This window comes from Verrucomicrobiia bacterium (genome assembly GCA_019634635.1).
Lineage (GTDB): Bacteria > Verrucomicrobiota > Verrucomicrobiia > Limisphaerales > UBA9464 > UBA9464.
The window spans coordinates 1-56,829 of sequence record JAHCBB010000028.1; the positions used below are offsets into that span (position 1 = coordinate 1).

Sequence of the window (56,829 nt, forward strand, 5' to 3'; positions counted from 1 at the left end):
TGGCGGGCAGGACTGGCCTGCTCTTCGGCCCCATGCTACAACACCCGTGTGACCGGCACCGCGGAGGGCCGGCCAGGACGACCAATGAACGCAACGCTTCGCCTGATCCAACCCTTCCTGTACGGCGGCATTGCTGCGGCAGGACTCTTCGTCGGCGCCCTCCGGGCGGCGGACACCGTACCGGACAAGGCGGGCGCCGGACCCGTTCCGGTCGTTCCTTGGAACGGAACCAACACCATCGTCAAAACCGATGCCGAATGGAAAAAGGAGCTGACGCCGGAGCAGTTCCGGATCCTCCGGAGCCACGGCACAGAACGGGCGTTCACCGGGCCGTTCTGGGACAACCATGCCGCCGGGATGTACCGCTGTGCGGGGTGCGGACTCGACCTGTTCGCCTCGGACACCAAGTTCGACTCGGGCACCGGGTGGCCCAGTTTCTGGGCGCCGGCGGCTCCGTCCCATGTCGGCACCTCCGAGGATCGCCGCCTCTTCATGAAGCGCACGGAGGTGCACTGCGCGCGGTGTGCGGGACATCTGGGCCATGTGTTCGATGACGGTCCGAAGCCGACCGGCCTCCGGTACTGCATCAACGGGTACGCCCTGAAGTTCGTGCCGCTCGCCGATCTTGCGCCGCCGTCCGGGACTCCGCCGGCGAGTCGTTGATACGGTGGCGCAATCCCTGTGAATTCCGCCGCCAGTGCCACCGCAGCCTGGGCTCACTGGGGGCTGGTGTATTCGATCTCCGAGTGGGTGATCCGGATCGCGATGCTCGGCTACGTGCCGCAGCGACGGACCCCGGCGGCGGCGCGGACCTGGCTCCTGTTGATCTTCTTTTTTCCTTGGGGCGGCCTGGCGCTCTACCTCGTGCTGGGCCGGCTGCACCTGCCCAAACGCCGGCGCCGGTTGCTGGAGGAATTGTCCGGGCGCGTCCGGGAGGCCGCCCGGCAACTGCCTCCGGGGATCCGCACCCCGCCCGAAGCCCTGCCTCCCCAGTCTGCCGACGCCGCCCGGCTCGCGGAAAACCTGACCGCCTTTCCCATGCTGGCGGGGAACCAGATCGAGTTGCTGGGGGACTATGTGGGCTCGCTCGAACGGCTGGCCGCCGACATGGATGCCGCCCGCGACCGCATTCACCTGCTGTATTACATCTACGGCGACGATTCCGTGGCCGCGATCGTCACCCGGGCTCTGGAGCGTGCCGCCGACCGCGGGGTGTCGTGCCGGATGCTTCTGGACGGTGTCGGCTCGAAGGCCGCCCTGAAATCCCTGGCGCCCCGGCTCCGCGACCGGGGCATCACCGTCACGGAATTGTTGCCCGTCCGGTTCTTTCATCACCGGGGCGCGAGGGCGGACATCCGCAATCATCGAAAGATCGCGGTCGTGGACGGACGGATCGGATACATCGGATCCCAGAACGTGGTCGCCCCAAACTTCGTGCCCGGGCATCCCAATGAGGAACTTGTAGCCCGGGTGCAGGGGCCGGTGGTCACCGCACTCGAAGCGGTCTTCGTGTCCGACTGGCATCAGGAAGTGTCAGGCGACCTCGACGTCCTTCCCGGATTTGAAGGGCTCGCCCCGGCGGGATCATCCCACGCCCAACTGGTCCCGAGCTCCCCCGGCTATCGTCAGCAGACCTTCGCCACGCTTCTGGTCTCCCTGATCCACCAGGCCCGGCGGCGCGTCCACATCACGACCCCGTATTTTGTCCCCGACGAGCCCTTCCTTTCCGCCGTCCGGACCGCCGTCGAGCGCGGCGTGGACGTCCGGGTGGTCTTGTCCCGGCACTCGAACCAGCTCTTCACCATCCTCGCACAACGCTCGTTCTATGACGAACTGCTGGAAGCCGGCGTGAAGATCCATCTGTATCGTCCGCGGTTCCTGCACGCCAAGAGCGTGCTGGTGGACGACGACCTGGCCATCGTCGGGTCGAGCAACATTGACATCCGGTCCTTCGCGCTGAACGCGGAGGCGAGCCTGATGGTTTCCGACCCGGCGGTGGCGGCGCAGCTGGACCGCATCAATCAGCGCCACTTTGCCGACAGCGATCTCCTGGACGCCGCGGCGTGGGCCCGGCGTCCGTTCCGCCAGCGCGCGGCCCAGAACATCGCCCGCCTTGCGGATTCGCTCCTGTAATCCGTCGGGAGGCCCGGTGGTTCAGGGTTTTGCGGATTTGGGAACCTGCCGGAGGTACTTGTGACAGGCGACGCAGCTGATCGTCAGGTCAGAGTAGGCGAGCGTGGCGGCATCCACGTCGCGGACTTTCGCCGCCTTGACCAGGGATTCGGAGGCCAGCCGAAACTGGGTGGAGAACAGCTCGTAGTCGGGCGTTTGCAAGGCGGCCCAGCCGCGCTGTCCGCTCAGCGTCACAAGCGTCGTGGCGTTGGTCTCAACTTGAGGGAAATCGGCCACGGCCAGACCGCCCAGGATCCTTTGGGCCGCTGCGAGCTTTGAGCGCATCACGGCGGCGGTGGCGGCATCGGCCCCCTGAACGGGTTGCCAGCCGATTCCCGCGGCCAGCAGGGCGGCCGAACCCAGTGAGGAAATGGATTTCATGATCGCGACTGGCCGACACTACCGCGGACCGCCCCATCCCTTCAACCTGCGTTGCGCGTCGTTCCGCGGAGCACGGGAGACTGGCCGAAGCCGCCGGGACCGGCTATCAAGCCCCCCTGACAGCATGAGCGACGGAAAACGCATCCGCACCGACGGCGGTCCGGCCTTTGGCCACAACCCATTTGAAGCGCTCACCGCCGCGGGATTGCCCGACGTCCCGGCGTCCACCGGGCCGACGGACGTCCCGGCCACGGAAAGACCGGCGCTGAAGGGCGCACGCCACCGGGGACGCGTGGACATCATCCGTCAGCGGGCCGGTCGCGGCGGCAAGACGGTCATGGTGATCCGGGGCTTTGCGGGCATCAGTGGCGCGGAAAAGGAGGCGCTCGCCCATGCCATGCGCAAGGCCTGCGGCACAGGGGGCACCATGAAGAACGGCCAGATCGAGATTCAGGGCGGCAACCGCGATGCCGTCGCGCGCGTTCTGGAGGAGGCACGCTTCCACCCGGTGTTCGCCGGAGGGTGGTAGCCCGGTTGGACGCCTGACTCTCCTGGACGAGGCTTCCCCATGGTGCGTCTCCTGAAGCTTCACGTGGTCGTTGCGACCCTGGTGGTGTTCGGTGGACGGCTCGTTGGGGACGACCCACTCCGGCCCCGCAGCGGGTGGAAGGCCGAGCCGTTGCTGTCCGCACCGGAGCTGGCGCATCCGAGCGTCGTCTGCACGGCGCCCGATGGGCGGATCTTCGTCGCCGAGGATCCGATGGACATCCGAAGCGAGCGGGCGGACGCCCGCGAGGGGCGGATCCTGTGCCGGCATGCCGATGGTCGCCTGACCGTGTATGCGGAGGGACTCCACGCCGTGTTCGGAATGCAGTACCTTGAGGGCCGGCTGTACGTGTTGCACAATCCCCGGTTCTCCGTCTTTGCAGACCGCGGCGACCATGGAGAACCACGGGACGACCTGATCCCCGGCACCAATCCGGAGCCCTGGGCGTTGGACTGGAACGATCATGTGCCGGCGAATTTCCGGCTGGGTCTGGACGGCTATTTCTACGTCGCGACCGGGGACAAGGGGCTTTTCCAGGCGCGCGGAAGCGACGGGCGGGAGTTGTCCATGCGCGGCGGGGTGTTTCGCATCCGCCCCGACGGAACCGGGCTCGAAGCCTTCAGTCATGGGGTCCGCAACATTCTGGATGTGGCCCGCACCGATGAGGACGACCTCTTCACCTACGACAACACGGACGAACACCAGTGGATGTCCCGGATTGCCCACATGGTGGACGGCGGGTTTTACGGGTGGCCGCATGAATTCATCCCGCGTCGGGACCATGCGCTCTGGTGTCTTGCGGATCTTGGCGGCGGTGCCGCAACCGGGGCGCTGGTGGATGATGGTGGCGCGTGGCCGCCGGAACTCGCAGGACAATTGTACCTTGCCGACTTCGGGAAGCGACAGGTGCTGCGCGTGCGTCTCGAGCGCGATGGGGCCACGTTCCGGCTCGCGGAGCGTGAAGATCTCATCCCCGATCCGCCGGCGGATTTCCGCCCCGTGGGCCTCTGCCAGACTGCGGATGGCACCGGACTGCTGGTCTGCGACTGGCAGCATCGGGACAGCAAGGCGCCGGTGACGGTGGGACGGCTGTGGCGCCTGACTCCCGACGGTGCCCGGGCGCCGGAGCGTCCCGACTGGTGGGAGGACGCCGCCTCCGGGCGTCCGTTTACAGCCCCGGATGAGGCACTGCTCGCGGCCTTGGACCATCCCTCGAGGGCCGTGAGAGACACGGCGCAGCGGGAGCTTTCGCGGCGTCCTTCGGCCGGGCCGGCGCTTCAATCCACGCTCAAAAACGAAGCCGCCCCATGGCGGGCACGCATTCACGCGCTGTGGGCACTCACGGCGGCCGGGGAGACGGGCCCGGACGGGCTCACGACCGTCGTCGCCGCCGCCGTCGCCTCGCCGGATGCGCGGGTCGCCCGCCAGGCGCTTCGGGCGTTGGGCGAACGCGCTGCGGCGCCCGCGCCCCCCGAAGTGCTGAAGGCCGTGGAGGATCCGGATCCGACGCGACGCTTTCGTGCGGCGACCGCCCTCGGTCGGATCGCGGATCCCAAGGCGATCCCGGCACTTCGCGAGCGGCTTGGCGATGCGGATGACTGGGTTCGATTCGCCGCGTTCACGGCGCTCAACCGGATCGGGCGACGGCATGGCGAGACCTGGGATCTGGTGGTTCCGGGCCTTGCGGACCCGAACCCGCGGGTTCGATCCGGGACCCGGCACGCCCTGCGGGAGACCTGGGAGATGCCCCTGGTGATGGCGCTGACGAAGCATGCGGGCTCGGGAGGCGCGGAAGCAGCGGAGGCCGTTGCACTGTTGGGGGCCCTGCACCGGCAGCCGCCTCCGTGGCAGGGCGAATGGTGGGCCTATCACCCGGCCAGCGCGGCGCCACCGGCGAGGACCGGGCGCTGGGCCGGAACGGCCGTCGCCGAGGAGGCGCTCTTGAACGCACTGCGATCTTCCAGTGAGCCGGTCCGCTCCGCCGCGCTCCTGGCCGTTGGCGATGCCCGGGTCGAGGCGGCGGCGGACCTGTTGGAGGCGCTGGCGGGGAAGACAACCGATGCATCGGAACGGCGTGCCGTGGTTCGGGCCCGTTCCCGGCTGGGTGACGAGCGGGCCCGTGACTTCTTCGCCGCCGAGTTGCTGAGAACCCCGGATCCTGAAGTCCAGGTGTTGGCGCTGGAGGTCCTCCGGCAATCCCCCGCCGCTCCGGACGTCGAGACAGCACTGGAGGCCTTCTGGCGGACGCAACCCCGGGATCCGGCAGTGCTGATCGCCGCCTGCCGGACGACGGGCGATGCGGGCGGCCGATCCCTGGTTCCCGCGGTTGCCGCCTGTTCGACCCATCCCGACCCCGCGGTGCGGTCCGCTGCGGTGTCAGCGCTCGGACGCCTGGGAACGCCGCTCGCGGTCGCGGCCCTCGAACGCACCGTGCGGACCGGTCCGCCCGACACCGTCCGCTCCGCGCTGACCGCGCTGGGCGGCGTGCCCTCTCGGGAGGCGCGGGCCGTGCTGTTTGCGGCGGCGGAGGAGGGGCGGTGGCGTGGGGATGCGATTGGGGCGCTGGCGCGGCGGCCGCAGCCGGATGCCATTGCGCTGTACCTCGACGGGCTGGAACTGCCCGAGGCGCAAATTCGGGAGCAGTGTCGCGCGGCGCTTGGCCAGCTTCGCGATGCCACCTGGCCTGTGGTGTTGTCCCGACTGGACGGGCTGTCGTCCGCCGCGCAGGCCCAGTTGCGCCTCATTTTCGCGGGCCATCCGCCGGCGCAATCCAGCGGCCTGTTTGATCCGGGCAGTGGCTGGTCGGAGGCGGACTACCTGGCGGCGGCCAGCCAGTCCGGAGGCAATGAATTGCGGGGGCGCGACCTGTTCTTTTCGCCCCAGGGCCCGGCGTGTTCGCGCTGCCACCGGGTGGGTTCCGAGGGAAGTGAATTGGGACCCGACCTCACGCATGCCGGAACCCAGTTCGACCGCATGGCGCTTGCCGAGGCGATCCTGTTTCCCTCGCAAAGCGTCCGTGAAGGCTACCAGCAAACGACGCTTGAGCTCGCCTCCGGCGACCTGGTCCATGGCCTGATGCGGGTGGAAGAAGCCGACGCGGTCACCGTCCGGGACGCCGCCGGGCAGGACCATCGCGTGCCGAGGACGGACATCCGGGAACGTCTCACGAGCGGCCAGTCCCTCATGCCCGAAGGGCTCGCTGCCGGACTGTCCCCGACGGACTGGGCGGACCTCCTCGCCTACCTCGAAAGCCTGCGCTGACCCGAACGCACTGGGGCAGGCCGCAGGTCGGCACAGCCACCCCTTGCGCGGGGGAATTCCGGGAAAAATTCCCGGAGGCCGTTGCATACATAGAATTCCAATGCATCGTGGGGTGGAATGAAGATCAACAAGGATCTGATCGCCGCCAGTGCGACCCCGATCGTTCTGTCCCTGCTGCGGGAGGGCGAAAGTTACGGGTACGCGATCATCCAACGCGTTCGAGAGCTGTCCGATGGCGAGGTGCAGTGGACCGACGGGATGCTCTATCCGATCCTCCACCGATTGGAGGCTCAGGGCCTGATCGAGGCGCGATGGGGGGAGTCCGAATCCGGACGCAAACGGCGATACTACCGAATGAAGCCAGCGGCCAGGGATGTCCTTGAGGAGGAACGCCGCCAATGGAGCGTGATGAACCTGGTTCTCGCCAAGGTTTGGGAGGCTCAAGGCGCATGAAAACGTCCTCCGACCTCTCCCATGAGCTGTCCCGGCTTCCCCGCAGTCTGGCGGTGGAGCTGGAGGACCATTTGACGGAAGAGATTTCGCGGCTGGTCGCCGGCGGAATTCCCGAACAGGAGGCCCGCAGTCGGGCGCTCGCCCAGCTGGGCAGTCCTGCGGAGATTGCCGCGGCCAGCCGCCAGGCACTCCGGGATCCGATCTGGGGAAGCGCCCGGATTCCGCTGCAAAGCAAGTTGTTGTTTGCGGGATGGACGTCCTTCTCGCTGCTGTGGCTGGGCCGCATCTGCACCCATGAAGATCCCAGCTATGCCTCCGTCGCCCTGTGTTTGTTCCTCGGCCTTTTCGGGACGGCGATCGGTGTCGGGCTGCTGCGTCTGTGCGAAACTGCCCGACGGTTTGCCCTGGTGGGTTCGGTGATGATGGCGGGGGTACTCCTCGTGAAAGGTGCGGTCGCCTTCGTCATGCCGATGCCGGTTCCCCATGGCGTCTGGCTTCTACCCGTCCTCGCGGCCGGCGCGGTCCTCTCCGCCTGGATCCTTTCCCGCCCGTCGTTTCGAAACCGCTGCGTCTGAACCTGAACGCTTCCGCCCGATGTCCCGCAGAAATCCATTCAAGCGCCAGCCGGATTAGCGGCGCGCTCTGACCGGTCACCCGGAACTGCGTCTTCGCGCCAAAGCGCATCCCGGAATCACCACCTGCACCGAAAATGAAGCCTGCCGCTTCATCACGCTCTTTCCATGCCTTTTGACCTTCGCATTCGTGACGCCGGCTCCGGGTGGAGCCGCTGCGGGCGGATGCAGCCGATCCCGAAACATTCCGCAGTCAAATTCCCATGATACAAAGCAATCCACTGCTCCGAGTCCTCCGTACCACCCTGCGTGGGCTCGTGTGCCTCGCCCTCATTCCCATCCTGCCGATCCAGTCACGTGCGGCCACGCTGGTTGAGGCCGCCGCCAGCAACCCCGACTTCTCGACACTGGTGACAGCTGTTCAAGCGGCCGGCCTGATCGAAACGCTCTCCGGCCCGGGGCCCTTCACGGTATTCGCGCCCAACAACGCCGCCTTCGAAAAACTGCCACCGGGAACGGTGGAGGCCCTGGTCGCCGACCCCGTCCGGTTGCGAAGCATCCTGCTGTATCACGTGGTGCCCGGACGCGTACGCAGCACCGATCTCGTTGTCGGCCCGGTCATCACCGCCCAAGGCGCGGCCGCCACCATCACTCTGGAGGGAGGTCCAAGGATTGATGACGCCGACATCATCGCAACGAACGTCGAGGCCTCGAACGGGGTGATCCACGTCCTCGACTCGGTCATCCTGCCCCCGCCGACTCTGGTCGAGATTGCCGCCGGCAATCCCGACTTCTCGACCCTGGTGACCGCCGTTCAGGCGGCCGGCCTGGTCGAAACGCTCTCCGGCCCGGGGCCGTTCACCGTGTTCGCGCCCAACAACGCCGCCTTTGAAAAGCTGCCACCGGGAACGGTGGAGGCCCTGGTCGCCGACCCCGTCCGGTTGCGAAGCATCCTGCTGTATCACGTGGTGCCCGGACGCGTACGCAGCACCGACCTCGTTGCCGGCCCGGTCATCACCGCCCAAGGCGCGGCTGCCACCATCACTCAGGAGGGAGATCCAAGGATTGATGACGCCGACATCATCGCAACGAACGTCGAGGCCTCGAACGGGGTGATCCACGTCCTCGACTCGGTCATCCTGCCCCCGCCGACTCTGGTCGAGATTGCCGCCGGCAACCCCGATTTCTCGACCCTGGTGACCGCCGTGCAGGCGGCCGGCCTGGCCGAAACGCTCTCCGGCCCCGGGCCATTCACGGTGTTCGCGCCCAACAACGCCGCCTTCGAAAAGCTGCCACCGGGAACGGTGGAGGCCCTGGTCGCCGACCCTGACCGACTGCGGCACATCCTGCTCTATCACGTGCGCTCCGGACCCCGCCTGCGCGCTGCCGACCTCACCACCGGCCCCGTGGCCACCCTGCAGGGGGCCCCGCTGCAGGTCGTGGTCGGCGCCGCCGGAGTCCAGGTGAACCAGGCCGTGGTGCTGGCAGCGAATGTCGAGGCCGGCAATGGTGTGCTCCATGTCGTGGACTCGGTCCTTTTGCCCGGCGATGGATTCCCCGAGGTGCGGCTCTGGGCGCTGCCGACCCCGGATGGAGCAACCGTCGTCTGGCCCGCCACCGCGGCGGCCGCAACCCTCGAATCCGCCCCCAGCCCGGGCGGGCCCTGGTCACCAGTGACCGCTCCCGTCACCGCCACCGACGGGATTCTCAAAGTGAGTGTGGACAGCGATGCGGATGAGTTGTTCTTCCGGCTTCGCGAATAATGCCACCCCGTGCCGGGGCGCCGGGTCCACGCGACCCCGCCCCGGCCGTTCGGATTTCCCCCCGTGTGGGGGGAGGGCGGGCCCTGGCGACGAACCGTGTGTTCGCCGGGGCCCGTCGTGTGAGAAGGTTCAAAAGGTGGTCCCCGGTGGGCCAAAGCCGAGGGCCGAGGGCCATTGGACACCGGACCCCGCCTGTCGCACCCTGTGGCTGCCGCGGAACCGTCCGGCGGCACATTGCTCCATGGCCAAAATCACCATTCTTCCTGCCAATGTCTCCGCCGAGGTGGCGGACGGCGAAAACCTGATCGAAGCCGGCGAGGCCGCCGGAGTGGAGATGGAGGCGGGTTGCTTCAACTGCTCCTGCGGCACCTGCGTGGTCGAAGTGGTCAGCGGCATGGAGAACATCAACGAACCAACCCCCGAGGAGCTCGACGTGCTCGACCAGTGGAACAAGGACCCGGAAAAGTTCCGCCTGACCTGCTGCAACCGGGTCCTGAAGGGCGAGGTGGTGCTCCGCGCCGGGCATTGAGCTCCGACGCCGGCGGGTTCAGGAACCCCGAAGCGCCAAAATCCCTTTTGCGTTCAGCCTTCGGCGCTTCCTAAGGTTGCCGGCATGTCGAAACCGGGTCTCGGGAGGGGATTGGGAGCGCTGCTGTCCGGCAGCGCCGCCCCGGCATCCGCCACCCGGGAACCCACGGCACCCCGGCCCGTCCAGGATCCCGCGGCAGGTCCCGCGGTCCGCCGGGTGCCCCTGGGCCAGATCCATCCCAGCCCCCTCCAGCCCCGCAAGGACTTTCCCGCCGCCGCCCTCCAGGAACTCGCGGACTCCATCCGGGAGCAGGGGATCGTGCAGCCGCTGCTGGTCCGGGCGGTGAACGGGGCCTATGAATTGATTGCCGGCGAACGTCGCTGGCGGGCGGCGCAACTTGCCGGACTGACCGACGCCCCGGTGCTCGAACGCCAGGCCACCGACGGCGAGGTGCTGGAACTCGCGCTGATCGAGAATCTCCAGCGCGAAAATCTCAACGCGATCGAGGAGGCTCTCGGATACCAGGAGCTGGCCACACGCTTCGGTCTGACCCAGGACGACGTCGCGCGAAAGGTCGGACGCTCCCGCGCCGCCGTGGCCAACGCCCTGAGGCTCCTGCGCCTTCCGGCGCCGGTCCAGGAGGCCGTGCGGGAGGGCCGGCTTTCCGTCGGGCATGCCAAGGTGATTCTGGGACTGTCGGACGGCGTCCAGCAGCTCACCGTGGCCCATCGGGTCGAGGCCGAAGCCCTGACCGTCCGGCAGACCGAGGAGTTCGTCGCGCGGATGATCGCCGGCCCGAAAACCGCGGCGTCGAAGGCGGCGACCACACCGCCGGTTCGCGACCCCCATGTTTCCGACCTGGAGAACCGCCTCCGGGAGCGCCTGGGCGCACGTGTCCTGCTCCGGTACCGGGCCGGGCGGGGTGCGGTGGAGATCCGCTTCACTTCCGACGAGGACCTGACCCGGATCTTGGAGGCCCTGCACGTGAATGTTGATTGACCGGCACCCCCGGCACCTCTTGCGCCGCTTTCACATCCCTTTCCCATGATTGATTCCCAGGAATTCCGCAGCCAGGTCGCCGCGCGACTCGAAAGCGTCGCCGCCGGGGTCCCGAAGCTCAGTGCCTTTGTGGGTCTGGACGGCTTTGTGGACGAAATCCTCCACGTGGTGGACAAGCGCCAGGACGCCAACCATTACGAGCGCGTCCCGACCATTGCCGCCTACGCGCGCCGCCTCGCCGCCGCCGCCGGGCGCAGCACCAACATTGAGCTGGTCCATGTGCTCACCAAGCTTGGAGGCAACGGACCGATCATGGCCAACGCACTCGCGAGCTTCGGGCTGAACGTGACCTACGTCGGCTCGCTGGGCTGGCCGTCAATGCATCCGGTGTTCGAGTCGTTTGCCGGCCGCGCGGACGTGGCGTCCATCTGCGAACCCGGGCTCACCGACGCCCTGGAATTCGAGGATGGCAAGCTGCTCGTCGGCAAGCATTACACCCTCAAGCAGGTGACCTGGGAAAATCTGCGCCAGCGGTACGGTGCGGAAAAATTCGCCGCGCGCTTTCGAGCCGACCATCTGGTGGCGTTCGTCAACTGGACGATGCTGCCGTACATGAGCGACATCTGGGCGGCGATCCAGTCGGAGCTGATGGACGGGATTTCCGGACCGCGCCGCCGGATGTTCTTCGACCTGGCGGACCCGGAGAAGCGGGTCGCCACCGACATTTCGAGGGCGCTCGATCTCATCGCGAAGTTCCAGTCCCGGTTCGACGTGATCCTCGGGCTGAACGAGAAGGAGGCGTGCGAGGTGGCCCGGGTGCTGGGTCTGGAGGCAGCGCCTCAGGACGCGGAGGCCCTCGCCGCCGTGGCGGTGGAAATTGCGCGGCGCGTTCCGGTGGAAACACTGGTCGTTCATCCCACCGCCTATGCCCTCGCCGTTTCAGACGGGCGCGCCGACGTCGTGGCCGGGCCGGTCTGCGTCCGGCCGAAGATCACCACCGGGGCCGGCGACCACTTCAACAGCGGCTTCTGCCTCGGCAAGCTGCTGGGATTGTCCAATGCCGAAAGCCTGCTCTGCGGTGTCTCCACCAGCGGCCACTACGTTCGGACGGCGGAGAGCCCCCATGTTGCCGACGTGGTCGCGCTGATGCGGCAGTGGCCCGGGGAGGAAACAACGGCGCGATGAGCGGGCGCACCGCCACCCCCGATTCCCGGCCCGCAGCCATGTTTCCAGTGGTTCATTACGGCGATCCTGTCCTGAGGCGCAAGGGCGCACGGATCGAGGCGATCACCCCGGAACTTCAACGGTTGATTGCCGGCATGTTCGAGACGATGAGGGAGGCCCACGGCATCGGCCTGGCCGCCCAGCAGGTCGGGTACGCCCTGCAGGTCACGGTGCTCGACGTGCGTGACATCAAGCAGCGTCCGTCCCAACTCTGGCTCGACGGCCAGCCGGCCGACGTCGAGGCCTTCATGCCGCTGGTGCTGATCAACCCGGTGGTCACCCCGGCCGGCCCTCCGGAGCGCGGCGCCGAGGGATGCCTGAGCTTCCCCGAGATCTACGCCGACATTGAGCGGCCGGGGGTGGTGGACGTGTCCGCACAGAACGAACGGGGCGAGCCGTTCGCCTTTCGGGCCGGCGGCCTGCTGGCGCGGGCGATCCAGCACGAGGCGGACCACCTCAATGGGATCCTGTTCATTGACCGCATGGACAGCGAAACCCGCTCCGAACTGAAGGACGAGCTCGAAACGCTTCAGGCGGCCACCCGCGCCGCGCGGGCGGCGAAGCCGTCACCCTGAGCCCCTGTCCCCGGGCCCGGCCCGGGTGCCCACCAATGCCGCCCCCTGCTCCACGCATCCTCCAGATCTACGTGTCGCCGGGACACAACTTCTTCGGACACCACGGCCTCCCGCCGGGGACCCACCCCATGCTGGAGGTCGCCCGGGTCCGGTGCCTGGAGGGCCGCGGATTGGAGGGCGACCGCTTCCTCGATTTCAAACCGGGCTACAAGGGCCAGGTGACCTTCTTCGCCGAGGAAAGCCACAAACACCTGGTCCGGACCCTGGGCCCCTCGGACCGCTCCCTGTCCGTCTATCGCCGCAATGTCATCACCCGGGGACTCGACCTCGTCGCGCTGGTGGGCGTTGCCTTCGAATTGCAGGGGGTGCGGTTCGAGGGGACCGCACAGGCCAGTCCCTGCGCATGGATGGACCTCGCGTTTGGGCCCGGGGCCTGTGCGGCGCTGCGGGGGCGCGGCGGTTTGAGGGCGCGGATTCTGTCCACGGGACACTTGCGCACCGGCCCGGCGCGGTTCCGTCCCGTCCCGGATGTGAACAGGCTGGGAACAGACCGCGAACAAGCCGGGCGACAGACGGCTTGAGGCCATGGCCGGAGGCCGGGACAGTGCTCCGGTGCAAGACGCTCCCGACGGCCATGGCGGCAGCTCCGCGACAGACCTCCGAAAATCCCGCCGGACCCGTCCCGTCGCCCCACCACCTGGCGCCCTGGACCGGCTGCCGCCGCACTCGACCGAGGCGGAGCAGGGGGTCCTGGGCTGCATGTTCCTCGATCCGGCCGAGGCGATCGGCAAGTGCGTGGAGAAGCTGAAGTCCGGGAGCGAGTGTTTCTACGACCTGCGCCACCGGAGCCTCTTCGAGCACCTCGTGGGCATGTACGACGCGCGTCTGGCGGTGGACCTGATCACCGTCCAGCAGCGCCTGAAGGACCTCCAGCAACTCGAGGCGGTCGGGGGCCTGGCCTACCTGTCGGGCCTCATGGACGCCGTCCCCAGCGCGGCCAACCTCGAGTACTACCTCGACATCGTGCTGGAGAAGCACCTGCTGCGCCGGATGCTGCAGGCCTGCAGCGGCGTGATCGGACGCGTCCACGAGCACGAGGGCGATGTGGACCAGCTGCTGGATGAAGTGGAGCGTGACATCCTGCGGATCAGCGAGGATCGCGAGGAGGGGGCCTCCCGGAACATCAAGGACCTGGTCAACAGTGCCATCACGATGATCCAGGATTATCACTCCAACCAGGGGCAGCTCAGCGGCGTGGCCTCGGGGTTTGCGGATCTCGACAAGATGACCCACGGGTTGCATGGCGGCGAGATGATCGTCATCGCGGGCCGGCCGAGCATGGGCAAGACCTCCCTCGCAATGAACATCGCCGAGCACGTCGCGGTGAACACCCAGCTCCCGGTGGGCGTGTTCAGCCTGGAGATGACGGCGGACTCGCTGGTGGTGCGCATGCTGTGCTCGATGGCGCGGGTCAACAGCCGGGCGGTCCGGGAGGGATTCCTGCGCGAACGCGACTTCCCGCGCATCACCGCGGCGGCCGCGAAGATGGCCAAGGCACCGCTGTTCATTGATGACACCCCGGGGCTGTCCATTCTCCAGCTCCGGGCGCGCGCCCGCCGCATGTGGCAACAGCACGGGATCCGGCTCTTCGTGATTGACTACCTCCAGCTGCTCCATTCGAACTCGCGGAAGGCCCAGGACAACCGCCAGCAGGAGATCGCCGACATTTCCAGCGGCGTGAAGGCGCTGGCGAAGGAGCTCAAGGTCCCGGTCATCGTGCTGTCCCAGCTCAACCGCGAGCTCGAAAAGGACAAGAGCCGCAAGCCGCGGCTTTCCGACCTGCGCGAATCCGGCTCCATCGAGCAGGACGCCGACGTTGTGGGCCTGCTGTACCGGCCCAGTTCGGACGACGACGAGGACCGGGAGAAGGACCGTGTGGATCCCCCGGACGACGGCCTCGATGGCCTCGCGGTCAACCTCCTGATTGCCAAGCAGCGGAACGGCCCCACGGGCGATGTGGAACTGACCTTCCTCAAGGGCATCACCCGGTACGAGTCGAAGTCAAAGATCGCCGCCGAAGATGCCGGGTAGGGCGGGCTCCCACCCGGACCGCGGATTGCCCCGTTCGGGTTCCTTGGAGGTTCCCGACGGGCATTGACGCGGTTCCTTCCTTCCGGAGGGTGCGCCGGTGAGTTCCATTCCTGATCCGCACGGCCGTCAGGCACGCTTCGGCGCGCTGGCCGCCGGAGTCTGCTATTTCCTGTGGGGCCTGGTGCCGCTGTATTGGAAGCCGCTCTCCGGGATCCACCCTGTGGAACTCATCGCCCATCGCCACGTCTGGTCGCTGGTCCTGCTGCTGTTGATCCTCGTGGGGATGGAAAGGCGGCTGCGTCCGCTCAGGGAGGCTCTTCGTCCGGATCGGTCGCTGGCCCTGCTTTTCCTGAGCGCCACGCTCCTGACGCTCAACTGGACGGTCTACGTGTGGGGCGTCAACCGGGGCCAGATCGTCGAGACCAGCCTCGGGTATTTCCTCGTGCCCCTGGTCAATGTTGCCGCCGGCCGGTTTGTGTTGAAGGAGCACCTGCGTCCGGCGCAATGGACGGCCATCGCCATCGCCTCGATCGGCGTCCTGCTGCTGATCGTCCAGGCGGGCAGGCCGCCGTGGATCGCCCTGGTCATCGCCGGCACCTGGGGCGGCTACAGCCTTCTGCGAAAGCGCTCCCCGATTGGGGCGATCCCGGGACTCGCCGTCGAGATGCTGCTGCTGGCGCCCCTGGCGATCGGGTTCCTGCTCTGGCAACACCACCGCGGTGAAGGGGCTCTCGGCCGCGTGGACTTCTGGACCCACGTGCTGGTCCTCAGCGCGGGAGTCGTTACGGCGATTCCGCTGCTGCTCTTCGCCTACGCCGCGCGCCGCATCCGCCTCTCGACCCTTGGCCTGCTCCAATACCTGGCACCCACCGTGCAACTCATCATTGGCGTCTGGGTGTACCACGAGCCGTTCTTCCGTTCCCGGATCACCGGCTTCGCGTTCATCTGGGCCGCGCTCGCCCTGTACACCGCGGACAACCTCCTGTCACAGCGCCGGGGATCGGAGACCTGACCTTGCTGCCACGATGCACGGCACCGTCACCGAAACGTCCACCGGATTTGAATTGGAACGTCTTGCCAGCACCCCTCATTCGCGGAAGCTGAAATTCCCATGCCGGTGCGACTCCTGCTCCTCGCCTGCCTCGCCCTCTCCGCACAGTGCCACGACGACGCCAGCCATCGCCCGCGCCCCGTGCCGGAGGCGGAACTCCACCGACCCAGCCCGATGCCCGACCGCATCGTCCTCACCTGGGCGGGCGACCCTGCCACCACGCAGGCGGTCACCTGGCGCACCGACGCCTCCGTTGTCCGCGCCGTCGCCCAGCTTGCCCCCGCGACGGACAGCCCCCAGAAGTCCGGACAGGAATTGACCGCCGTCACCGAACCGTTCGCCTCCGATCTCGGTCCCGCCCATTACCACCATGTTCACTTCCATGGCCTGCATCCCGACACCCTCTATGCCTATCGCGTCGGCGACTCGGTCAACTGGAGCGAATGGTTCCATTTCCGCACCGCCCGCGCCGAACCCGCCCCGTTCGCCTTCATCTACTTCGGCGACGCCCAAAACGAGATCCGCACCCACTGGTCCCGCGTCGTCCGCGAGGCCCTCCGTGAGGCCCCGCGTGCCGCCTTCACCCTCCATGCGGGCGACCTCGTCAACGTCCCCACCCGCGACGCCGAATGGGGCGAGTGGTTCGGCGCCCCTGCCTGGGTCAATGCCATGACCCCCGTCATCCCCACCCCCGGAAACCACGAGTATTACACCCTCCAGGGTGCCGACCCCAACGTCCGGGTCTGGGACATCCGCGGCCGTTCCAATCTGGTGGTCACCCTCCACCGCACCCCGCTGACCAGTGAGGCCGGGGCCACCAACGGTTTCCGCCTCGCGGTCACCGCCGCCGACGGTCGAACCGCCTCCGCCGAACTCGACGCCGAGGACCGCCTCGTCGCCGTGGATGCCGGCATGGACGCCCTTACCGGATATGCGCCGACCAATCTCCTCGGCTGCAAGCTCGCGTCGTTCCCCCTCAATGATCGCCCCGCCGTCCCGCCCCGGCGTGTCCTCGCCCCCCACTGGCGCCCGCAGTTCACCCTGCCCGGCAACGGACCCGCTGGCCTCGAGGAATCCGTCTACTACCTCGACTACCAGGGAACACGGATCGTCTCCCTCAACTCCAACGAACTTCAGGAATCCCAGGTCGGCTGGCTGCGCGAGGTCCTCGCGCGCAATCCCCATCGCTGGACCATTGTGACCTTCCATCACCCCATTTTTTCGCCCGCCCGCAATCGCGACAATCCCCGCCTCCGCGCCCTCTGGAAGCCGGTCCTCGACGAGTTCCGTGTGGATCTCGTCCTCAACGGCCACGACCACACCTATGCCCGCACCGGTGATCTCGCCGGTCGCGCCATGGTCGGCACCCAAAACGTCCCCGAGGGTTACCGCCAGGCCTGGGATCCCGACATCGGCACCGTCTACGTCGTCTCCGTCAGCGGCCCAAAAATGTACGCCCAGGAGCACACCGATTGGGCCGTGCGCCGTGCCGAGGACACCCAGCTGTTCCAGGTCATCACCGTGGACGGCGACGAACTCCGCTACCAGGCCCGCACGGCCACCGGCCGCCTCTACGATGCGTTCACCCTCCGCAAACGACCCGGCCTCCCGAATGCCCTGCTTGAAGTCCTGCCCCCGGAAAACCGCCGCGAACCCGCCCCCGCCCCCGTCCCCGAGTAGCCCCATCCGCTTCAGGATCGGGGACGGACGACGAGGCGTATGAACAGCCGGTCCGTGGATGCGGGAACGCCGATCCTGACGCGCCTCTTGATGTAGGTTCCCATGTCCACACCGCCCGAGGCCACCGCGTTCGAGGCCACGGACCAGGTCTTTAGATCGTTGGAGGTGAGGACCACGAATTCGACTCGCTTTACATTCGCCGCCTGGCGGTAGGAAAACAGCGCATAAGTCTGGCCGTCGGAGTTCTCGATTTCGATCCCGGTGACCGGGGAGGTTGCCGACGGCCCGTCCGCGAGGGCGAAGGAATATTCCTCGAAGTTGGTGAGGCCGTCGCCTTCGGGATCGGCACCGGGAAGCCTGTCGTCGGGGGGGAGACCGCCTTTCACCGAGTCAATGAAGCCCTCATAGGAGGTGACGCGAAAGCGCGCAGCGTAGTCGGCTGATTGGATGATGTTGTAAATGTGGTCAATGAGGATGGTTTCTCCGCCCTGATCCACGGGAAAGAGGTAGCCGTTGAATAAGTCGGGATAGGTCAACTGCTGCCGCAGCAGCCCGGCGAGCACCATGGAGACCCGCACCGCGTTCTTGTTCTTCGCGGTCAGGTCGAAAGGCGTCATGCCCGCTGCCGGCGGCGGATCGAAACGCTGCGTCGAGATCCTCCCGAGCATGAGATTCCGCCGGGCGGCAAGTTCGGCAGGCGTGCCGGATTCCAACAGCGGCAGCCAGTACCGGAGATCGGCCTGGTTGGCGGCCGACGAAAGGTTCGCCTGCGAAAACTCGGACGAGGACCTTGCTATGGCGGCCAGGTAGATCGTTTGGATGAACAACGTGTTGTCCGTGGCGAAACCGGGAACCTTGTCGTTGAAGACTTCGAGCAGGTTCTGGTTGAACGCTGTGCTGACCTTGGTCAATGCGTCGTCGGTGTCCGCCGCTTCGAGGTAGAGGTGGATGCCGTCCTGCAGGTCCGCGAAGCTTGGCGGGATCGCACGATTCTCAATGACGGCGATCACCGACAGGATGAACGGCGCGTAGATCTGCGCGACGCGGAAGACCGGCTCCGTCGCATCGTTGGAAATCAGCAGCTGGTAAATCCACTTGGCGCGGGCCAACGCAAGATCCTCGGCACCGATGGCAGCCCCGGCCGCAGCGAGTTCCGCCGGCGTGGGATCAACCTGAAAGAGGTCGCGAAAGGTTTGGACGATGAAGAGGCCCTGGTCTGTGAGCGGCGTATTGACGGTGTTGACCAGGATCACCGAGGCCAGGCTGAAAAACCCCAGGATGCCCGGGGTGGGCGAAGTGAGGGTGACGGAGAAGATGAGCGACTCCCAGGGCACGACGCCCGGACCGAATACTGGCGGCGGCTCAATGGTGACCGGGATCGTCTTCTCCCTCTCGTGGGCCGCAAAGTGCAGCGTGCCCGAGGTTGCGACATAGTTGACCCCCGCGAGGGCCGTCCCGTCCACGGTGGCAAAATCCACCGAGAGCGGCTGGCTCGCATCGCCCAGGCGCGTGACAGGAATCTGCACCGTTCCGGGCGCGGCGTTGACCGGGAATTCCCGGCCACTGAATTCCACCTGCGAAGCACCGGTCTGCGGACTTGCATAAATCGTCTTCACATCCCGCAGCACGCCATCAAGGTCAAAAAAGAGGAAGTTGATCGAATTGTCGTCCGCTGTGACGAGCTGCGCGCCGTACTGGGAAACGCGCACCTTGCTGCCGCGAATGACAAAGGAGGGGTCGAACCCCTGCTCCGGGATGAATCCGCCGGCTCCATTGACGAAATACGGGATCGTCGGTTGACCGTGGAGCGGCTGGCCGTCGGCGTCCGCGTCAGGCATTTCCAGACGCTCGTAGTTGTGCACGTGTCCGCTGATGACCGCCGTTGCGCCCCAGGCTTGGAACGGCCAGCGCATGTAGGTGTATTGGTAGGCGGCGTTCTCAGCACCGGCGGCGGAGTTGTAGGGCGGATCATGGAAGATGACGATCTTCCAGCGTGCGGTGCTGGACGCGAGCCGCCGCTGCAGCCACGCCCCCTGGGTTGCGATCTCGGTGTAGGGACTGTCCGAGCCGTCGCGGTTGGGCACGGGCCGGTTCTGGTGGAACCGCCCATAGGGCGTGGTGGGATTGCTGTCGAAAACGAAGAGGTGCACCGAACCCGGACCGGAGGCGGTGCCCAGCCGCACGTCGAAAAACCGCAAATTCTGCGCCTCGCTGAACGGTGCATAATCCTCGACCTCTCCGGTGAAGAAGCCTTGCTTGTAGGTCTGCCCCACCGCGTGGTCCGCGAAGGCGACCGTGGTATTCGGCGCAGCGGACAATCCCTCGCGGAGGGCCCGCCGGAAGTAGTCGAGATACGGCTGGCTCAGGGCCACGTTCGCCGTCGTGGGGATGTGCGTGTTCTGCACGTCCCCGTAATCGTGATTCCCCAGGCATGGGATGAACCGGTTGTAGAGGGGAGCGCCGGGCGGATGCGGGTATTCGACAGGGATCTCGGTGGACTTGGGATAGATGAACGCCGAGAAATTCTTCCCGATGTTCACATCGGCCGTCGCGGCAAGGCCGAGCTGGTAGTTGTTGTCCCCGACCGAAACCACAAAGTCCGGGTTCCAACTCCGGATCATCGCTGCCACGTGGTCGAGCGGAAACGTCTGGTCGGCGAAGGTCTGACCGAAGTCCCCGATCACGGCAAACCGGATCACGCCCGGCCCGGCGGGCAAGGATTGCGCAAATGCCTGCGTCCGCCCGAGCGCCAACGCGGTCGCTGTCCCCCCGGCCGTGCGGAGAAAATCCCGCCGATTCAATCGGATGCCCGAGTCATGATTCGCGTGCATGGACCGGTCAATCAATGGCACCTCAATCATCGGGTCCAGTGGAAAGCTCGGGAAATTGCACGCTCACCCACAACGTCTCCCGTCCGTTCACCCGGTCTGTCACAGGATATCGCTCATCAACCAACGCAACCCGCAGCACCCTCACTCATTCGATGCGGGATGGGCCCGCTTCACCTCAGGATGTCAAAGGTTGCGGTGCGACCCCATTGCCTGGTGCTCCGAGGCTCTTCGGATGCCGCCGTCCGGCGCCGGCGGCCGACGCGGGGTGCCGGTGGTGGCGGAGCAACCGCACGATCCACCCTCAACAGGTCCGTTCGGTCCGCCGGGCGTCGTGATGACAGCGCATGACTTCGTGCACCGGCTCTTTCAGCGACGGCCTCGGGTTGGGCATCAGCGCCATCCCTGGGGGGATGGATGCCGAGGCCCGCCTGTGGCTCTGGAAACGGTCGGCTCACCACCAGGGCACGGAGGGAAGGGCGGGCATCCGTCCCTCGCAAGAAGTCGGGACCCGCCCGGCGACCTGTCGTGATATGGGTCCATCGCACGACAGGCTCCTTTTGCAACCATCGCGCTTCCAGCAGGATCGAAACGCCCGAAATTGCGGTGCGACCATTCGCCCGACGCCCGTTGCGGACGATTGCCCAATCGGCCGACCGCCAAAACCAATAACCCCATGCCAAACAGAACTTTACAGACGATCCGTCCTTGCAGTACGAATGGACGCACGACAGACAAGCTGTCGCTCAACTTGTCCATTCGGAATGAACCAATGCCCCCCCCGGATTCTCATCGCCATCGTGACGGTGGTCCTGGCGGCTGCGGGCTGTTCGCGTGCTCCAGTCCTCACCATCAACAACCAGTCATCTCTCACACTCAGCAATGTCGTGGTGTCAGGCTCAGGATTCTCGGAGCGCATTGGGAGTATTTCGGCGGGAGGAGAGCACCGCCTGAGCATCCGACCTGAAGGAAAGTCCACAGTCCGGATCGTGTTCGATGCAGGCACCCGACATCTGGATTCTGGCCCACAGCAGTACTTCGAATCCGCCGAGGTCGTTCGTATCATTGCGACCGTCAAAGCAAACCTTAGCATCTTGGTATCATGGGAGGATCGGTGTTACTGAATTCCCACTCCTGCGGCGCCACTATCCTTTCGCCATGCTCGCCAACAAAACGGACCCTCCCTGGCAACGCGTCGGCGCGCTCGACGAGTTGAAGCAACGTGAACTCCAGCAAATTTCCATCGCAGACAAGTCCATCGCGCTTTCGTTCAAGGACGGCAAATTCGGTGCGATCGCCGGACGTTGTCCGCACGTCGGCGGGCCGCTGAGCGAGGGGCAACTCGCGGGCGACGCCATCGTTTGCCCGTGGCACGGCTGGAGTTTCCACCGTTGCGATGGCAAATCCGCAAAAGGACATCCCATCGCCGTGGCCGCTTATGAATTGCGAGAGGCGGACGGCGCGTTGTGGATTCGTTTCGACACCGCCACGCCGGCGAAGGCACCGCGGCGCGAGCCGCATCGTCTCGCGCGCCCGGTCAAACGCGAGCCCGGGCCGATTCGCGTGTTTGGCATTTCCACGACCGGCATGGACGCCGAAGCACCGCGTTATTCGACTTCGGAGGATCTGTTGGCCGAAGCGCTCGCGCACGCACGTGGTGCGCTCGGCTGTGAATCCCGGCTCATCAAGCTCGCCGAGGTGAAGTTCAAGCACTGCGAAGGCTACTACTCCAAAGCCGCGCCGGCCTGCACCTGGCCCTGCACGCTCACCCAGATGGACGCCGAGGACGAACTCGAACCCGTGTATGAGGCGCTCGTGCATTGGGCCGACGTGGTGCTCGTGGCCACGCCGATTCGCTGGGGCGCAGCCAGCTCGCTCTATTTCAAAATGGCCGAGCGGATGAACTGTGTGCAAAACCAGGTCACGCTCAACGACGTGGCGCTCATCCAAAACAAGGTCGCGGCGTTCATCATCACCGGCGGGCAGGACAATGTGCAGGGCGTCGCCGGGCAAATGCTCGCCTTCTTCAGCGAACTCGGCTTCACGTTTCCCCAGTTCCCGTTCGTCGCGCACAGCCGCGGCTGGACGGCGGAGGACATGGAAGGCAACGTCAGCTTCGTGCAGACCGACCCGGGTCTGCGCGAAGGCGCGCGCGAACTCGTGACCCGGGCCGTGCAGACCGCGAACGGACTGCTTGCCGTGGCGGACACGGCAAAGCACATCGTCCGCGGCGGAAGAAAGGCGAGTGGTGCGGAGTAGCACGGAGCCCGGAGCATTTCCCGGCAAAGCGTCAAAACCAAATTCCTGCCCGGAATCGGCGTGCTGAGGGATCTGCAGGTGCGGACGGTCAGGCAGCCGGCTCCCATGGGATTGTGGTTCGGTCTGAAGGAAGGCGATGAGTCAGTGGAACAGGTTCAAAGATGGACACACCGGTTTCCCAGTCCTGGGAGATCTCGGTGAGCAGGGCGGAGACCCGGCGCAGGAGGGAGGGTTCGTTGGGGAAGACGCGGGCGAAGCGGGTGCGGCGCTTGTGGGACGCCAACCGGCGGCGCCACGATGCGACGGACCTGTCCCTCTGTAAGCATCTCAGACCTGTTCCCGTTGATCCATGATTGCGGCCCGCCTCCGGGCTTCGTCCCTCAGCCCCGGCTCCGCCTCTCCGGCGGGGGGCGCTCCGCGCCCTGCGGCTCCGCCGCCACGAGCTCTTGACCTGCGGCCAGCCGGAAACCGTGGTTGTCCCAGCGGTAGCCGGGGCGCCTGTCGTTGCGGATGGCCGCGCGGCAGAAGCGAGCCCGGTAGTCCCAGGAGCCGCCGCGGACGACGCGGGGGGCCTCCGGGTCGTTGGACTCCACCACCGGATCCGTCACTCCCTCTGCTCGCGCGGCATAGGCCTCGTGGTTCCACCGATCCCGGCACCATTCCCACACGTTCCCGTGCAGGTCGTAAAGGCCCCAGCCATTCGACAACTTCTGCTTCAACGGATGCGTCTTGCCTTTGCTGCTTTCGCCAAACCAGCCCAAGCGGTCCAACGCCGGATCTTCGCCGTCGGGCTTCGTGCAGACCGAGCCATCGTTGAAGGCCGACTGGTTTCCAGCCCGGCACGCATATTCCCACTGCGCCTCGGTGGGCAACGCCGCCCCCAAGCCGGGGCTCCAGACATAGGGCCACGAGGGGCAGTCTGGAACCGGGCGCACAGCCGAGCGGTGTGTCAATCTATGAACCTGTCACTTTAGCACGACGGCACTTTGAGGAATTCGAACGCGAGGTGCTCAAGCAGGTCGGGCTCCGCCTGGAGGACGCGCCCCGCGACCTTGGCATGGCCGCCAATGAGGCCATCGGCGAAGACGACATCACGGCGGTGCTGGAGAAGAGGATCATGGATTTTGCCCGATGGATCCTCACGGCCAAGGACGACGCCCAACGACTCAAGGGCAAGGTGGACAAGAGCATCGTCGAGGTCGTGGACTACCGGTTCGACCACGAAACGCGCCTCGCCGCCGCCAAGGCCTTGAACGACAACACCGGCTCCTTCCGCGGCTGGGCGCTCGATGCCAAGACCGATTTGAACAAGCATTTCAAGGAGGACGTGGAAGGCGCCTTGAACATCGAAAACTTCAAGGAATTCAAGGACTCGATGCTCTCGCGAACCTTGCGCGATTGGTACCTGAAGCAGCAGGACATCCTCGCCCTATTGCCGGCTCCCAAACCCGAGCCGCCGAAATAGGCCCCGTCCGCGGCGGCAACCGACCCTTCCCGACCCCGCAGGCCCCGCATTCACGCGAAGACGACCCATGGACTGCCGCAAGCGTCCATTTGGGCTGTCGGACCGTGTCTCCCGCTGTCCGCAAAGCGCCTGCCCTTGGCCGCTCTGTCATCATGATGTTCGCTGAAACGGCATTCGCCGATCCCCTCACTGACAGCACTCAAGACGGGGGCTTGTACCAATCGTCCTCCCCAAATCCGCCGATGCCCGGTTCTCCCGCGATCGGTTCCACTGCCCTTTGCTTCAGGACGCTCGAATCCCCAGAAGCCGGGCATGAAAACCTACCGGTCCCGCAACCCTCGAAAATCCCCGGTGTGGCAGTGTGTCCAGCGTCACCACGACACCTTCGTGGACCGTTATCCCGACGCCTACGAACCCCGTCTGGGCCCCCTGCGCCCCGTCGTTTCCGAGGTCTTCGGGAAGTTCCTTCAATGCGGCATCCTCGAGCGCGGCTTCGCCCGTGTCCGCTGCGACCATTGCGCGCACGAATACCTCGTCGCCTTCTCCTGCAAGGGACGCTGGTTTTGTCCCTCCTGCCATCAACGCAAGGTTCTGCAAACCGCCGCCCATCTGGTGGACCACATCCTGCTTCCCGTCCCCCACCGACACGTCGTCCTCGCCTTGCCCAAGCTGCTGCGACCGCTCTTCCGCCGGGATCGCAACCTCCTCCGGCGCCTGTTCAACGACAATTATTCTTCCCCTCTGCCGACAATTAAAATTCCCCACTTGGGGTGAGGGGTGGTTTTGGGGGATGGCGCCCTGGGTGGTGGAGCGGAGGAAGGTGAGCCGTAGGCGAACCTTCCGAAGCGGAACCACCCAGGGCGCGGGCCGCGGTGGGTTCAGTCCTTGGCGCGCTTCTTGGCCTGGGTGGCGCGGATGCTTGGGTTGTCGAACTCCAGGATGTGGGCGTGATGCACGAGGCGGTCAACAGCGGCCATGGTGGTCAGTGGGTCCTTGAAGATCTGGTCCCACTTGGAGAAGACCAGATTGCTGCTGATCATGACGCTGCGCCGCTCGTAGCGTTCGGCCAGGAAGGTGAAGAGCACTTCCATCTCCTCGCGGCTCTGCTGGACGTATCCGAGGTCGTCGAGGATGACGACCCGGTAGCGGTCGAACCGCTGGAGCAGGCTTGTGAGCTTGAGCGCCGCCTTGGCCGCCAGGAGTTGCTGGACCAGCTTGAAGGTCGGGGTGAAGTACACGGGGTATTCGTGGCGCAGGATGAGCTCGCGGCCCAGAACGGCCAGGAAGTGGGTTTTCCCGCGCCCGGGCAGGCCGAAGGCCAGCACGTTCTCGGCCCGCTCCACGAAGCCGCCTTCCAGGAGGGTGGGCCACTGTCGGCGGATTTTGGCCGGCAGTTGCTCCTCGTCGAGGGTGCCCAGGGTCTTTCCGGTCGGCAGTCCAGACTCTTTGAGCAGGCGTTCCCGGCGGCGTTCCTTGCGATCCGCGGCCTCGGCCTCGCACAGATCCAGGAGGAAGCGGCGGCAGTCCCACCCTTGGGCCTGGGCGCTCGCCAGGGTCTCCGGATAGCGCTGGGCCATGGTGGGCAGTTTGAAGGAGCGCAGCAGCAGGCCCAGGGGATCAGCTGACATGGGGCACCTCCGATCCAAGCAGGGCGTCATAGCTTTGGAGGTCGGCCACCAGTTCCGGCGTCTTGAGCCACTCGCCCTGCGTTGGGGAGAGCTCGCGGGCCACCATCAGGGCCGTCCACTTCTGGTTCTGTCCCAGCCAATGGGTCAAGCGATCCGCCACAACCTCCACGCCGTGCTCGGCAGCCACCCGCAGCACCTGCAGGTACTCGACGACTCCCGGGCGTTCGCCGTGGTCGGCCACCAGTCGGTCGTAGGCCGCCCGATATCCAGGGGCCGGATACAACTGCTCCCGGTGCTGGTAATTGGCGAAGGCGCCGGGCTTTCGCAGCAGGGGTCCCACCACATGGCGGAAATCGATCAAGGCTCCGCGGTCGCCCCGCTGCCGGGGTAGCTGAAGCACCAGTTCGCGGCCCAGAAACACCTTCAGTTCCGCCTCGTAGCGCTCGACCCGCACCCGTTGTCCAATGAGCCGGGATGGAACCGAGTAGCTGACGTTCTTGACCCGAATCGTGCTCTGCGAGCTGACCGCAACGAACAACTCGCGGTACTCCGCCAGCCGGTTCGGTGGCAGGGGCCGCATCACCGCCAGTTCCTCCACCAGCCGGGTTTGGCGTCCGACATTGGCTGACTCCAACACCGAGGCCAGGAACTGGTCGTAGGCCTCCACCGACGCGAAATCCCGACTTCCCCGCAGCAGCAGATGCTGCTCCAGGCGACGCTTCAGGTGTCGGTTGGCCGACTCCACGTCCCCCTGCTCGTGGGGACAGCCCACGTGGATCGTCACGGGGCTCAGATCGTAGTGGGTGCACAGATCCAGGTAGTCCGGGTTGTAGGCCCGTTTGCCGGCGTCAATCTCGTGGGTCGCCGCGCTGCTGTTGTCCGTCCCCAGACACTGGGGAGCCTTTCCCAGGCGGCTCAGGCAGGCTTGGACCGCGGCCACCAAGCTCAGAAACGACTCCGACTGGCACCGCACCGCCCATTGCCAGTTGGAGTAGGCCAACACTCCGTGGCAGAGCAGATGGTCCAAGGGTTGGCCCTGCACGGTCACCTGGAGTTGGCCGGGATGCGTCCAATCCACCTGCAACAGCCCACCGGGCACTCGCGACTGACCGAACATCACCTCCTGTTCCGGACCGGCGGTTCCCCGCCATTGGCGCACCCTTCTTTGAAAGGTCCGGATGTGTCCGGGCTTCAGTCCGCTCCCGGGTTGTGCGGCCAGGAAATCGAACAACGCCTTGGCCTCCAACTCCGGAGCCTCGGCCAGCATGGCGCTGGCCTTGGGCCACACGTCGGCCAATGGATCGGCCCGGGTGCGCCACCGATGGGGCTTTTGGAGTTGTTCCGGGGACGCTTGGGTTTGCAGATACTTCCGGGCCGTCTTGCGATCGACCCCAGCCTTCAGGGCACTCAGTTTCATGTTGTGGGTGGGGGCAAACTCTTTCCGGAGCCGCCCGCATTGCTTTTCGGTGATCATCTTGCGGCAAGCCACAGGACCCACGGGCACTCGCCCGTCGTCCGGCTTCGCCGGACGAACCGAAAAACCCCTCACCCCAAGTGGGGAATTTTAATCGTCGTCACCGGGAAAAATAATCGTCGTTGTACAGGCGCCTCTGTACCGTCGCGCAGCAAACGCTGACCCAACTCCTGCGCACCGCCCTCGGATTGCCTCGCGGGCGCCCCGCCTTCCTCCTCACCCTTCACACCTTCGGCGAGTACCTCGACTTCCACCCCCACATCCACGCCCTGGTTGCCGAGGGACTGCTGGATTCCGAGGGCCAGTGGCACCCCGCTCCCGAGATCCCACACGGCATTCTGGAATCCGTCTTTCGGGACCGGATCTTCGCCGAACTCCTCCGGTTGCATCGGATTTCCCCGCAACTGGTCGAGCGCATGCGCGGCTGGAAGCACACCGGATTCAACGTGGACGCCACCCGGAGTGTGCCCCCGGAAAATCGCGCCGAACGGGAGGCACTCTGCCAGTACATCCTGCGCAACCCGTTCTCTGCGGCCAAGATCACCCTGGAACAACCCGGGGACGTGGTGATCTACCGCTCGCGGCTCAATCCCAAGATCCACCGCAACTTTGAGGTCTTCGCCGCGGAGGACTTTCTGGCGGCGCTCTCGCAGCACATCCCCGACCGGGGCGCCCAAATGATCCGGTACTACGGGCTGTATTCGAACAAGAGCCGCGGCTGCCGGAGCCGCGCCAATCCCGCTGCGACGGTGGCTTGGCCCAAGGGTTCGCCTCCACCACCGGCCAAGCTGCCCGCCCGCAAGTGGCGGGACCTCATCCGGCAGGCGTGGCATACCGATCCCCTCCAATGCCCCGAGTGCCGCAAGGCGATGCGCTTCATCGCCCTGATCGAAGAGCCCGTCGCCATCGAGAAGATCCTCCGCCATCTCAATCTCTGGTGTGGACCCGCCACCTTCGCCCCGGCCCGGTCCCCACCTCCACCGAGAGGGAGGGACGAGGTATCCGAGTCCCCATCGTCCGCCCCCTCCGGCAATGATCCCGCGCCTCTCCACGACGGCGAGTTCTTGATCGAAACCTCCCCGATGCCGGACTACGACAACGTCCTCACCGACTGAAGCCTGATCAGCCGATGGACGCCAGCCTGCAAGCGACACCCCGGAATCGGGTAGTGCACTGGGATCCCTGCCCCCTCTGGCGGCCTTCAACAACCCCTCGACCCTCTCCCGCCTCGGAGAAGCTTCGCCGCAGGCGAAAATTGGCAGTTGACACCGCCCAAATCGCGAGTTGGACTCACTCTAAAGGTCGGGACATTGCAACCAAATCTCCCTTTCCCGGCGAAGCGTAAAAACCAAATTCTTACCAGTAGTAAACCCGCGCCCGCACCAACGCCGCCAACGCAATGATGCTAATTCCTCACGTTGACTTCAGAGATTCCATCTGAAACATGACCTTCGATGTTACAACAGACCTGACGGAAGAGTTGATGCGTGCCAATTTCAACCGATGGCGGGGCAGTGTGGATGTCGCACCCCTAACCACAAGTGAAACGGAAGCGATCAAAACGCCGGTCACCCACACCTTCCCTGATCTCAATGGGCGAGCCGACCTCTGCCAATCCATTCTCGAATCCGACAGGGGTCTCTTGTCTGACGAGAAACGCCGTGCTACTGCGCTGACGAAGGGTGGTGAGGAAACACGACATATGATCCGGGCTCGTGCCGTTGGACTGGATCGGTTCGTATTCGCATACCTCGGCGTCCACGACCCCTACTACTCCACTTTGTCCACTGGTCCGCGACCGGCGTTTGGCATTTTTGTGCAGGGAGGAATTGAAGCATTTCCACGGTGCAATGCAAGCCGGCGCGATCTCGGCTCGACCGAGTCTATTTGCGAAGATGACAATCCTCAATCTGCTCAGGGGGAGTTTCTTCTTCCAAGCGATGCGCGAGAGTTGTGCGCTCGCGAAGTCCGCACGCGCCACAAGAACTTCTGGTATTATTGGGGCGCAATCGAGTTTTATCTCGAAGAGGCTTACAAACGGGAACACTGGAAGTGGAAGTTTGAGTTTCATTTCAGAGACGCTGTGCCGGTAAGCGAGTTCGACGCGATTCTGTGGCCAGAACTACAGGCTGCAGACGCAGCCGGATCAACTCGATTTGGCAGCCTTTCGGATCGGTCGGTTCAATTTGCAAGAAACCACCCCGGATGCCGTGTGTTGCGCTACGCCTATCGCAACAGGACTCCAGGCGCAAGCCTCGTGCAAGCATCAACAGCCGTATGCCGTTACATTTTGGCACATGGCGAGTATCCGCCGACGATTCAGGATGCTGAGTCTCGGTTGCATGAATTGACTCGCTAACGACACGCGCCATGCTGCTTGTCACCCATTATTCTAGCCAGCCCCCGGAAAAAGACAGGTGGGTTGTGGTTCCCTTCATTTCACGATATGCGGGAAAAGCCGACGGGCCATTCTTTTATGGGTTCGAGAGCAGTCGTCCATACTCCCGTGAGCACATTGCTGGTTTGGTGGCTGCGGGAAAACTGAAAGAACTACCCCGTCCCTTTCCTCTTCCAGACGAACAAGACTTGTGGATGACCCCGGACGGTGACGTTTACATCGCCTCAGCGAAAGATCCCATTGGTGATTCCCAACGGTTTCTGGTCCAAGACGGGCCAAAGCGAATTTATGAGGGGCCAGAAACTAAGCGGCACGAATTATCGATGCCGGTAAGAAGAGCGATTCTTGAGCGGGACACCCAGCCCGAACTTATTTACTCGGATGAGGAGTATGTTGGTGGCAGCGAGAGTCGGTATTCGATCCTCACGCAATCTATTATCGCGAACTTATGCCGCTCGCTTGGCGTTGCGGAAAGCTCCCGCGAAGCCAAAGGTGCTATCACGCCCGAGAATCTTTCTACGTATCTGTTGGAGAATAGTTACGACTTTTGTTGCGACCCATACTTCAAGACCGGGCCTCGCAGCCGGCATGTTGATATTATTCAGTTTGGGTGGGTAAAAAGTATCGCCTGCATTGCGAACAGCGCGAGCAAGGCTTACCGGCACGATTTTCTGAAGAATCCCAACCTCACCACAGGCGAGCGAATCGTGAACACGCTGGATACTTCTGGGGAGGAGATTCTTATCGGCACGATCGGAGAGACAGTGGCTGCCCTAGAAGCGCACAGGGCAGTCCTTCAGGCAAAGCGAAGGAGCTACGGCGGCAAACGGATTCTTACCCGGTTCAAGAGCGCGCTCGAACTGCGCGGCTGGCTGGAAGTCGATCCGCTGAGAAGGATAGTGATTTGCGATCACTGCGTTAAAAATCAGATGTGGCGGATTTCGAAGGATGAGTTGAACGATTATCTCAAGAGACATTCAGACGAGCTAAAGTCCCCGACGGCCAAGGACGCCCAATTCACTTCTGAAGACCGAGAGATGAAATGCGAAGCTCCCATTCCCGTGGGATTCATTTACCCGCCAGAGGATAAGGACTGGCAAGCCGAAATCACCAAAGCTTTTGGGTCTGCTTTGGTGAGCAAAACAGAGTGGAAGGATGCCCCGTGGGAAGGTAAACCCGATGAAGATGTGTCGAGTGAACTTCGTGATGCAGGAATAGAGCCATTCAGCTTGGAGAATCTTGCCCAGAGGCTCGGCGTTGTGGAGGGGTATGTCGAGCTTCTTAAGAGTCAATGCCAGGAAGCCATGCGGAACGACGCAGATGCCGTGGCAAATCAGTTGCGCGAGAAAATCAAACAATATTCCGTCACGTAAACAGCGACAACAAACACCATGCAAGCGACAAATTCAGCACGAACGCCGGTAGCATACATCGCGTTGGCGGTAGCAGTTGTCTCGCTGTTGATCGGGACAGCTTCTTACTTCCATCGGTCTGGAACTGGGACGCCAACAAGCGAACCGAACGCGGTGAGCGGCCTTTTGGCTAGGATCAATAGCAATAGTGAATTGCACGCGGGTTACGGCGTTTACCCGCCTTACACACAAGAAGACCCAAACACCAAGGCGGTTTCCGGTTTCAGCGTTGACTTGATTGAGCAGATCGCGAAGGAGTCGAAATGCAAGGTAGTCTGGCATCGACTAAACTGGAACACGATGAGCGCGAACTTGAAACGCGGTGAGTTCGATGTCATCGCCGACCCGATCTTCCAAACGATTCCGAGGGCTCGCGAGTTCGCATTCACCGCGCCTTACGCCTACTTCGCCGACGGCATTGCGGTCGTCCGCAAGGACGATTCCCGCTTTACAGACTTTGCGAGCCTGGACCGCGCAGGGATCACCATAGCCGTTGGTCAGGGTTGGGCGAGTGAAACGCTGGTGAAGACCAGGTTCACGAACCCGAAAATAGTTAGTGTTCAAACGGCTACGGACCTGCTGCAAGTCTTCAACGAGGTCGTGGCCGGACGTGCGGACGTAGCAATTGCTGATGGGGCGAGCGCGCAGCGTTTCGTGAATGAGCATGCCGACACCGTGAAGGCTTTGTGGCTGGACAATCCCCCCGCAGCGATGCCTGCAGGATTCGCCCTCCGGCCTGATGATGCACGCAGCGCTGAATTTCTAACGGTGTGCCTGCGGAACCTTGAAAGCACAGGCATTCTCGATGCGCTGGCTCGGAAGTGGCAAGTGCCTTCTGCCAAGGCGAGGAAGTGACGAAGGCGTGAATCAACTTGCACCTGATATTCAGCGGCACCTCACGGGCCTAGCGAAGTTCCCGCAGGCTCGAATGCCAGGGCCCGAAGTTTACGAAGCCGAATACGATCATTGGCCTTGGGGCAAGGTCTTGGAGGAGGCGGTGGACTGGGTCGAGCAGCACGCGCCGAAGTCGGCATTTGTCGTGGACTACATGTGCGGAACGGGATTCCTCCTAAATCAAATCGTCAAGAGGCGGCGTGACATCGTTGCGGTCGGGTGCGACATCTACCCACCCTACGTGAGATACGCCGAACACAAGTATGCTGGCGTGAAATTCGTCGAGAACGACGCGCTCGTCTACCAACCCGATTGTTCACCTGATTTGATCATTTGCACCGCGGGCATCCACCATCTTGAGCGGCAGGACCAAGCGCGGTTCATCGAGAAGGTCAGCCGGGAGCTAGTTCAGGGCGGGTTGTTGCTGGTTGGCGAGGAATTGATTTCTCCCTTCATGTGCGAAGAAGATCGGAAACGAGCCGTCTTGGAAATGTTTGGCGCCCTCATGGCCTACATTGACAAAACCGCTCCGCCCGATGATGTCGTCCAAGCGGTAGCGGATGTGATGGTCAACGACTGGTGCGAGCGTGGTGAATACAAGACGAGCAAAGCGGGTTTCGAAACGCTGCTTGCTCCGCATTTTGATGTTCTGTCGGCCCGGCAGATTTGGCCCGAACAACGCATGGCGTTTGGGGATTGGCTGTTTGTGTGCAGCAAACGGTTTAGTGGCGAGCCATGCAGCGACAGCCGAACAACCAGGTTGTGAACTACGATTGGAACTTCGCAAGAATCCTGCCTTATTGGCAGGCGTTCCTTTCAGGAACGGCCACGACGTTAGTGTTAACCATCCTCGTCGTGATCTGCGGCACGGTCTTGGGCGTCGCAACGGGTCTTGTGCTTCGGCGACGCTTTGCACGGCTCACCCTTTACCCGCTCATTGACTTTGTTCGCGCTTTGCCTCCGCTGGTGCTGATTCTGTTCATGTATTACCTGCTCACCAAGCAGGTCATCGGGACCACTGTGCAGGCGTTTTGGGTTTATGTCATCGCGATGGCCCTGAACTTGGCGGCTTTCACGGCTGACGTTGTCCGGGCAGCGATTGACAACGTGCCCACCGGTGCCATTGATGCTGGCCGCGCGTTAGGAATGTCGCACAAGCAAGTCACACGGCACATTGTCTTACCTCACGTCCTGCGCGAGACGATTCCCGCGATGACGGTTCTCTACATCGGAATGCTCAAGATGAGTTCCCTCGCCTCAGTCATCAATGTTCGGGAAGTCGTTTACACCGCGCAGACGGTAATTGCCGACATCGCCCGCTCATTGGAGGCATGGGTTGTCGTTGCCGTTGTTTATGTAGTTCTGGTCATTCCCTCGACCTACGCCGCCCGGTGGATTGAGACTTGGACTCGAACAGGGAGCATCGCGAGCAAGGTGATATGAGTGCCGCCTCAACGGACAGCACTCATAGCCCGGCTGGTCGTAAGATTCTGCGCGTTGCGGGAATCTGCAAGCGATTCGGCAGCAGCGAAGTGTTGCGCGAAGTGTCTTTCGGGCTGAGGGAACAGGAAATCCTGGGTGTTATCGGGCCGAGTGGTGGCGGCAAGACAACCCTGCTGAAGTGTCTTGATCTTCTGGAAACCATTGAAAAAGGCCGCATCGAATACCACGGGCCGCACAATCTCGTGGTAACGGCTAATGGAGTGACCGGATTGCGGGAAGCACAAGCAACGGGTTCGCCTCCGAATGAAGAAACCATAAATGCCCTGCGCCAAGATATTGGGCTCGTCTTTCAAAGCTTTAACCTTTGGGATGAACGCACTGTGCTCGGAAATCTGACACTTGCTCCGATTGTAGTCCGCGGCGTGGGGCGTTTGGAAAGTGAGACAAGAGCTGTTGATCTTTGCCGGCAATTCGGTCTTGCGGATAAGGTGTATTCAAAGGTTTGGCAGCTTTCCGGAGGACAGCGCCAGCGTGTGGCGATAATTAGGGCGCTCATGATGCAGCCCAAGCTGATGCTGCTTGATGAGATAACCTCTGCACTCGATCCAGTTCTGACCGTCGAGGTTATGCAGGCGGTTCGCAAGCTACGCGAGCAAGGGCTAACAATGATCGTCGTAACGCATCACATTGAGTTCGCATCTTCCTTGTGCGACCGCATCATGTTCCTAGCGCATGGGGAGGTCGTACAAATCGACACGCCGGAGAATCTCCGGAATGCTCCAGTCAACGATGAAGTGAGGAAGTTCTTGGAGATTCTCAGGGCTGCGAGATAAGCTGTGCGACGATCCGCCCAAGGTGCTGCAATCTTCGATTTGCGCCGAGTGGGATGATGGAATGTTGATCCTCCGTAAACGGGCCAGTGCCGGCAATTGCCAACCCGCCCGACGCGCGGTTCTTGGGACGTGTTTTCTCTCCGCGTGGGCGCACAGAGCCGCGACAGCTATGCCGGTGGTCGGTTTAGCTGCTCAACCAGCCAATCGAGTTGTCGGCGGGCTGCGACGATGACGGGGCGGTAGGCGGCGAAGGACGTTTTCTTGCCCGTATATTCGTCTTGCAGTTTCGGGTCCACCTCGCCACGCACGATGAGGATTTGCATTTTCCCGGCGAAGCGTAAAAACCAAATTCCTACCAGTACCAGTGGGTTGGTGACGGCGGAGCATACGGGCAACTTTCTTCATGGTCTCGATGCGGCTGCGCATCGTGCGCTGGCACCAGGCTTCCAGGAAGCGGCAGGCGCAGTGGACCGAGCGGTAGGTCCAGAAGTGAGCGAAGGCCTCCTTGAGCAAGTGGGCGCGGGCGGTGGGCTGCTTGCTGACGATCAGGTCAGTTTATGAACCTGTCTTCTCGACCAGCAGGTTGTTGGGGACCTTTGGGCTCTCCGCGGCCAGCGCTGTGAGTTGGCGCCGTGATGGTTGCTTTGACAGCTTGCCCGCCTTGGCGGGTCCGCAGGCCGTGCGCCGGGTTCGGGCCTCCCGGAATTGGCAGCGCGCCCGGTTCGCGGCCCGTGAGATGCCGGACGATCCCGTCCCGGAGTGAGCCGAGGCCTTGGCGTCCCCAAGCCAGAGACCGGACACACCCGGGCAACCAGCCACGGGCCACAGGCCCCAATTGCGCGCGGCTTCCGCGTTGACCTCGAATGGTCGCTCGGTACTGTGCGTCCGAATCCACGAGTTTCTACACACAGCATTCTGCGCTCATGTCCACTGAATCCTCTTCCACTTCGCCCTCCCGTCGCGAGTTCCTCCGTCGGACCACGGGTGCGCTGGCCGTCGCCGGCGCGGTCCGGTCGTTCAAGACCCCCGTGTACGGCCAGAACCAGGCGCCATCCGCCAACGTCGTCGGCGCCAACAACCGGATTGTCTGCGGCTACATCGGCGTGGGCGGTCAGGGAGCCGGCGCCCATGTCGGCCAGGACCTGGCCCACCACCAGGAGTTCAATGTCGCCCTCGCGGCCGTGTGCGACGTTTCCAAACACCGGGTGGAGGCGGCGAAGCAGCAGATCGCCGGGGGTGGCGCCGGGCCGGCCGAGGGTTACGAAGACTACCGGAAGTTGCTCGCCCGCAAGGATATTGACGCCATCTACTGCGCCACGGTGGATCACTGGCACACCCGGATCTGCTGCGACGCGATGGAGGCGGGCAAGCATGTGTATGTCGAGAAGCCGATGACCCGTTACCTGGCCGAGGGTTTCGAGATCTACGACATGGTCCGCAAGACGGGCAAGGTCCTTCAGGTGGGTTCCCAGGGATGCTCGGATGACAAGTGGCATCAGGCCGCCAAATGGATCCGTGACGGGAAGATCGGCAAGATCGTCATGCTCCAGGGCAGCTACATGCGGAACAATCCCTGGGGGGAATGGAACTATACCATCCAGCCATGGTGCACGGCCGAGGATACCAACTGGGCGATGTGGCAGGGCGACCAGATCAAGAAGCAGATGCCCTTCAACGCCGACCACTACTTCCGCTGGCGCAAATACTACCCGTACTGCTCAGGGCTGCTTGGGGACCTGTTCCCGCACAAGCTCCATCCCTACATGCTGGCCACCGGCAAGCCGGAGTTTCCGACTCGCGTGGCCGCCATCGGCAGCAAGGCGTTCAAGACGGATCTTTTCGAGGAGGGGCGCAAGCCGGAGCAGGTCACAAAATACGTCCGCGATGTGCCGGAGATCATCGAGCTGATTGCCGAGTTTCCCAGCGGCTACGTGATGCACATCACGTCGAGCACGGTCAACGAGCTCGGGACCCAGGAGGTGATCCGCGGCCACAGGGCCAACCTCACCATGGCCGGCAACCGCGTCGAACTGCGTCCGGAGCGCCCGTTTGCCGAGGAGATTGACGCGGAGACCAGCCCGGCGTTCGGCAGCGAGAGCGTCGCCTCGCACCATCGCAACTTCTACGACAGCATCCGGGCCAACAAGGAGCCCAATGCCAACATTGACCTCGCGGTCAAGGTGCAGACGGTGATCTCCCTCGCCGAGGCCTCCGACCGCATCGGCACCATGTGCTACTTCGACGAGACGACGCGCAAGGTGAAGGATGGCATGGGACGCGAGCTTCAGGTGCCCTACTACGGCTGGGACGCCGATTCCTGATTCCCGACCTGAAGGTTACCCGCCTCCCCCGGGGTGCCATGTCGCGGACGCCGGCCCTTCCCGGGCCGGCGTTTCCGTTTTTCCCGACGGGGACGGCTCCCGGGGAACTCTCAGGGAGCGCTTGGGACGCCGCTGCCCATTGAACTCCATGCCCGCCCTGTTCCAGGAAGTCCGGGTCGCCCGTCTGGCCATGGCGACGCGCTTCGAGTTCGTGCTGCATGGCGGGAACCCCGCAACGCTCCGGGCGGCGGGCGAGGAGGCGCTCGACGAGGTGGACCGCCTCGAGGACCTGCTCAGTTTGTATCGTCCGCACTCGGACATCGCCCGCATCAACGCGTCCAGTCCGGGACGTCCGGTGCGGGTGGCGCCTGAGACCTTCCGCCTGTTGGAGCGGGCCCGCGAGCTGTGCGCCCGGACCGACGGGGCCTTTGACGTGACCGCCGGGCCGCTGGTCCGGGCCTGGGGATTTCATGGCGAACCGGGGGCGTCCCCGGATCCCGACGTTCTCGGGGCGGCGAGGCGACGCTGCGGCTGGGAACGAGTTGTGATGGATGCCTCCACAGGATGCGTGGGGTTTGACGGTGAGGCCGGCCTGCTGGATCTCGGAGGGATCGGCAAGGGATACGCGCTGGACCGGGCGGTCGGCATCCTTCGGGAGGCGGGGGTGACGACGGCGCTGCTGCATGGCGGCACGAGCACGGTGGTGGGCATCGGGACGCGATCGGAAGCAACCGGCTGGAGGGTCGCGCTGGCGCGGTGGCCCGGCGACGCCGGGGGCGGCGTGGTGACGCTGCACGACGAATCGCTGTCGGTGTCGGCCGTGTGGGGGCGCTCGTTTGCGGGCAACTCCGGCAGCCCTGCCGGGCATGTGATGGATCCACGTTCCGGCGTTCCGCTGCCGGGGACCGGGACGGGGACGCAGATGGCGGCGGTCGCGCTGCGGTCCGCAGCGGATGCCGATGCGGTGTCCACCGCGCTGCTCGTGCTGGGCGAAGCCGGGGTGGCCCTGCTCTCCAGCCGGTTTCCAGGACTCCGGACCTGGCTCGACGCCGGGGCGGATCCATCCGGGGCCCGCGGGGGCTGAGGAAGGTCGGGGTGCCGCCGAGGAAGTTCTGCTTCCGGCGGGTGGCGCTTCCCGCCTACGTTCGCAGAAATCAACCATGTGGGACCCGGAGAAACTCGACGAGGTGTGCGAACAGGCGTTGGTGGGGATCGTTCTGGCACTGGTCACCGTGGCGGTGGCGATTTTTGGGGGCATCCGGACCAGTGAGTTTGCGCTGCTCATCGGGCTGGCGCTGCTGTCCCTGCCCGTCTGGATCGCGCGCCTCTGGCTGAATCCGTCCAACCGCCTGCTGCTGCATCCGATGTTATGGCCCTGCCTGGCCTTCGTGGGTTATGCGGCGTGGCGGATGACCGGGGTGGATGTGGCCTATCCCGCACGCAGGGAGTTCCTCCTGCTGGTCGTGTCGGCGATCGTGTTTCTGGTGGCCCTGAACAATTTTTACCGTCAGGAACCGACCCAGTGGGTGACGCATGCCCTGGTGGCCCTCGGGGGGCTGGCGGCGGCGTATGCCGTGATCCAGTGGGTCAGCGGCTCGAACCGCATTCTGTGGCTGTTGCAGCCGGCAACCTACGTCAAGCGGGCCGGCGGCCCGTTCGTCAATCCCAACCACCTCGCCGGGTTTCTCGTTCTGCTGCTCCCGCTGGCGCTGGCCCAGGTCTTTGTCGGGCGCGGAAAACCCCTCGCCCGGGTGCTCCACGGCTATGCCGCGTTCCTCATGGCCGGCGGCATCGCCGTGACGATGTCGCGCGGTGGCTGGGCGGCGGCGGCGGTGGCCCTCCTGGTGTTATTTGCCTGGCTGGGCTGGCGGCGGCGGGAGCTGCGGCTTCCGGTGGCGATCGCGGTGGTGGTGCTCGTCGCCGGCGGGATCGTGTTTCTGTCGCGCTCCGAGAAGGCCCGTGCGCGCATCGAGAACTTCACCACCGAGGGCACTGCCGACTCGGCGGGACGCCGCGAGCTCTGGAAACCGGCCGTCGCCATGTGGCGGGATCACGAATGGCTGGGGGTGGGGCCCGCGCAGTTCGATGTGCGGTTCCCCCAGTATCGTCCGCCTCGCTTCCAGGCCTCGCCGGTATGGGTGCACAACGAGTACCTCAACCTGCTCGTGGATTACGGCATCGCGGGAACCGCCCTCTTCGGGCTGACCTTCGCCGCGTTTGCCTGGGGGCTCGTGGCCTCCAGCCGCTATGTGGAACGGGCCGCCGGGGATCTGGGATCCCGCAGCAGCAATCGCACGGCCTTTTTCCTCGGGGCCTGGGTCGGCCTCCTGGGGCTCGGGGTGCACTGCGTGGTGGACTTCGACCTGCACATTCCGGGAATCGCCGTCACGGCCGCCCTGCTGACCGGATTGCTGGCGGCCAATATCCGGTTCGCCACCGAACGTTTCTGGTTTCGGCCCCGCTGGATGGGACGCATCGCGCTCACCGCGGGAGCCGTCACGATGGTCGCCTGGATGCTCCCGATCGCACTCAGGCTGGGACGCGAGGGCCTGGCGCTCAACCGGGTGCGTCAGATCCGGACCCTCTCGCCGGAGTTGATCGCCGCCCTGGATCGCGCGGTCCGGGAGAGTCCGGACAACGACCGGACGGTGTATGAACTGGGCGAAGTCCACCGGCGTTTCAGCCTGCAGGGGGAGGACGCGTGGCGGGAGCACGGTGCGCAGGCCGTGTCCCGGTTCGAGGAGGCGATTGCCCTGAATCCACACAATGCCCGGGCGCATCTGGCGCTCGGCAAGACCCACCAGTGGCTGAATCAGCCGGAGATCGCGGCCGCTGCGTTTGCCGAGGCCCTTCGGCTCGGACCGAACGACATCGAGATCCAGAACGCCATCGCCTGGTACCTGCTGCAGCAGGGGCGTATTGCCGAGGCCCGGCAAATGGCCCAGCAGTCCCTGCAGTGGCAGTGGTGGAGCAACCCGCTCGCCCAGGACATCCTGGCGCAGGCGGAACTGCGGATGCGGGTGCCCGACGCCCCGTAACCACTCAGCTCAGCGGGATGCGGCCGGGTCGGCCTCGGCGGCCCGGCCGGCCGGGGCCGCTGCGGACCGCCCGCGGGCCGCCAGCAGGCCGCGCTTCGGGGCCAACAGAAGCGCCAGGACAAACAGCGTGGACTGCGCCAGGACGATGCACGCACCGGTGGACGCGTTCAGGAAGAAGCTGACATACGTCCCGACCGTTGTGGCCATCACGGCCGTGGCGACCGCGATGGCCATCACGCGGGGAAACCGGTCGGCCAGGAGCAATCCGACACATCCCGGCGTCACCAGCATCGCCACCACGAGCAGGATGCCCACCGCCTTGAGCGAGGTGACGATCGTCAACGACAGCAGGATCAGCAGGACGTAATTCATCACCTGGGGATTCCGTCCGATGGTGCGCAGGTGCCCCGGATCGAAGCAGAACAGCAGCAGATCCTTTCGCAGGATCCAGGTGAGGAGGAGCGCGGCCAACCCGATTCCGGCCGTCTCAACGACCTGATTCCGGGGCAGTCCCAAAAGGCTGCCGAACAGGATGTGATTGAGATGCTGATCCGATTCGACGCGGGTGAACAGAACCAGGCCGAGGGCAAACATTCCGGTGAAGACCACCCCCAGGACGGTGTCCTCCTTGACGCGACTGTGGGACTTGATGAATCCGGTCCCGATCGTGCAGACCAGTGCGGAAGCGAAGGCGCCGAGGGCGATGGGCAGGCCGGCAATGTAGGCGAGCACGATGCCCGGCAGGACCGCATGCGAGATGGCGTCGCCCATGAGGGACCACCCCTTGAGCACCAGAAAGCAGGAGAGGACGGCGCAGACCGTGCCGATGACCAGACCGACCGCGAGGGCAGTCCGCATGAACTCGAACTGAAACGGGGCGCTCCAGTTCATGCGGGGATGCGGACGCGGCCGGCCAGCATCCCGTGACGCGGGGCGAACACCAGCACCGTCAGGAAGATCAGCGTCTGGAGCACGACAATGCAGCCACCCGGGGATCCGTTGACGAAGTAGCTCGCGTAGGCGCCCGCCGCCCCGGTGACCGCACCCAAGCCGCCGGCCAGGAACATCATCCGTCCGAAACGGTCCGTCAGCAGGTAGGCGGTGGCCCCGGGTGTGATCAGGGTGGCGACGACCAGGCAGGCGCCGACCGCCTGGAGCGAGGCGACCGCGGTCGCGGCCAGCAGGGTGAGCAGCGTGAAATGCAACCGCAGCGGGTTCAGCCCGAGCGCCCGCGTCTGCTGCGGGTCAAAGCAATACAGGACGAGGTCCCTCCACTGCACCGCCAGCACCCCCAGGGTGATCGCCGCGATGACCACGACCTGGAGGATGTCGCCCCTCGAGATCCCCAACAGATTGCCCAGGATGATGGTTCGAAGGCTCAGGCCGCTGGGGCGCAGGGAAATCATCAGCAGTCCCGCCGCAAAAAAGGTGGTGAACACCACGCCGATGACCGCGTCCTCGCGGAGGGAGGTCCGCGCCCGGATGAATCCCATCCCGCCGGCAGCGAGCAACCCTGCCGCAAACGCGCCGGCGCCGAAGGGCAGCCCGGCCATTGCCGCCAGCGCCACTCCGGGCACCACCGCATGGGACAGGGCATCCCCCATCAGGGACCACCCCTTGAGCGTGATGAAGCAGGACAACAGTCCGCACACGCCCCCGATCAGCGCACTGACCCAGATCGCCTTGACCAGGTACTCATACTGGAAGGGGATGAGCAGCGGGGAGGTCATGGAAGTGTGAGGACGCCGATGCCGGGGCTCATCCCTATCCCTCGTCCTCCGGCGTGGTTCGGGCGCGGACCACATCCTCGTGGCGGCTCCGCTCGGTGAATTCCAGGTGGCCGTCTTTGCCGAGAACCAGGGGTCGTTCGTCGTCCGTGAGCACCGTGATGGCGCGCCCGTCGTGCGGTTGCACGGTGGACTGGTCGAAGCGGAAATGTCTCAGCACCCCGCCGAAGGCGAGGGCGAGGTTGGCCTCGGTGAACGTCGCTGCCATCGGACCGGCGGCGATCAGGGTGCGTTGGATGATCACCGCATGGTCGCAAAATTCGGGCACGGAACCGAGGTTGTGGGTGGAAACCAGGACCAGGTGCCCGGAGGACCGGAGTTCCCGCAGAAGGTCCACGATTGCCGCCTCGGTCTTCACGTCCACGCCGGTGAACGGTTCGTCCAGGAGGATCAGATGTGCCTCCTGGGCCAGCGCACGCGCCAGGAAGACCCGCTTGCGCTGGCCACCCGAAAGTTCGCCGATCTGGCGGTTCCGAAAGCCTTCCAGCTGCACGCGCTCGAGGCTGGTCCGCACGGCCTCGCGATCCCGGCGGCCCGCCAGGCGCAAGAAATTCATGTGGCCGTAGCGGCCCATCATGACCACGTCCTCGACGGTCACCGGAAAGGACCAGTCCACCTCCTCGGCTTGGGGCACGTACGCCACCCGGTTCTGCTTCAGCGCGGCGCCCACCGGGCGGCCGCCGATGCGGATGTCCCCCGCGACCGTACGGAGAAACCCCATGATCGCCTTGAAGAGGGTGGATTTTCCCGAGCCGTTGATGCCGACGAGGGCGCAGATGGATCCGGGATCCAGGTGGAAGGTCACGTCGCGAACCGCGATCACGCCGTTGGGATAGGTGACCGTGACCCCATTGACGGCGAGGTCGGTCCGGACCGGTCCGGCGGCGGGGCGTGAATTGGGGGCCATGCGTCGTGGGCGGGGATTCAGGGCGCAGCAAGGCCGCGGGCCACGGTCTGAACGTTCGCCTCCAGGAGGCGGAGGTAGGTGGGTGCGGGTCCGTCGGGTCCGGTCAGCGAGTCCACATGGAGGACGCCCCCGTAGCGCGCCCCGGTCTCCTTCGCGACCTGTCGCATCGCCCGGTCGCTGATGGTGCTTTCGCTGAACACAACGGGAATGTGGTGCCGACGGACCTGGTCCACGACCTCCCGGACTTGCTGGGGCGTGGCCTCCTCATCGGCATTCACGGGCCACAGGTACAGTTCCTTCAAGCCATAATCCCGCGCCAGGTAGGTAAAGGCCCCCTCACTGGTCACCAGCCAGCGACGCTCCTCGGGAATGCCGGCCAGCACCGCGCGCAGCCGGGAATCAATCTCCCGCAGTCGTCCGATGTAGGCCGCGGCGTTGGCGTCGTAGGCCGCGGCGTTCGCCGGATCGAGCCGAACCAGCGCCTGCCGGATGGCTTCCACGTACAGGACCGCATTGGAGGGGGACATCCAGCTGTGCGGGTTTGGCTTGCCGGTGTAGGGGCCGCTGCGGATTCCCAGCGGTTCGATGCCGTCGCTCAAGACCACGCTGGGAACGTCCCGCACGCTGCCGAAGAACCGTTCAAACCAGCGCTCCAGTCCAAGGCCGTTCCAGAGGACCAGGTCGGCGGCCTGGGCCTTGACGATGTCCTGGGGTGTCGGCTCGTAGTCATGGATCTCCGCACCCGGCTTGGTGATGCATTCCACCACGGCGTTCGTGCCGGCGACATTGCGGGCCATGTCCTGGAGGATGGTGAACGTGGTCAGCACCCGGAGCCGACGCGTGCCCGATTCCGGGTCGGCGGCCGAATCCGGATCGGTGGGGCGACAACCGGCGACACCCACCATCAGGCACAGGCAAAGGATCCATTGGAGCGCCCCACGCGCACCGGTGGTGACCCCTTCCCGGAACCGCACGGGCACGGGAGCGTTCATCGCAGGCTCCACAGGTTGTCTTCCGGGCTGCGGTAGGTCGCTTCAAACCGAAGGTACCGCACGCTGCCGTCGCAGAACGAGTAGTAGCCCCCCTTCCCGTATCGGCCCTTGCCGTTGAGGGCGACGCCCGGCTTTCGACCTTCGATCTGCTGCGCCCATTCGGACGCTCCCCGCGCTCCTGGAAACAGTTCCACCGGTGGCGCAGCCCGCCCCCGCCGCCAGAAATACGGGTCTTCGGGGTCCGCAGCATCGCTCCAGGGGTCGAAACACATGTCGAAATACTCGCTGAACCAGAAGGCGTGTCCCGGATCCCCCACCGGCAGGGGGTCGGGGATCCGGACGCCGACCACCTTGTCCCATTCGCCGTGCCTGAGGGTGGCATACACGGTGTTGGCAGGCTTCAGAAACTCCGAGGCGCGGGCGCCGATGCCGGTCACCAGTCCGTTATCACTGAAGGAGCCCCACATGGCGGGAACCCGGCGATCGGGATCGGCAGGATCAAACCACACGTTCCGTTTGCTGCGCTCGCGTCCCTGGGAGTCCACCCCCCCCTGCATGCCGCCGATGTACCGGTTCAATGCGTTTTGGTATCCCTGAACATCCCAGAAATTTACCGTCGTCGGCAGGCCGTCCGGTCCGGGAACCATGGTGGCCGGGAACCGGTCAAGGTTGTCATCGGCATACAGGGTCGCCGCCACAACAATCTGGCGCATGTTGTTGATGGTGACGGCACCCTGACCGGCTCGACGGGCTGCGGCCAGCGACGGCAGCAACATGCCGGCGAGGATGGCGATGATGGCGATGACCACCAGCAGTTCAATGAGGGTGAAGCCGCTTCCGCCCGTCGCGGTTTGGAGATCCGAGACCCGCGCGCCGAAGCGCTGTGGCGTCGGCGACGGGGGACGGCATTGGCGAACGCTTCGGCGTGTCGGTTCGGATTCCATGGAGGCGTGGACAGCGTTCCGGGGGGAACGACGGCCTGTTCCTAGTTTCGACAACTGTTTTTGTCAAAAGCATTTGTTTTACCTTACAAACTTTGAAGCCACGGGAGGCTTGGCGGGGGACTGGCGGGCGTGGCAGTTTCCGGGGGTGCCGTCCTCCTCCACACGCCATACACGGTCGCCACGACGGTCGGAATCCACGGAGGATCACCTGGAGCGGATTCAGGAGTTGGTCGAAGCGAAGGGGTATGCGCGGGTTTCGGACATCGCCGAGGCGCTGGAGCTGAGCCGTTCCACGGTCTCGAACATGGTGCGACGGCTGGCGGCGCGGGGGTTCGTCAATTACGAGCGCTACCGCGGCTTTACCCTGACCGCCGAGGGACAGGCCGTGGCGCGGCACATCACGCGCCGGCACCGCACGCTGAGCGACCTGCTGGCGCTCCTGGGGGTGGCGCCGGAGGCCGTCGCCGATGATGTCGAGGACATCGAACATCACCTGCGCCCGCAGACGCTCCGGGTCTTCGAGTCGCTGGTGGAGTTCTTGCGGAACCATCCGGCAGCCCACCGGCAGTTCCTGGAATTTCACCGGAAACGGGAAGGATGACCGGGGCCGCTGGAATTCCCGGGAGGGCGACTGAACACCACAGGGCGCGGCGGCGTCCATGACCGCACCAAGGCTTTGCCGGGAAACCCTTTGACCGTCCGCGACGCGGGCATTAAACGGTGTCCGCGTCACCGCAACCATGAATCCGCGACGCCTCCGATGAATTTCTCCGCCGGCCTGATGGCCGCCAGCGACGGGTTTACCCTCACCTACATCTGGGACCGGGCGACGACCGAAGCCAAGGTCATCATCGTCCTCCTGCTGGTCTTCTCGATTTTTGCGTGGTCGGTGATGGCCTCCAAGGCGGTCCAGATCCGACGGGCCCGGAAGTTGAACCACTATTTCGACGCGGAATTCCGCGCCCAGCAATCGGTGCTGTCCATCTACGACCGCAGGCTTCAGGTGGTCGGATGCCCGCTGTTCGGAGTGTACCTCGAGGGCTGCACCGACCTGGATGCCCGGCTCAAGGGACCCGAAGGCGCGCGGCGTCCGCAGGCGACCCTCAAGGCCATGGAGCACGTGAAGCGCACCCTGGAAGGTTCGGTGGCCCGTGAGGCGCTCCGGCTCGAATCCGGATTGGTGCTCCTGGCCGTCGCGGTGAGCGGCGCCCCGTTCCTCGGCCTGCTGGGCACGGTGTGGGGTGTCATGGATGCCTTTGGCGCCGTCGCGATCGCCGCCCAGGCGGGGGTGCGGCCGGACATCGGGGTCATGGCCCCGGGGGTGTCCGCCGCGCTGTCCACCACGGTGGCCGGACTCCTGGTCGCCATCCCGTCCATGTTCGGTTACAACTGGCTGGTGCACTCGCTCCGGGTGAACTCGGTGGAACTCGACAATTTTGCGCAGACCCTCGCCTCGCGCATGGAGACGGAATTCCTGAAGGACGAGTAGCCGGCTGTCCGCACGCCCTTCCTCACCATGCGTCGGTACTCCCAGCGGCATTCCCTCGTCACGCTCAGCGAGATCAATGTCACGCCGCTGCTCGATCTGGCCTTCGTGCTGCTGATCATCTTCATCATCACCACCCCGGTGCTCGAGCAGAGCATCAACTTGAACCTGCCGGTGGGCGGCGGCCCCAAGCGGTTGGCACGACCCCAGGATGTGGTGCTCGCGGAGGTGGGGCGCGACGGGGTGTACTACCTGCGCGGAACCCGGGTCGGGGACGTCCGCGGCCTCGAGGCGGCCCTCGTCCGCGAATATCAAAACAATTCCAATCTCGTCGTGCAGTTGCGTGCGGACCGCGAAGGGCCTTACAAGTACCCGGTCAGCATCATCGAGGCCGCCCAGCGCCAGGGCCTGACCCGTTTCAGCCTGATGACCGAGCCCGCCGCCCGCCGATAAATCCCCGTGGATCGCACCCTCCAACGCTACCTGCTGGGCTCGACCATGGCCCATGGGGCCCTGCTGGCCCTGGTGTTGCTGCTGGGAGCCCTTGCGGCCCGGAAGGCCATCCAGCCCGAAGTGCCCATCCTGGAGATCCTGCCGACCGACCTCCAACTGACCATGGGCAACCAGATCGGCGGCGGCACACCCAACCCCCTGCCGCCCGGCACGAAAGAGGTCGAGGGGCGGCCGCCGCAGCGCTCCCAGGCCCCCCCCGAGGTCCCGCGCGCCGCGGAACCACCGCCGCTTCCCGTTCCACGAACACCGGATCCTCCGGCACCGTCGAAACCCGCGCCAAAGGCGATCGAAAAGCCCGATCCGCCCAAGACCGCGCCCCCCAAGGTGGAGGCGGCTCCGCAGGCCAAGCCCGTGGTGCGCGCCCAGGACGTGGACCGGACCCGGCCGCAGGACAAACCGGTCGCCCCGGTCGCCGACAAGGCACCTCCCGCGCCCCGGCAGATCGAGGTGAGCACAGCCCGCCGCAAACGGACGGACGACGACTCCCGCGCAGCGGCGGAGGCGGCAGAATCCGCAACCGCGGCCGCGCGGGCCCGGGAACAGCGCCTCGCCAGCGCCCGAAACCTCGCCGAGCGCCTGTCCGGAGCGGCATCGGGCGTGTCACGCAACGTCGGTGCGACCACCCAGATCCAGATGCCCGGACCGGGCGGTGCCGCCTACGCCCCCTATTATTCCTACCTGCAAGCCTTCCTGAAGCAGCAATGGCGCAAGCCGGCCACCTCCACGGAACGGGAGGCCCAGACCACGGTCCGGCTTGCCATCGCGCGGGACGGCACCATTCTCGCCGCCGACATCACCCGCCGCTCCGGGGTAAAGGCGCTTGATACCTCCGTGGAGGAATTGTTCCGGCGGCTCCGCAAGCTGCGGCCGTTGCCGGATGCCTTCACCGAGACGCGGATGGAGGTTCCAGTTTCCTTCGTTCTCGAAAGTGATTCGTCCTTATGAACCGTTGTTATCGTCCATTGACCCTGCTGGCGCTGGCCGGCGTTTTGTCCCTGTTGCGCCCCGCGATGCTGGGGGCTGCCGAGCCGGGGGTTGTCATCCGGGATGCGGCCAACCGGGTCATCCCGATTGCCCTGTCGGGCTTCAGTGACGAGGTGCGGCGGGTGCTGGAGTTCGACCTCTATGTCGTCGGCTTCGACGTCAAACCGGCGACGCCGCAGTATCAGCTCGTCGGGGCCCCGGGGGGAGGGCCGGTGCGGGCGACCCTGACGGACGTGAACAATTCCCAGACCCTGTTCGCCCGGGCCTACCCGGGCGGGTCCCCGCGCGCCCAGGCGCACGCCCTCGCCGACGACGTGGTCAAGACCCTCCTTCAACTGCCGGGCATCGCCAGCACCCGGATTGCCTTCAAGAACTCCCCGGGCGGCCGCAACGGCCAGGGGGAGACGATTTCGGAGATCTGGGCCTCCGATTATGATGGGGCGAACCCGATCGCGCTCACCGGGGATGGCACGATCGCGGCGGCGCCAAGCTGGGTTCCCGGCCGGCTGGAATTGTTCTACGTCACGTATCGTTCCGTGCGGCCGGAGATCTACATGCAGAACCTGCGAACCGGGGACCGGAAGCGGATCTTCTCCTTTCCGGGAACCAGCATGAGCCCGGCGGTGTCGCCCGACGGCACACGGGTGGCCATGATCCTGAGCAAGAGCGGCAGCCCGGACCTGTGGGTGGCCAATGTGGACGGCACCGGGCTGCGCCAGTTGACGACCACCAAGGAATTGGAAGCGTCCCCTTGCTGGTCCCCCGACGGCACCCGCATTTGTTTCACGTCCACGGAGGGGGGGCGTCCCGCCCTGTACACAATCCCGGCTGGTGGCGGGGTGATGACCCGCCTTCGTACCGGTGGCGTGACCCAGTGCACGGAGCCCGACTGGTCGCCGGACGGCAAATGGATCGCCTTCACCCGGGCCTCCGGGGAGTTCACCCTGTATGTGGTGCCCGCCGCTGGCGGCGACGCCCGCGCCCTGGTCGCCGGGGAGGACCCCTCGTGGTCCCCAAATTCCCGAACGCTGGTGTTTGCACGGCGTTCCGGCTCGGAGCGGCGACTGTCGCTGCTTGACGTGCCCACGGGGCAGGTCAAGGATTTGGCCCGCATCTCGGGTAATTGCTCCCAACCCAGTTGGGCGCGGTGAACGTCTGTGATTCCAAGTTTGTTATGAACCCACTTCTGACCCGTGTTGGTCTCGTTGTCCTTTCCGCCCTGATCGCGGCGGGCGCCGTCGGTTGCTCCAAGGAGCCCAAGAACCTGACCCCGCTGCCCGCGGGCCGCTCGGGAGGCGCCGCGCCAACGGGCAGCATCCCGGTGGATCCCGGGGCGGGCACGGGGCGGTTGGGGCCGGGCGGGACGGTCTCGTCCACAGACCTCACCGGGACGTACGGGGATGGCACCTTCACCGGGGATCCGACCCTGAGTGACTTGAACCCGGCAGATGCCCAGCGGGACCGCATGCAGTTTGCGAGCGACACGATCTACTTCGACTTCGACAAGTCGAACGTGAAATCGCAGTACAATGCCAATGTGCGCGTGGTGGCCGACTACCTGAAGTCGCACCCGTCGGAGAGCGTGCTGATCGAGGGCCACTGCGACGAGCGGGGCACCGAGGAGTACAACCGGGCTCTCGGCGAGCGCCGGGCCCTGTCAGTCCGCGAACGGTTGCTGGCGCTCGGCGTGAATACGGACCAGATCGCGACGATCAGCTACGGCGAGGAAAAGCCGGTGGCATTCGGACGGACGGAGGCGGATTTCGCCAAGAACCGACGCGCCGAATTCGTGCTGCTGGTGGGCTTGGAACCCGCGCATTGACGGGAGAAGCATCACCGGAGGGCCTCCGGAGTGTGGGACGCGCCGATCCCCGGTGGCATGGCAGGGGGCCCCGGTTTTGTTCCTTTACCGCCGGCAAGGGCGCCCCTAGTTTCGCGACATGAAGGAAGATTGGATCGCCCCGCTGGTGGCCATGCTGGGCACGACAGAGATCATGATCATTGCGGTCGTGGTCCTCGTGCTCTTCGGGGCCCGGAAGATCCCGGACCTCATGAAAGGCGTCGGCACGGGGATCAAGGAATTCAAAAAGGCGTCGAAGGACGACGAGACACCTGTCAAACCCTCCTGAAGCCGATTTTTCGATGACGTTCCCCCCCCTCGGCATGCTGGGCTCCACCGAGATCCTCGTGATCGCGGTGGTGGTGCTCGTGATTTTCGGCGCTAAGAAAGTTCCGGAGCTGATGAAGGGGGTGGGGACGGGCATCAAGGAGTTCAAAAAGGCCTCCCGGGACGTCCAGGAAGAACTTCATCGGGCGATGGACGAAGTGGAGCGGACGCCTCCTCCTCCCGCACCGCCGCCGCCCGCCCCGCGTCCGAACTCCGATTCCCTGGCGACGTCAAATCCTGAACCGCCGCGGCCGCACGGTTGAGTCCGCACGCATCCTTTTCTTCAGGGACGCATGGCTGACGAGCTGGAGGTGATGCCTCCTGATCAGGACGGGGAGGAGGGCGGAGGCCCGGTCAAAACCTTCCTGGAGCACCTTGAGGACCTTCGGTGGACGCTCCTGAAGTGCGTTCTGGCGCTCGCCCTCGGCATGGTCGCGGCGATCAGCGCCAGTCCCTACCTGATCAAGTTTCTCACCTGGCCGTTGGTGCTCGCCCAGCGGGTCAAGACGGTCCCCGAACCCCGCGCGGTCCTGCTGGTGGGAACCAACGTCTTTGCCCGTCTGCCGTTGTCGGAGTTTCCGGTGCCGGGAGCCCCGACGAATCGGGATGTCTTCCTTCGCCTGATGCCCGTCGCGCCGCCGGATGCGCCGGGGGTTGGTCCCTCCAACGCCCTCTGGTCGGCCTGGGTGGCGGATCCCAATCCCCCGGAGGCGGCCACCTTCGACTTCAATGTGGACCTCAAGACCATGGGACCGATCGAGGGGTTTTCGGTGGCGATCAAACTGGGGCTGTATGGCGGCTTGGCGCTGAGCGCGCCGTTTGTCCTGCTGTTCCTCGCGCAGTTCATCATCCCGGCCCTGCATGTGCATGAACGTCGCTTCGTGTACCGGGTCGCCGGGTTTGGAACCCTCCTGTTCTTCACAGGCGTCGCCTTCTGCTATTTCGTAATGCTGGTGGTCTCCCTCAGCACGACCGTGAGCTTCTCCAACTGGCTGGGCTTCACCGCCGACGAATGGCGCGCCGGTGAATACGTGAGCTTCGTCTGCTGGTTCCTGCTCGGCATGGGACTGGCCTTCCAGCTCCCGCTGGTGCTGCTCACGCTTGTGCGGGTCGGAATCCTCGATGCCCGGCAGTTGTCCGGACTGCGAATGTACTGGGTGGTCGTCGGTCTGACCCTCGCGGGCTTCATCACGCCGGACGGCAACCCGATGACGATGCTGCTGATGTTCATCCCGCTCCATGCGCTCTACGAGATCAGCGTGCTGATCGCGCGCTTCTGGGAGCGTCGGGAGGCCCGGGAGGCCGCGGCAGCGTGACCTCCGCGCCCGGCGACCACCTGGCGGGCGCGGGTCAAGGCGCGGGCCGGAACGTCACCGGCGAACCGTCCACGCCGTTGGTGCTTCCCCGCCGGTAACCTCGCAGGTCCACGGTCACCTGATCGTATCCCAGACTGCCGAGATATGCGGCCACCCCGGCGGCGAGGTCCGGATCCAGCAACCGGACGAGCTGGTCACGTCCCACCTCGATCCGGGCCAGGGCGCCCTGCCGCAACGCGTGATGACGCACCCGCACGTCGTAAAACCCGAGGTCCCGGAGGTGGCTCTCGGCCAACTCGATCATCCGCAGCTTCTCCGGAGTGACCGGTTCCCCGGTGGGAACACGGGAACTCAGACACGCCATCTGGGGCTTGTCGGCGGTGGGTAGTCCCAGGCGGACGCTGAGCTCGCGGATGTCCCCCTTGGTCAGCCCGGCCTCTTTCAGCGGGGCCCGGACCTCGAATTCCGAAGCCGCAACGGCACCCGGCCGGTGGTCTCCCGCATCGCTGGCGTTTTCCCCATAGGCGATCACCGCAAATCCACCGGCACGCGCGAGGGGAACCAGTTCGGTGAACAGCGCATGCTTGCAGAAATAACAGCGGTTGGAGGGATTCGCGAGATAGGCGGGATCCGTGAACTCCCCGGTCTCCACCACCTGCAGCGGGATCCCATGCGCACCGGCGATGGCCACGGCATCGGCCAGTTCGCGACGGGGCAGGCTCGGCGAATCGGCGATCACCGCCCGGGAGCGGGCCCCCAGGACGTCGGAGGCGACCCGCGCCAGAAACACGGAGTCCACCCCGCCGGAATAGGCGATCAGGCACGACCCGTAGCTCCGAATCGCCGCACGCAACCGGTCGTACTTCGCCTCAAGTGTCATGCCACCCACAGGATGCGGCACGCCGCCCCCAAGTCCAGTTCCCGGCCCGAACGGCGGCGATGCCGGTGGGATTCCGGGCATCGGATCATTCCCGATGGCCGGGCGGCAACGGGGAGTCGGGTTCCGACGGGGCCCCGGCGGGGGCTGGCACCGGAGCCAGCCCGATGGCCACCGGACCCCGCAGGCGGACGAGCGCGCTGACGGCCGCGGCGCTTTCCGCCAGTTTCTTGCTCCGTCCGACGCCCCGCCCGAGCTCGGATCCCTGGTGATAGACCGCGCATTCGAACTGGCGGAAATGATCCGGTCCGCTCACCGAAATCTGGTCATACCGTGGGGGTTCCGGGGAGGTCATCTGCAGGAGTTCCTGCAGCTCCCCCTTGGGGTTGGTCAGGCTCGGCAGCTCGGTGAGCTCACCAAATTCCTCGACGAACAACCGCAGCAGGATTTCCCGCGTGGCTTCATACCCCGCATCAATGAACAGCGCGCCGATGACCGCTTCGAAGGCGTCGGCAATCGTGGACGACCGGGTGCGGCCGCCGGTGGTCTCTTCACCCCGGCTCAGGATGAGGTGGTCCCCCAGTCGCAGGCGCCGTCCCTGGGCGGCCAGGGAGGTGCGGTTCACCAACTGGGCACGGGCCTGGGTGAGCGGCCCCTCGCCGTAGGAGGGGAACTTGTGGTACAGCTCGGCCGTGATGACGATCTGCAGGACCGCGTCGCCGAGGAACTCCAGGCGCTGGTTGTGATGTTGCGAGAGGCCGCTGCCCGATTCATGGGCCAGGGAGGGGTGGGTCAGGGCAAGGACCAGGAGATTGCGATCCCGGAAGGTGTATCCCAGCGCGGTCTCCAGGGAACGGGGATCCATCGGCGGGACGGGATGCGCATCAGCCGGCAGCCGGCGCCAGCGAAGTCACCTCGCTCGGGGGATTGAACGGCTCCTCCAAGGGCTCCGGGACCGCCGGTCCATCCGGACCGTGCGCGAGCAGGTCGGCCACCTGGAGCTGCACGGCCTCCAACTGGTCCAGTTGCAGCCCGGGATCCGCGATGGCGAACACGTCCCCGGATTTGGGATGCTCATAGACGAGGACCCGTCCTTCCGGCTCCTGGCGCTGGACTTTCACCTTCAGCTGGCGTTTGCGTTCCAGCATCACGGCGAGAATGTAGCAGGCGGGGGCGAACCGGGGGTCGTTTCGCTCCAGCAGCCTGCGCAGGAGGGATTCCGCATCGTCGCGGGCGATGGGCTCGGGCGGCGCGGACGGCGGTGCCTCGTAGACGCCCCGCCAATGAGAAACCAGGTTCGGACGCCCCAGGACCTCCGGTCCATGCGCCTTCCACGCCTCGGCGCACAGATCCAGGCGCTCGAACCCCGGGCCGTTCTCAAGCAGGACCGTGTAGTACACCTCCCGGTCGGCAAACGTCCGACCCGTGAGCGCGCAGGCATGGGCGCGCAATTGAATGTTCCACTCCATTATGTCAGCCCCCCGTGCCGCCGTGGCACGAACGACTGCGAGTATTGAAGGCGAACGACCAACTGCAATCCGCATTTCCGTCCGGCGTTCAGCCCGTCCGGCCGAACTTCTTCTCCAGCTCCCTCCAGTTCATTTCAATGAGCGTCGGGCGTCCGTGCGGACAGGTGTAGGGCATGGCACACAAGCGGAGGTCGGCGACGAGCTGCTCCAGTTCGCGGGGCCCCAACGGATCGTTGGCCTTCACCGCATGGCGGCACACCGTCTTTGCGACAACGTCCTCGCCGAGCCGTCCCGTGTTCACCCCGCCCCCGGCCGCCTGCAGCGCGTCGAGGAGGTCGGTCACAAACTGCCTCGAATTTGGGGTGCGCACGAACGGTGGCAGGGCGTCCAGAAGGTACGTCCGGTCCCCGAACTCCCTCAGGCCCACCCCCAGGCGGCTTAACGGCTCCAGGTGACGCTTCAGGAACGCCGCCTCCCGCGGCGCAAGCTCCACGGTCTCGGGCAGCAGCAGCCGCTGCGACGGCGCCTGCTGCCCCGACTCGATCCGCGCCAGCATCTGCTCGAACAGGATTCGTTCATGGGCGGCATGCTGGTCCAGCAACACCAGGCCGCGATCGGATTCCAGGACGACGTAGAGTCGTCCGACCACACCGACCATCCGCAAGGGCACCCGGAGCAGCGGCGTGGGGGTGGCATCGGGTGGGGCCTGAGGCTTCTCGTGAGGGACCGCGGCTGGAGCGGGCGCGGGCATGGGCATAGGCCCGGGCGCGGCCGCACCGGGCCCGGTGGACTTGAGGGAGAGCGGCAGCGGGGGCTGTTCCGGATAGGGCGCAGGAGAGGACGGGGGGGACTCGAGTTGGAAGCCAGCAGATGGGATTGGACCCCCGGGGGACCGCACCGCCGGGCCCTGCGGGGGCGGAGAAGCGGACGTCATCGGCGGCGCTGGGGCCGTCGGCGTGAGGTCACCGGCGCGATGATGCTCCAGCAGCGCCTCGCGGACCGCACCCGCCACCCAGCGTCGCACCGCGGCCTCCTCGCGAAACTTCACCTCGCGCTTCTGCGGATGCACGTTCACGTCCACGGCGGCGGGATCCATTTCGACGAAGAGGCAGCACACCGGGTAGCGCCCCTTCATCAGTGCGGTGTGGTAGCCCTCGAGCAGCGCGAAGTTCAGACCCCGGTTCTCGACCGGACGCTGATTGACGAACAGGTGCTGGTCGGAACGGTTGGACCGTGAGACGCCCGGGGCGCCAATAAAGCCCCACACTCGACATGGAACCGGCCCCGGGCTGCCGGACTCCGCACCCGCGGCATCATGAAGCGTCAACGGGTCGTCCTCCCCGGTCTCCAGCAGCCCGGGTACGGCGTCCGCCTCCTCGGCAGGTGCACGGGTGGCGTCCACCGGAAGCAGCGGGACGTCGGCACCCATCAACTGCCGCAGGCGCTCCCGCAAAGCGGGAAACCGTTCGGCGGGGGTGGTCCATCGAATGGCCGGCAGATCCCAGACGGGACGGCCCTCGCCGACCAGGGTGAAGGCGACCTGAGGGTGCGCGAGTGCCGCCAGCGTCACCGTGTGGAGAATGTGGGCGCGCTCCGTTTCCTCGCTCCGGAGGAACTTCCGCCGCGCCGGGAGGTTGTAGAACAGCTGCCGAACCTCCACCGCGGTGCCTTCCGGGGAGGCCGCGGCACGCACGTGGATGATCTTGCCGCCGTGCAACACCACCTCGGTCCCCTCCCCGGCCGGTTCCCCCCGTTCGCGGGTCGTCAGGGTGAAACGGCTCACGCTGGCGATGCTCGGTAGCGCCTCCCCGCGGAAGCCCATGGTGGTGATCGCGGCGAGGTCCTCCGCCCTGCGGATCTTGGAGGTCGCATGCCGCTCCAGACACATCAGCGCGTCGTCACGGCCCATGCCGGTCCCGTCATCGGTCACTCGAATGAGACCGCGCCCGCCCGCACCCACCTCCACCACGATCCGCCGCGCGTCCGCATCCAGGGCGTTCTCGACCAACTCCTTCACGACGCTGGCGGGCCGGTCCACGACCTCGCCGGCGGCAATCTGGTTTGCGACCTGTTCCGATAGCAGACGGATGCGGTTCACCGGAACCCGATGGAACCGCAGCAGCTTCCCGGGGGGAAGGTTCAATGCCCGCCCGCCACCCGTGGAGCCACCCCGCCCCGTCAGCGGCCGGCCTTCCGGGCCAGGAAAACCCCTTCCTCACCGGACGGACTGGTCCAGGCGCCATCCACCCGGATTCCCTCGGCACCCAGCAGTCGCCTCACGGCGTCCGGCGTGTGACGGTAGGACGTGAAGAGGCGGAAGGGCTCCCCGCGCCGGAGTGGGAACGCTTCATCATCGGACAGGAGCGCGGTGTCCTCCGCGACCACCCAGTCGGCGACGATCCGCCGCACGTCCGGGATTCCGGGATCCTGCTCGATCGCAAACTGAAGCGCATCGGTCCGCAGGGATGCGCCGTGGTCCTCCAGCACCGTGCCCAGCCAACGGCGGGTCTCCGGGTTGTCATATTGTGGCAACACCCGGCGAACCCCCGCCTCAATGGCGGCACCCGGCGCGAGATTGGCGCTGAGCAACAGGACGTCTCCCGGCCGCAACAGTCCCGCCAGCCGCGGAATGAGGATGCCGGGTTCGAAGTTGGGCAGCATGCCGAAGAACAACACCAGGCGCACCGTCGCGCCCGTTCCCGGTTCGCCAAGCGCCGCGGCAAGGTCTGAAGCTTCCGCAAGGTCCGCCACGATCGGACGGATGTCCCCAAGCCCCGGGATTCTCAGCGCCGCCGTCCGCGCAATAAGCGTCAGCGGGGCGCTCACATCCAAAGGCACATACGCGAGACGGCGCGGTGCGGCGGCGAGGGACTGGAGCAACCGGACGTCCTTCTGTCCGCCACCACAACCCAGACTGACCACCTCGACGTCATCCCCTCCGAGTTCATCGGCGACCGCTTCGAAGGCCCTGCCATATGCCCCGAGGCATCCGGGGTCCGTCACGGCCGGCGAATGGGCGGTGTGGACGGCCAGCCAGCGGTGGGCGCGGCGGACCGTGTCGTAGTGGAACTTCGGATTCATGCGGCGCGCGGCGAGGCTGGCGCGCCACTGGTCGCGGACGGCGTCCGGAAACTGGCTTGGATGAAAGGCGACCGGGACAAGGGACGACATGATCCGGATGGGGTCGGTGGGGGCCCCGGCGGGGGTGCGCCGTGTGGCGCCGTCCGGGTCAGGCGGCGCGGGCCGGCCGGGCCGCCGCGACGGCGGCGGCCATGCTGTTGAAGACATGGCGTCCGTCGTCACTGCCCAGGATCGCCTCGCAGGCGCGGTCCGGATGCGGCATGAGGCCCGCCACGTTGCCGCGCTCGTTGATGACCCCGGCGATGTTCAGCAGCGAGCCGTTGGGATTCGCCGCCTCGGTGAGGTTGCCGCCGGCGTCGCAGTACTGCCAGAGGATCTGGCGGCCCGCCTGAAGCCGCGCCAGCGTTGGTTCATCCGCGAAGTAACACCCCTCGCCGTGGGCGATGGGCAACCGGATCGGGCGATCGGACGGCAGGGCGCTGGTGAATGCCGTGGCCGTGTTGGTGGTGTGCAGGTGGACCATCTCGCAGTGGAACTGCAGGTCGCGGTTGCGCACCAGCGCTCCGGGCAGCATGCCGGCTTCGCAGAGGATCTGGAAGCCGTTGCAGATGCCCAGCACCACGCCGCCGGCGTCGGCAAAGGTGCGGACCGCCTGCATTACCGGACTGAACCGCGCGATGGCCCCGCAGCGGAGGTAGTCGCCATAGCTGAATCCGCCCGGGATGATCACGGCGTCCGCGGCCCCGAGGGCGGTCTCCTTGTGCCAGACCAGGGACGCCGTGTGGCCGAGCACGCGCACGGCATGCACACAATCCTGGTCGCAATTGCTTGCGGGAAACTGGAGGACAGCGACGTGCATCGGGAGGGAAGGCGGCAGCGGGATCAATCCACGATTTCGAGCCGGTAGTCCTCGATCACCGGATTGCTGAGGAACCGGTGCGCGGCCTCGTCGAGGGCTTTTTGCGCACCGTCGCGGTCCGTGCCGGGGGCCAGGTCAATTTCAATGTACTTGCCG

General features: G+C 65.4%; 55 protein-coding genes (1 of these 55 only partly in view). 37 read left to right on the forward strand and 18 right to left on the reverse strand.

The genetic code is table 11. From position 1 onward, the window contains the following. Positions 1 to 84: 84 nt before the first annotated feature. A complete protein-coding gene (gene msrB / locus KF791_15940; GenBank protein ID MBX3734067.1) occupies positions 85 to 663 on the forward strand; it encodes a peptide-methionine (R)-S-oxide reductase MsrB in 579 nt (192 codons plus the stop codon). Between the two features lie 102 nt (positions 664 to 765). Further along, positions 766 to 2,133, forward strand: a complete 1,368-nt coding sequence (cls, locus tag KF791_15945) for a cardiolipin synthase (protein ID MBX3734068.1) — start codon at positions 766 to 768, stop codon at positions 2,131 to 2,133. Between the two features lie 21 nt (positions 2,134 to 2,154). On the opposite strand, the gene KF791_15950 is transcribed toward cls, so the two are convergent. Continuing rightward, positions 2,155 to 2,553 carry a hypothetical protein gene (locus tag KF791_15950; GenBank protein MBX3734069.1) on the reverse strand — a complete coding sequence of 133 codons (399 nt, stop codon included), beginning with the start codon at positions 2,551 to 2,553 and terminating at the stop codon, positions 2,155 to 2,157. Between the two features lie 124 nt (positions 2,554 to 2,677). Here KF791_15950 and KF791_15955 point away from each other — a divergent pair, with 124 nt between their 5' ends. From KF791_15955 to KF791_16015, 13 genes are all read left to right on the forward strand, one after another. Then, positions 2,678 to 3,082, forward strand: a complete 405-nt coding sequence (locus KF791_15955) for a translation initiation factor (GenBank protein ID MBX3734070.1) — start codon at positions 2,678 to 2,680, stop codon at positions 3,080 to 3,082. A gap of 39 nt (positions 3,083 to 3,121) precedes the next feature. Then, entirely contained in the window at positions 3,122 to 6,361 is a 3,240-nt protein-coding gene (locus tag KF791_15960) for a HEAT repeat domain-containing protein (GenBank protein ID MBX3734071.1), read from the forward strand. Positions 6,362 to 6,478: 117 nt separating this feature from the next. Beyond that, entirely contained in the window at positions 6,479 to 6,814 is a 336-nt protein-coding gene (locus tag KF791_15965) for a helix-turn-helix transcriptional regulator (GenBank protein MBX3734072.1), read from the forward strand. Beyond that, positions 6,811 to 7,389: a hypothetical protein gene (locus KF791_15970; GenBank protein ID MBX3734073.1), complete on the forward strand. Its 579-nt coding sequence runs from the start codon at positions 6,811 to 6,813 to the stop codon at positions 7,387 to 7,389. Before KF791_15965 ends, KF791_15970 begins: the two co-directional genes overlap by 4 nt. Before the next feature lie 260 nt (positions 7,390 to 7,649). After that, entirely contained in the window at positions 7,650 to 9,149 is a 1,500-nt protein-coding gene (locus tag KF791_15975; protein MBX3734074.1) for a fasciclin domain-containing protein, read from the forward strand. A gap of 241 nt (positions 9,150 to 9,390) precedes the next feature. Further along, a complete protein-coding gene (locus KF791_15980; GenBank protein MBX3734075.1) occupies positions 9,391 to 9,678 on the forward strand; it encodes a (2Fe-2S)-binding protein in 288 nt (95 codons plus the stop codon). An 84-nt stretch (positions 9,679 to 9,762) separates the two neighbouring features. Continuing rightward, positions 9,763 to 10,677, forward strand: a complete 915-nt coding sequence (locus KF791_15985) for a ParB/RepB/Spo0J family partition protein (protein MBX3734076.1) — start codon at positions 9,763 to 9,765, stop codon at positions 10,675 to 10,677. Positions 10,678 to 10,722: 45 nt separating this feature from the next. After that, positions 10,723 to 11,862 (forward strand): hypothetical protein, encoded by a 1,140-nt coding sequence (locus tag KF791_15990; protein MBX3734077.1) that lies wholly within the window; start codon positions 10,723 to 10,725, stop codon positions 11,860 to 11,862. A 38-nt stretch (positions 11,863 to 11,900) separates the two neighbouring features. Further along, on the forward strand, positions 11,901 to 12,476 hold the full coding sequence (gene def, locus KF791_15995) for a peptide deformylase (protein MBX3734078.1): 576 nt from the start codon (positions 11,901 to 11,903) through the stop codon (positions 12,474 to 12,476). A gap of 35 nt (positions 12,477 to 12,511) precedes the next feature. After that, positions 12,512 to 13,057 carry a molybdenum cofactor biosysynthesis protein gene (locus tag KF791_16000; GenBank protein MBX3734079.1) on the forward strand — a complete coding sequence of 182 codons (546 nt, stop codon included), beginning with the start codon at positions 12,512 to 12,514 and terminating at the stop codon, positions 13,055 to 13,057. A 4-nt stretch (positions 13,058 to 13,061) separates the two neighbouring features. Continuing rightward, positions 13,062 to 14,567 (forward strand): replicative DNA helicase, encoded by a 1,506-nt coding sequence (gene dnaB, locus KF791_16005; GenBank protein ID MBX3734080.1) that lies wholly within the window; start codon positions 13,062 to 13,064, stop codon positions 14,565 to 14,567. A 106-nt stretch (positions 14,568 to 14,673) separates the two neighbouring features. Then, on the forward strand, positions 14,674 to 15,579 hold the full coding sequence (gene rarD / locus KF791_16010; GenBank protein ID MBX3734081.1) for an EamA family transporter RarD: 906 nt from the start codon (positions 14,674 to 14,676) through the stop codon (positions 15,577 to 15,579). Positions 15,580 to 16,287: 708 nt separating this feature from the next. Then, positions 16,288 to 17,298: a metallophosphoesterase gene (locus KF791_16015; protein ID MBX3734082.1), complete on the forward strand. Its 1,011-nt coding sequence runs from the start codon at positions 16,288 to 16,290 to the stop codon at positions 17,296 to 17,298. A gap of 11 nt (positions 17,299 to 17,309) precedes the next feature. Here KF791_16015 and KF791_16020 read toward each other — a convergent pair whose 3' ends face one another. Beyond that, a complete protein-coding gene (locus tag KF791_16020; protein ID MBX3734083.1) occupies positions 17,310 to 20,159 on the reverse strand; it encodes a metallophosphoesterase in 2,850 nt (949 codons plus the stop codon). Between the two features lie 1,125 nt (positions 20,160 to 21,284). Between KF791_16020 and KF791_16025 the strand changes: the two genes are divergently transcribed. Further along, positions 21,285 to 22,385, forward strand: a complete 1,101-nt coding sequence (locus KF791_16025) for a Rieske 2Fe-2S domain-containing protein (GenBank protein ID MBX3734084.1) — start codon at positions 21,285 to 21,287, stop codon at positions 22,383 to 22,385. A 380-nt stretch (positions 22,386 to 22,765) separates the two neighbouring features. Here the strand turns inward: KF791_16025 and KF791_16030 are convergent, their stop codons facing one another. After that, the gene (locus KF791_16030) at positions 22,766 to 23,320 is read right to left on the reverse strand and encodes a formylglycine-generating enzyme family protein (GenBank protein ID MBX3734085.1); all 555 of its coding nucleotides are present in this window, start codon (positions 23,318 to 23,320) and stop codon (positions 22,766 to 22,768) included. Positions 23,321 to 23,331: 11 nt separating this feature from the next. Between KF791_16030 and KF791_16035 the strand changes: the two genes are divergently transcribed. Together KF791_16035 and KF791_16040 are read left to right on the forward strand one after the other, a co-directional pair. Further along, the gene (locus KF791_16035) at positions 23,332 to 23,850 is read left to right on the forward strand and encodes a hypothetical protein (protein ID MBX3734086.1); all 519 of its coding nucleotides are present in this window, start codon (positions 23,332 to 23,334) and stop codon (positions 23,848 to 23,850) included. A 312-nt stretch (positions 23,851 to 24,162) separates the two neighbouring features. Further along, positions 24,163 to 24,624 carry a transposase zinc-binding domain-containing protein gene (locus KF791_16040; protein ID MBX3734087.1) on the forward strand — a complete coding sequence of 154 codons (462 nt, stop codon included), beginning with the start codon at positions 24,163 to 24,165 and terminating at the stop codon, positions 24,622 to 24,624. A 104-nt stretch (positions 24,625 to 24,728) separates the two neighbouring features. On the opposite strand, the gene istB is transcribed toward KF791_16040, so the two are convergent. Further along, positions 24,729 to 25,478, reverse strand: a complete 750-nt coding sequence (gene istB / locus KF791_16045; protein MBX3734088.1) for an IS21-like element helper ATPase IstB — start codon at positions 25,476 to 25,478, stop codon at positions 24,729 to 24,731. After that, complete coding sequence (istA, locus tag KF791_16050) at positions 25,468 to 26,895, reverse strand: IS21 family transposase (protein ID MBX3734089.1); 1,428 nt, start codon at positions 26,893 to 26,895, stop codon at positions 25,468 to 25,470. Before istA ends, istB begins: the two co-directional genes overlap by 11 nt. Positions 26,896 to 27,074: 179 nt before the next feature. Between istA and KF791_16055 the strand changes: the two genes are divergently transcribed. From KF791_16055 to KF791_16085, 7 genes are all read left to right on the forward strand, one after another. Next, entirely contained in the window at positions 27,075 to 28,067 is a 993-nt protein-coding gene (locus tag KF791_16055) for a transposase (protein ID MBX3734090.1), read from the forward strand. 329 nt (positions 28,068 to 28,396) lie between these two features. Then, a complete protein-coding gene (locus KF791_16060; GenBank protein MBX3734091.1) occupies positions 28,397 to 29,311 on the forward strand; it encodes a hypothetical protein in 915 nt (304 codons plus the stop codon). Between the two features lie 11 nt (positions 29,312 to 29,322). Then, positions 29,323 to 30,723 carry a hypothetical protein gene (locus tag KF791_16065; GenBank protein MBX3734092.1) on the forward strand — a complete coding sequence of 467 codons (1,401 nt, stop codon included), beginning with the start codon at positions 29,323 to 29,325 and terminating at the stop codon, positions 30,721 to 30,723. 153 nt (positions 30,724 to 30,876) lie between these two features. Further along, positions 30,877 to 31,617, forward strand: a complete 741-nt coding sequence (locus tag KF791_16070) for an amino acid ABC transporter substrate-binding protein (GenBank protein ID MBX3734093.1) — start codon at positions 30,877 to 30,879, stop codon at positions 31,615 to 31,617. A gap of 7 nt (positions 31,618 to 31,624) precedes the next feature. Continuing rightward, on the forward strand, positions 31,625 to 32,422 hold the full coding sequence (locus KF791_16075; protein MBX3734094.1) for a class I SAM-dependent methyltransferase: 798 nt from the start codon (positions 31,625 to 31,627) through the stop codon (positions 32,420 to 32,422). Then, positions 32,419 to 33,099: an amino acid ABC transporter permease gene (locus KF791_16080; GenBank protein ID MBX3734095.1), complete on the forward strand. Its 681-nt coding sequence runs from the start codon at positions 32,419 to 32,421 to the stop codon at positions 33,097 to 33,099. Before KF791_16075 ends, KF791_16080 begins: the two co-directional genes overlap by 4 nt. Continuing rightward, entirely contained in the window at positions 33,096 to 33,932 is an 837-nt protein-coding gene (locus KF791_16085; GenBank protein ID MBX3734096.1) for an amino acid ABC transporter ATP-binding protein, read from the forward strand. The genes KF791_16080 and KF791_16085 overlap by 4 nt, the downstream gene beginning before the upstream one ends. Positions 33,933 to 34,124: 192 nt before the next feature. Here the strand turns inward: KF791_16085 and KF791_16090 are convergent, their stop codons facing one another. After that, positions 34,125 to 34,445, reverse strand: coding sequence for a transposase (locus KF791_16090; GenBank protein ID MBX3734097.1), 321 nt, complete (start codon positions 34,443 to 34,445; stop codon positions 34,125 to 34,127). Between the two features lie 410 nt (positions 34,446 to 34,855). Between KF791_16090 and KF791_16095 the strand changes: the two genes are divergently transcribed. The 3 genes from KF791_16095 to KF791_16105 all read left to right on the forward strand — a co-directional run bounded on the left by KF791_16095 (position 34,856) and on the right by KF791_16105 (position 39,291). Beyond that, entirely contained in the window at positions 34,856 to 36,253 is a 1,398-nt protein-coding gene (locus tag KF791_16095) for a Gfo/Idh/MocA family oxidoreductase (GenBank protein MBX3734098.1), read from the forward strand. A gap of 148 nt (positions 36,254 to 36,401) precedes the next feature. Next, positions 36,402 to 37,337 carry an FAD:protein FMN transferase gene (locus KF791_16100; GenBank protein ID MBX3734099.1) on the forward strand — a complete coding sequence of 312 codons (936 nt, stop codon included), beginning with the start codon at positions 36,402 to 36,404 and terminating at the stop codon, positions 37,335 to 37,337. 76 nt (positions 37,338 to 37,413) lie between these two features. After that, positions 37,414 to 39,291, forward strand: coding sequence for an O-antigen ligase family protein (locus KF791_16105; protein ID MBX3734100.1), 1,878 nt, complete (start codon positions 37,414 to 37,416; stop codon positions 39,289 to 39,291). 9 nt (positions 39,292 to 39,300) lie between these two features. Here KF791_16105 and KF791_16110 read toward each other — a convergent pair whose 3' ends face one another. The 5 genes from KF791_16110 to KF791_16130 all read right to left on the reverse strand — a co-directional run bounded on the left by KF791_16110 (position 39,301) and on the right by KF791_16130 (position 43,921). Then, positions 39,301 to 40,182, reverse strand: a complete 882-nt coding sequence (locus KF791_16110; GenBank protein ID MBX3734101.1) for a metal ABC transporter permease — start codon at positions 40,180 to 40,182, stop codon at positions 39,301 to 39,303. Further along, the gene (locus tag KF791_16115; protein MBX3734102.1) at positions 40,179 to 41,021 is read right to left on the reverse strand and encodes a metal ABC transporter permease; all 843 of its coding nucleotides are present in this window, start codon (positions 41,019 to 41,021) and stop codon (positions 40,179 to 40,181) included. Before KF791_16115 ends, KF791_16110 begins: the two co-directional genes overlap by 4 nt. Positions 41,022 to 41,055: 34 nt before the next feature. After that, the gene (locus KF791_16120) at positions 41,056 to 41,985 is read right to left on the reverse strand and encodes an ATP-binding cassette domain-containing protein (GenBank protein ID MBX3734103.1); all 930 of its coding nucleotides are present in this window, start codon (positions 41,983 to 41,985) and stop codon (positions 41,056 to 41,058) included. Between the two features lie 17 nt (positions 41,986 to 42,002). Further along, positions 42,003 to 42,890, reverse strand: coding sequence for a metal ABC transporter substrate-binding protein (locus tag KF791_16125; protein MBX3734104.1), 888 nt, complete (start codon positions 42,888 to 42,890; stop codon positions 42,003 to 42,005). 83 nt (positions 42,891 to 42,973) lie between these two features. After that, positions 42,974 to 43,921, reverse strand: coding sequence for a type II secretion system protein (locus KF791_16130; protein MBX3734105.1), 948 nt, complete (start codon positions 43,919 to 43,921; stop codon positions 42,974 to 42,976). Positions 43,922 to 44,066: 145 nt separating this feature from the next. Here KF791_16130 and mntR point away from each other — a divergent pair, with 145 nt between their 5' ends. The 9 genes from mntR (at position 44,067) to KF791_16175 (ending at position 50,387) form a co-directional block, all read left to right on the forward strand. Continuing rightward, positions 44,067 to 44,522 carry a transcriptional regulator MntR gene (gene mntR, locus KF791_16135; protein MBX3734106.1) on the forward strand — a complete coding sequence of 152 codons (456 nt, stop codon included), beginning with the start codon at positions 44,067 to 44,069 and terminating at the stop codon, positions 44,520 to 44,522. A gap of 180 nt (positions 44,523 to 44,702) precedes the next feature. Beyond that, a complete protein-coding gene (locus KF791_16140) occupies positions 44,703 to 45,410 on the forward strand; it encodes a MotA/TolQ/ExbB proton channel family protein (GenBank protein MBX3734107.1) in 708 nt (235 codons plus the stop codon). A gap of 27 nt (positions 45,411 to 45,437) precedes the next feature. Beyond that, positions 45,438 to 45,860: a biopolymer transporter ExbD gene (locus KF791_16145; GenBank protein ID MBX3734108.1), complete on the forward strand. Its 423-nt coding sequence runs from the start codon at positions 45,438 to 45,440 to the stop codon at positions 45,858 to 45,860. A gap of 6 nt (positions 45,861 to 45,866) precedes the next feature. Beyond that, positions 45,867 to 46,865, forward strand: a complete 999-nt coding sequence (locus KF791_16150) for a TonB family protein (protein MBX3734109.1) — start codon at positions 45,867 to 45,869, stop codon at positions 46,863 to 46,865. After that, complete coding sequence (locus KF791_16155) at positions 46,862 to 48,055, forward strand: PD40 domain-containing protein (protein MBX3734110.1); 1,194 nt, start codon at positions 46,862 to 46,864, stop codon at positions 48,053 to 48,055. The genes KF791_16150 and KF791_16155 overlap by 4 nt, the downstream gene beginning before the upstream one ends. 314 nt (positions 48,056 to 48,369) lie before the next feature. Beyond that, entirely contained in the window at positions 48,370 to 48,726 is a 357-nt protein-coding gene (gene pal, locus KF791_16160; GenBank protein MBX3734111.1) for a peptidoglycan-associated lipoprotein Pal, read from the forward strand. 118 nt (positions 48,727 to 48,844) lie between these two features. Then, positions 48,845 to 49,033, forward strand: a complete 189-nt coding sequence (locus KF791_16165; protein ID MBX3734112.1) for a twin-arginine translocase TatA/TatE family subunit — start codon at positions 48,845 to 48,847, stop codon at positions 49,031 to 49,033. A 34-nt stretch (positions 49,034 to 49,067) separates the two neighbouring features. Next, positions 49,068 to 49,334, forward strand: coding sequence for a twin-arginine translocase TatA/TatE family subunit (gene tatA, locus KF791_16170; protein MBX3734113.1), 267 nt, complete (start codon positions 49,068 to 49,070; stop codon positions 49,332 to 49,334). A 30-nt stretch (positions 49,335 to 49,364) separates the two neighbouring features. After that, positions 49,365 to 50,387 (forward strand): twin-arginine translocase subunit TatC, encoded by a 1,023-nt coding sequence (locus KF791_16175; GenBank protein ID MBX3734114.1) that lies wholly within the window; start codon positions 49,365 to 49,367, stop codon positions 50,385 to 50,387. A 34-nt stretch (positions 50,388 to 50,421) separates the two neighbouring features. On the opposite strand, the gene larE is transcribed toward KF791_16175, so the two are convergent. From larE to purS, 7 genes are all read right to left on the reverse strand, one after another. Beyond that, positions 50,422 to 51,267: an ATP-dependent sacrificial sulfur transferase LarE gene (gene larE, locus KF791_16180; GenBank protein ID MBX3734115.1), complete on the reverse strand. Its 846-nt coding sequence runs from the start codon at positions 51,265 to 51,267 to the stop codon at positions 50,422 to 50,424. Positions 51,268 to 51,352: 85 nt separating this feature from the next. After that, positions 51,353 to 52,129, reverse strand: a complete 777-nt coding sequence (rnc, locus tag KF791_16185) for a ribonuclease III (protein MBX3734116.1) — start codon at positions 52,127 to 52,129, stop codon at positions 51,353 to 51,355. A gap of 19 nt (positions 52,130 to 52,148) precedes the next feature. Continuing rightward, complete coding sequence (locus KF791_16190; protein ID MBX3734117.1) at positions 52,149 to 52,733, reverse strand: hypothetical protein; 585 nt, start codon at positions 52,731 to 52,733, stop codon at positions 52,149 to 52,151. 88 nt (positions 52,734 to 52,821) lie between these two features. After that, positions 52,822 to 54,831 (reverse strand): DNA mismatch repair endonuclease MutL, encoded by a 2,010-nt coding sequence (mutL, locus tag KF791_16195; protein ID MBX3734118.1) that lies wholly within the window; start codon positions 54,829 to 54,831, stop codon positions 52,822 to 52,824. An 80-nt stretch (positions 54,832 to 54,911) separates the two neighbouring features. After that, a complete protein-coding gene (locus KF791_16200) occupies positions 54,912 to 55,904 on the reverse strand; it encodes an L-histidine N(alpha)-methyltransferase (protein MBX3734119.1) in 993 nt (330 codons plus the stop codon). Between the two features lie 58 nt (positions 55,905 to 55,962). Then, a complete protein-coding gene (gene purQ / locus KF791_16205) occupies positions 55,963 to 56,673 on the reverse strand; it encodes a phosphoribosylformylglycinamidine synthase subunit PurQ (GenBank protein ID MBX3734120.1) in 711 nt (236 codons plus the stop codon). Between the two features lie 23 nt (positions 56,674 to 56,696). Further along, positions 56,697 to 56,829, reverse strand: the 3' portion of a protein-coding gene (purS, locus tag KF791_16210; GenBank protein ID MBX3734121.1) for a phosphoribosylformylglycinamidine synthase subunit PurS. The gene runs 113 nt beyond the window's last position; 133 of the gene's 246 nt are visible here — the last part of the coding sequence; the start codon falls outside the window, past its right edge; its stop codon occupies positions 56,697 to 56,699.

What these genes read in the sequence shown, in the direction of transcription:
- KF791_15975 (MBX3734074.1), top strand. Translation starts at nt 7,650, where the DNA reads ATGATACAAAGCAATCCACTGCTCCGAGTCCTCCGTACCACCCTGCGT.
- KF791_16040 (MBX3734087.1), top strand. Translation starts at nt 24,163, where the DNA reads ATGAAAACCTACCGGTCCCGCAACCCTCGAAAATCCCCGGTGTGGCAG.
- rnc (MBX3734116.1), bottom strand. Translation starts at nt 52,129, where the DNA reads ATGGATCCCCGTTCCCTGGAGACCGCGCTGGGATACACCTTCCGGGAT.
- KF791_15965 (MBX3734072.1), top strand. Translation starts at nt 6,479, where the DNA reads ATGAAGATCAACAAGGATCTGATCGCCGCCAGTGCGACCCCGATCGTT.
- KF791_16165 (MBX3734112.1), top strand. Translation starts at nt 48,845, where the DNA reads ATGAAGGAAGATTGGATCGCCCCGCTGGTGGCCATGCTGGGCACGACA.
- def (MBX3734078.1), top strand. Translation starts at nt 11,901, where the DNA reads ATGTTTCCAGTGGTTCATTACGGCGATCCTGTCCTGAGGCGCAAGGGC.
- KF791_16130 (MBX3734105.1), bottom strand. Translation starts at nt 43,921, where the DNA reads ATGGAATCCGAACCGACACGCCGAAGCGTTCGCCAATGCCGTCCCCCG.
- KF791_16175 (MBX3734114.1), top strand. Translation starts at nt 49,365, where the DNA reads ATGGCTGACGAGCTGGAGGTGATGCCTCCTGATCAGGACGGGGAGGAG.
- KF791_16015 (MBX3734082.1), top strand. Translation starts at nt 16,288, where the DNA reads ATGACCCCCGTCATCCCCACCCCCGGAAACCACGAGTATTACACCCTC.
- purQ (MBX3734120.1), bottom strand. Translation starts at nt 56,673, where the DNA reads ATGCACGTCGCTGTCCTCCAGTTTCCCGCAAGCAATTGCGACCAGGAT.
- KF791_16115 (MBX3734102.1), bottom strand. Translation starts at nt 41,021, where the DNA reads ATGACCTCCCCGCTGCTCATCCCCTTCCAGTATGAGTACCTGGTCAAG.
- pal (MBX3734111.1), top strand. Translation starts at nt 48,370, where the DNA reads ATGCAGTTTGCGAGCGACACGATCTACTTCGACTTCGACAAGTCGAAC.
- KF791_16140 (MBX3734107.1), top strand. Translation starts at nt 44,703, where the DNA reads ATGGCCGCCAGCGACGGGTTTACCCTCACCTACATCTGGGACCGGGCG.
- KF791_16085 (MBX3734096.1), top strand. Translation starts at nt 33,096, where the DNA reads ATGAGTGCCGCCTCAACGGACAGCACTCATAGCCCGGCTGGTCGTAAG.
- KF791_15985 (MBX3734076.1), top strand. Translation starts at nt 9,763, where the DNA reads ATGTCGAAACCGGGTCTCGGGAGGGGATTGGGAGCGCTGCTGTCCGGC.
- KF791_15950 (MBX3734069.1), bottom strand. Translation starts at nt 2,553, where the DNA reads ATGAAATCCATTTCCTCACTGGGTTCGGCCGCCCTGCTGGCCGCGGGA.
- tatA (MBX3734113.1), top strand. Translation starts at nt 49,068, where the DNA reads ATGCTGGGCTCCACCGAGATCCTCGTGATCGCGGTGGTGGTGCTCGTG.
- msrB (MBX3734067.1), top strand. Translation starts at nt 85, where the DNA reads ATGAACGCAACGCTTCGCCTGATCCAACCCTTCCTGTACGGCGGCATT.
- KF791_16020 (MBX3734083.1), bottom strand. Translation starts at nt 20,159, where the DNA reads ATGATTGAGGTGCCATTGATTGACCGGTCCATGCACGCGAATCATGAC.
- KF791_16105 (MBX3734100.1), top strand. Translation starts at nt 37,414, where the DNA reads ATGTGGGACCCGGAGAAACTCGACGAGGTGTGCGAACAGGCGTTGGTG.
- istA (MBX3734089.1), bottom strand. Translation starts at nt 26,895, where the DNA reads ATGAAACTGAGTGCCCTGAAGGCTGGGGTCGATCGCAAGACGGCCCGG.
- KF791_16100 (MBX3734099.1), top strand. Translation starts at nt 36,402, where the DNA reads ATGCCCGCCCTGTTCCAGGAAGTCCGGGTCGCCCGTCTGGCCATGGCG.
- KF791_15980 (MBX3734075.1), top strand. Translation starts at nt 9,391, where the DNA reads ATGGCCAAAATCACCATTCTTCCTGCCAATGTCTCCGCCGAGGTGGCG.
- istB (MBX3734088.1), bottom strand. Translation starts at nt 25,478, where the DNA reads ATGTCAGCTGATCCCCTGGGCCTGCTGCTGCGCTCCTTCAAACTGCCC.
- KF791_16190 (MBX3734117.1), bottom strand. Translation starts at nt 52,733, where the DNA reads ATGGAGTGGAACATTCAATTGCGCGCCCATGCCTGCGCGCTCACGGGT.
- KF791_16200 (MBX3734119.1), bottom strand. Translation starts at nt 55,904, where the DNA reads ATGTCGTCCCTTGTCCCGGTCGCCTTTCATCCAAGCCAGTTTCCGGAC.
- KF791_16065 (MBX3734092.1), top strand. Translation starts at nt 29,323, where the DNA reads ATGCTGCTTGTCACCCATTATTCTAGCCAGCCCCCGGAAAAAGACAGG.
- KF791_16155 (MBX3734110.1), top strand. Translation starts at nt 46,862, where the DNA reads ATGAACCGTTGTTATCGTCCATTGACCCTGCTGGCGCTGGCCGGCGTT.
- KF791_16000 (MBX3734079.1), top strand. Translation starts at nt 12,512, where the DNA reads ATGCCGCCCCCTGCTCCACGCATCCTCCAGATCTACGTGTCGCCGGGA.
- KF791_16125 (MBX3734104.1), bottom strand. Translation starts at nt 42,890, where the DNA reads ATGGTGGGTGTCGCCGGTTGTCGCCCCACCGATCCGGATTCGGCCGCC.
- KF791_16110 (MBX3734101.1), bottom strand. Translation starts at nt 40,182, where the DNA reads ATGAACTGGAGCGCCCCGTTTCAGTTCGAGTTCATGCGGACTGCCCTC.
- larE (MBX3734115.1), bottom strand. Translation starts at nt 51,267, where the DNA reads ATGACACTTGAGGCGAAGTACGACCGGTTGCGTGCGGCGATTCGGAGC.
- dnaB (MBX3734080.1), top strand. Translation starts at nt 13,062, where the DNA reads ATGGCCGGAGGCCGGGACAGTGCTCCGGTGCAAGACGCTCCCGACGGC.
- KF791_16060 (MBX3734091.1), top strand. Translation starts at nt 28,397, where the DNA reads ATGACCTTCGATGTTACAACAGACCTGACGGAAGAGTTGATGCGTGCC.
- KF791_15960 (MBX3734071.1), top strand. Translation starts at nt 3,122, where the DNA reads ATGGTGCGTCTCCTGAAGCTTCACGTGGTCGTTGCGACCCTGGTGGTG.
- KF791_16025 (MBX3734084.1), top strand. Translation starts at nt 21,285, where the DNA reads ATGCTCGCCAACAAAACGGACCCTCCCTGGCAACGCGTCGGCGCGCTC.
- KF791_15970 (MBX3734073.1), top strand. Translation starts at nt 6,811, where the DNA reads ATGAAAACGTCCTCCGACCTCTCCCATGAGCTGTCCCGGCTTCCCCGC.
- KF791_16120 (MBX3734103.1), bottom strand. Translation starts at nt 41,985, where the DNA reads ATGGCCCCCAATTCACGCCCCGCCGCCGGACCGGTCCGGACCGACCTC.
- cls (MBX3734068.1), top strand. Translation starts at nt 766, where the DNA reads ATGCTCGGCTACGTGCCGCAGCGACGGACCCCGGCGGCGGCGCGGACC.
- KF791_16145 (MBX3734108.1), top strand. Translation starts at nt 45,438, where the DNA reads ATGCGTCGGTACTCCCAGCGGCATTCCCTCGTCACGCTCAGCGAGATC.
- KF791_15955 (MBX3734070.1), top strand. Translation starts at nt 2,678, where the DNA reads ATGAGCGACGGAAAACGCATCCGCACCGACGGCGGTCCGGCCTTTGGC.
- KF791_16095 (MBX3734098.1), top strand. Translation starts at nt 34,856, where the DNA reads ATGTCCACTGAATCCTCTTCCACTTCGCCCTCCCGTCGCGAGTTCCTC.
- KF791_15990 (MBX3734077.1), top strand. Translation starts at nt 10,723, where the DNA reads ATGATTGATTCCCAGGAATTCCGCAGCCAGGTCGCCGCGCGACTCGAA.